46 protein-coding genes, 1 pseudogene and 1 other annotated feature (2 of these 48 cut by a window edge) are annotated in these 57671 nt (G+C 44.9%); of the genes and pseudogenes, 32 read left to right on the plus strand and 15 right to left on the minus strand.

Features of this window, described 5'->3' with window-relative positions; genetic code table 11:
• Positions 1-229, minus strand: partial view of an aminotransferase class I/II-fold pyridoxal phosphate-dependent enzyme gene (locus T3H97_RS09265; RefSeq protein WP_328802342.1) — the start only. 956 nt of this gene lie to the left of the window's left edge; 229 of the gene's 1185 nt are visible here — the first part of the coding sequence; the start codon lies at positions 227-229; its stop codon lies off the left edge, out of view.
• Positions 230-272: 43 nt separating this feature from the next.
• Positions 273-511 (minus strand) — a binding site (T-box leader).
• A gap of 188 nt (positions 512-699) precedes the next feature.
• On the opposite strand from T3H97_RS09265, the gene T3H97_RS09270 reads away from it, so the two are divergent.
• Entirely contained in the window at positions 700-1308 is a 609-nt protein-coding gene (locus T3H97_RS09270; RefSeq protein WP_328802343.1) for a DUF1349 domain-containing protein, read from the plus strand.
• A gap of 95 nt (positions 1309-1403) precedes the next feature.
• On the plus strand, positions 1404-2114 hold the full coding sequence (locus tag T3H97_RS09275; RefSeq protein WP_328802344.1) for a DUF1361 domain-containing protein: 711 nt from the start codon (positions 1404-1406) through the stop codon (positions 2112-2114).
• A 56-nt stretch (positions 2115-2170) separates the two neighbouring features.
• Here the strand turns inward: T3H97_RS09275 and T3H97_RS09280 are convergent, their stop codons facing one another.
• Positions 2171-3100 carry an ArsR/SmtB family transcription factor gene (locus T3H97_RS09280; protein ID WP_272640420.1) on the minus strand — a complete coding sequence of 310 codons (930 nt, stop codon included), beginning with the start codon at positions 3098-3100 and terminating at the stop codon, positions 2171-2173.
• Between the two features lie 508 nt (positions 3101-3608).
• Between T3H97_RS09280 and T3H97_RS09285 the strand changes: the two genes are divergently transcribed.
• From T3H97_RS09285 to T3H97_RS09340, 12 genes are all read left to right on the plus strand, one after another.
• Complete coding sequence (locus T3H97_RS09285) at positions 3609-4952, plus strand: ABC transporter substrate-binding protein (RefSeq protein WP_250244585.1); 1344 nt, start codon at positions 3609-3611, stop codon at positions 4950-4952.
• A 93-nt stretch (positions 4953-5045) separates the two neighbouring features.
• A complete protein-coding gene (locus T3H97_RS09290) occupies positions 5046-5936 on the plus strand; it encodes a carbohydrate ABC transporter permease (protein WP_013309768.1) in 891 nt (296 codons plus the stop codon).
• A 27-nt stretch (positions 5937-5963) separates the two neighbouring features.
• The gene (locus T3H97_RS09295; RefSeq protein ID WP_029516751.1) at positions 5964-6806 is read left to right on the plus strand and encodes a carbohydrate ABC transporter permease; all 843 of its coding nucleotides are present in this window, start codon (positions 5964-5966) and stop codon (positions 6804-6806) included.
• 80 nt (positions 6807-6886) lie between these two features.
• Positions 6887-8272, plus strand: coding sequence for an arabinan endo-1,5-alpha-L-arabinosidase (locus tag T3H97_RS09300; RefSeq protein ID WP_328802345.1), 1386 nt, complete (start codon positions 6887-6889; stop codon positions 8270-8272).
• A gap of 40 nt (positions 8273-8312) precedes the next feature.
• Positions 8313-9284: a glycoside hydrolase family 43 protein gene (locus T3H97_RS09305; RefSeq protein WP_103047970.1), complete on the plus strand. Its 972-nt coding sequence runs from the start codon at positions 8313-8315 to the stop codon at positions 9282-9284.
• A 389-nt stretch (positions 9285-9673) separates the two neighbouring features.
• Positions 9674-9841 carry an NAD-dependent epimerase/dehydratase family protein gene (locus T3H97_RS09310; protein ID WP_328802346.1) on the plus strand — a complete coding sequence of 56 codons (168 nt, stop codon included), beginning with the start codon at positions 9674-9676 and terminating at the stop codon, positions 9839-9841.
• A gap of 247 nt (positions 9842-10088) precedes the next feature.
• The gene (locus T3H97_RS09315; RefSeq protein WP_328802347.1) at positions 10089-12197 is read left to right on the plus strand and encodes a class I SAM-dependent methyltransferase; all 2109 of its coding nucleotides are present in this window, start codon (positions 10089-10091) and stop codon (positions 12195-12197) included.
• Positions 12198-12286: 89 nt separating this feature from the next.
• The gene (locus tag T3H97_RS09320) at positions 12287-12826 is read left to right on the plus strand and encodes a GrpB family protein (protein WP_328802348.1); all 540 of its coding nucleotides are present in this window, start codon (positions 12287-12289) and stop codon (positions 12824-12826) included.
• A 24-nt stretch (positions 12827-12850) separates the two neighbouring features.
• The gene (locus tag T3H97_RS09325; RefSeq protein WP_328802349.1) at positions 12851-13504 is read left to right on the plus strand and encodes a hypothetical protein; all 654 of its coding nucleotides are present in this window, start codon (positions 12851-12853) and stop codon (positions 13502-13504) included.
• Between the two features lie 122 nt (positions 13505-13626).
• On the plus strand, positions 13627-14022 hold the full coding sequence (locus T3H97_RS09330; protein WP_328802350.1) for a VOC family protein: 396 nt from the start codon (positions 13627-13629) through the stop codon (positions 14020-14022).
• 231 nt (positions 14023-14253) lie between these two features.
• Positions 14254-14727 (plus strand): MarR family transcriptional regulator, encoded by a 474-nt coding sequence (locus T3H97_RS09335; protein WP_328802351.1) that lies wholly within the window; start codon positions 14254-14256, stop codon positions 14725-14727.
• A gap of 156 nt (positions 14728-14883) precedes the next feature.
• Positions 14884-16137, plus strand: coding sequence for an MFS transporter (locus T3H97_RS09340; RefSeq protein WP_328802352.1), 1254 nt, complete (start codon positions 14884-14886; stop codon positions 16135-16137).
• Between the two features lie 185 nt (positions 16138-16322).
• Here the strand turns inward: T3H97_RS09340 and nrdF are convergent, their stop codons facing one another.
• The 3 genes from nrdF to nrdI form a co-directional block, all read right to left on the minus strand.
• Positions 16323-17288 (minus strand): class 1b ribonucleoside-diphosphate reductase subunit beta, encoded by a 966-nt coding sequence (gene nrdF, locus T3H97_RS09345; protein WP_029516760.1) that lies wholly within the window; start codon positions 17286-17288, stop codon positions 16323-16325.
• A 215-nt stretch (positions 17289-17503) separates the two neighbouring features.
• On the minus strand, positions 17504-19588 hold the full coding sequence (gene nrdE, locus T3H97_RS09350; protein WP_328802353.1) for a class 1b ribonucleoside-diphosphate reductase subunit alpha: 2085 nt from the start codon (positions 19586-19588) through the stop codon (positions 17504-17506).
• Entirely contained in the window at positions 19575-19934 is a 360-nt protein-coding gene (nrdI, locus tag T3H97_RS09355) for a class Ib ribonucleoside-diphosphate reductase assembly flavoprotein NrdI (RefSeq protein ID WP_016819181.1), read from the minus strand. Before nrdI ends, nrdE begins: the two co-directional genes overlap by 14 nt.
• A gap of 404 nt (positions 19935-20338) precedes the next feature.
• Here nrdI and T3H97_RS09360 point away from each other — a divergent pair, with 404 nt between their 5' ends.
• Genes T3H97_RS09360 through T3H97_RS09370 form a run of 3 tightly spaced genes read left to right on the plus strand, consistent with a single transcriptional unit; the run spans position 20339 to position 22548 of the window.
• The gene (locus tag T3H97_RS09360) at positions 20339-20701 is read left to right on the plus strand and encodes a DUF2500 domain-containing protein (RefSeq protein ID WP_328802354.1); all 363 of its coding nucleotides are present in this window, start codon (positions 20339-20341) and stop codon (positions 20699-20701) included.
• 60 nt (positions 20702-20761) lie between these two features.
• Positions 20762-21322, plus strand: coding sequence for a GNAT family N-acetyltransferase (locus tag T3H97_RS09365; RefSeq protein WP_328802355.1), 561 nt, complete (start codon positions 20762-20764; stop codon positions 21320-21322).
• Between the two features lie 2 nt (positions 21323-21324).
• Positions 21325-22548 carry an MFS transporter gene (locus T3H97_RS09370; protein ID WP_328802356.1) on the plus strand — a complete coding sequence of 408 codons (1224 nt, stop codon included), beginning with the start codon at positions 21325-21327 and terminating at the stop codon, positions 22546-22548.
• A 73-nt stretch (positions 22549-22621) separates the two neighbouring features.
• Here T3H97_RS09370 and T3H97_RS09375 read toward each other — a convergent pair whose 3' ends face one another.
• Positions 22622-24313: an ABC transporter substrate-binding protein gene (locus T3H97_RS09375; protein ID WP_328802357.1), complete on the minus strand. Its 1692-nt coding sequence runs from the start codon at positions 24311-24313 to the stop codon at positions 22622-22624.
• A 280-nt stretch (positions 24314-24593) separates the two neighbouring features.
• Here T3H97_RS09375 and T3H97_RS09380 point away from each other — a divergent pair, with 280 nt between their 5' ends.
• From T3H97_RS09380 to T3H97_RS09405, 6 genes and pseudogenes are all read left to right on the plus strand, one after another.
• Entirely contained in the window at positions 24594-25661 is a 1068-nt protein-coding gene (locus T3H97_RS09380; RefSeq protein ID WP_103047962.1) for a LacI family DNA-binding transcriptional regulator, read from the plus strand.
• 206 nt (positions 25662-25867) lie between these two features.
• Positions 25868-28420 (plus strand): beta-mannosidase, encoded by a 2553-nt coding sequence (locus T3H97_RS09385; protein ID WP_328802358.1) that lies wholly within the window; start codon positions 25868-25870, stop codon positions 28418-28420.
• Positions 28421-28562: 142 nt separating this feature from the next.
• A pseudogene (locus T3H97_RS09390) lies at positions 28563-29086 on the plus strand (sugar phosphate isomerase/epimerase); the annotation flags it as partial.
• A gap of 251 nt (positions 29087-29337) precedes the next feature.
• On the plus strand, positions 29338-30078 hold the full coding sequence (locus T3H97_RS09395; protein ID WP_328802359.1) for a DUF1361 domain-containing protein: 741 nt from the start codon (positions 29338-29340) through the stop codon (positions 30076-30078).
• Between the two features lie 63 nt (positions 30079-30141).
• The gene (locus T3H97_RS09400; protein WP_025721733.1) at positions 30142-30345 is read left to right on the plus strand and encodes a YwbE family protein; all 204 of its coding nucleotides are present in this window, start codon (positions 30142-30144) and stop codon (positions 30343-30345) included.
• A gap of 24 nt (positions 30346-30369) precedes the next feature.
• Positions 30370-31002 (plus strand): DUF2238 domain-containing protein, encoded by a 633-nt coding sequence (locus tag T3H97_RS09405; RefSeq protein ID WP_328802360.1) that lies wholly within the window; start codon positions 30370-30372, stop codon positions 31000-31002.
• Between the two features lie 57 nt (positions 31003-31059).
• Here T3H97_RS09405 and T3H97_RS09410 read toward each other — a convergent pair whose 3' ends face one another.
• Together T3H97_RS09410 and T3H97_RS09415 are read right to left on the minus strand one after the other, a co-directional pair.
• Complete coding sequence (locus tag T3H97_RS09410) at positions 31060-32229, minus strand: glycosyltransferase family 4 protein (RefSeq protein ID WP_328802361.1); 1170 nt, start codon at positions 32227-32229, stop codon at positions 31060-31062.
• Between the two features lie 93 nt (positions 32230-32322).
• Positions 32323-33645 (minus strand): MFS transporter, encoded by a 1323-nt coding sequence (locus T3H97_RS09415; protein WP_442955639.1) that lies wholly within the window; start codon positions 33643-33645, stop codon positions 32323-32325.
• Between the two features lie 186 nt (positions 33646-33831).
• Between T3H97_RS09415 and T3H97_RS09420 the strand changes: the two genes are divergently transcribed.
• The 3 genes from T3H97_RS09420 (at position 33832) to T3H97_RS09430 (ending at position 39593) form a co-directional block, all read left to right on the plus strand.
• A complete protein-coding gene (locus T3H97_RS09420) occupies positions 33832-34863 on the plus strand; it encodes an FUSC family protein (protein WP_328802362.1) in 1032 nt (343 codons plus the stop codon).
• A gap of 359 nt (positions 34864-35222) precedes the next feature.
• A complete protein-coding gene (gene helD / locus T3H97_RS09425; protein WP_328802363.1) occupies positions 35223-37601 on the plus strand; it encodes an RNA polymerase recycling motor HelD in 2379 nt (792 codons plus the stop codon).
• A 150-nt stretch (positions 37602-37751) separates the two neighbouring features.
• On the plus strand, positions 37752-39593 hold the full coding sequence (locus T3H97_RS09430; protein WP_328802364.1) for an adenine deaminase: 1842 nt from the start codon (positions 37752-37754) through the stop codon (positions 39591-39593).
• A 288-nt stretch (positions 39594-39881) separates the two neighbouring features.
• Here T3H97_RS09430 and T3H97_RS09435 read toward each other — a convergent pair whose 3' ends face one another.
• Positions 39882-40730: a copper amine oxidase N-terminal domain-containing protein gene (locus T3H97_RS09435; RefSeq protein WP_328802365.1), complete on the minus strand. Its 849-nt coding sequence runs from the start codon at positions 40728-40730 to the stop codon at positions 39882-39884.
• A gap of 244 nt (positions 40731-40974) precedes the next feature.
• On the opposite strand from T3H97_RS09435, the gene T3H97_RS09440 reads away from it, so the two are divergent.
• Both T3H97_RS09440 and T3H97_RS09445 read left to right on the plus strand, forming a co-directional pair.
• Positions 40975-42249 (plus strand): ABC transporter substrate-binding protein, encoded by a 1275-nt coding sequence (locus T3H97_RS09440; protein WP_328802366.1) that lies wholly within the window; start codon positions 40975-40977, stop codon positions 42247-42249.
• Positions 42250-42281: 32 nt separating this feature from the next.
• The gene (locus T3H97_RS09445; protein WP_328802367.1) at positions 42282-43985 is read left to right on the plus strand and encodes a methyl-accepting chemotaxis protein; all 1704 of its coding nucleotides are present in this window, start codon (positions 42282-42284) and stop codon (positions 43983-43985) included.
• Positions 43986-44080: 95 nt separating this feature from the next.
• On the opposite strand, the gene T3H97_RS09450 is transcribed toward T3H97_RS09445, so the two are convergent.
• The gene (locus tag T3H97_RS09450; protein ID WP_328802368.1) at positions 44081-45355 is read right to left on the minus strand and encodes an oligosaccharide MFS transporter; all 1275 of its coding nucleotides are present in this window, start codon (positions 45353-45355) and stop codon (positions 44081-44083) included.
• Between the two features lie 602 nt (positions 45356-45957).
• On the opposite strand from T3H97_RS09450, the gene brnQ reads away from it, so the two are divergent.
• Positions 45958-47316 carry a branched-chain amino acid transport system II carrier protein gene (gene brnQ, locus T3H97_RS09455; RefSeq protein ID WP_328802369.1) on the plus strand — a complete coding sequence of 453 codons (1359 nt, stop codon included), beginning with the start codon at positions 45958-45960 and terminating at the stop codon, positions 47314-47316.
• A 15-nt stretch (positions 47317-47331) separates the two neighbouring features.
• Here the strand turns inward: brnQ and T3H97_RS09460 are convergent, their stop codons facing one another.
• Positions 47332-48252, minus strand: a complete 921-nt coding sequence (locus T3H97_RS09460) for an AraC family transcriptional regulator (protein ID WP_328802370.1) — start codon at positions 48250-48252, stop codon at positions 47332-47334.
• Positions 48253-48433: 181 nt separating this feature from the next.
• Between T3H97_RS09460 and yicI the strand changes: the two genes are divergently transcribed.
• The gene (gene yicI, locus T3H97_RS09465) at positions 48434-50758 is read left to right on the plus strand and encodes an alpha-xylosidase (RefSeq protein ID WP_328802371.1); all 2325 of its coding nucleotides are present in this window, start codon (positions 48434-48436) and stop codon (positions 50756-50758) included.
• A 159-nt stretch (positions 50759-50917) separates the two neighbouring features.
• Here yicI and T3H97_RS09470 read toward each other — a convergent pair whose 3' ends face one another.
• Positions 50918-51871, minus strand: coding sequence for a serine hydrolase domain-containing protein (locus T3H97_RS09470; RefSeq protein WP_328802372.1), 954 nt, complete (start codon positions 51869-51871; stop codon positions 50918-50920).
• Positions 51872-52144: 273 nt separating this feature from the next.
• Between T3H97_RS09470 and T3H97_RS09475 the strand changes: the two genes are divergently transcribed.
• Together T3H97_RS09475 and T3H97_RS09480 are read left to right on the plus strand one after the other, a co-directional pair.
• Positions 52145-53863, plus strand: coding sequence for a methyl-accepting chemotaxis protein (locus T3H97_RS09475; protein WP_328802373.1), 1719 nt, complete (start codon positions 52145-52147; stop codon positions 53861-53863).
• 90 nt (positions 53864-53953) lie between these two features.
• Positions 53954-55264: an MFS transporter gene (locus tag T3H97_RS09480; RefSeq protein WP_328802374.1), complete on the plus strand. Its 1311-nt coding sequence runs from the start codon at positions 53954-53956 to the stop codon at positions 55262-55264.
• Positions 55265-55317: 53 nt separating this feature from the next.
• Here the strand turns inward: T3H97_RS09480 and T3H97_RS09485 are convergent, their stop codons facing one another.
• The 3 genes from T3H97_RS09485 to fsa all read right to left on the minus strand — a co-directional run.
• Complete coding sequence (locus tag T3H97_RS09485; protein ID WP_328802375.1) at positions 55318-56517, minus strand: MFS transporter; 1200 nt, start codon at positions 56515-56517, stop codon at positions 55318-55320.
• Between the two features lies 1 nt (position 56518).
• Positions 56519-56974, minus strand: coding sequence for a MarR family winged helix-turn-helix transcriptional regulator (locus tag T3H97_RS09490; RefSeq protein ID WP_254327895.1), 456 nt, complete (start codon positions 56972-56974; stop codon positions 56519-56521).
• A gap of 200 nt (positions 56975-57174) precedes the next feature.
• Positions 57175-57671, minus strand: the 3' portion of a protein-coding gene (fsa, locus tag T3H97_RS09495; protein ID WP_328802376.1) for a fructose-6-phosphate aldolase. It continues 151 nt past the right edge of the window; only the last 497 of its 648 coding nucleotides appear in the window; its start codon lies off the right edge, out of view; the stop codon is at positions 57175-57177.

Genomic DNA, 57671 nt, shown 5'->3' on the forward strand with positions numbered 1-57671 from the left:
GAAGTCCAGCATTCGGTGTGTATGATGTTTTACCATTTTCCAGTGCTGTGATACAGGCCTTTCTGACATGTTGAGGGGTTACAAAGTCAGGTTCACCAACACCAAGCGATACAATATCTTTTCTGCCCGTACTATATTCGAAAAACTTACGGATGCCTGAAGGCGGCATTTCCCGTACAGCCGGAGTCAAAAAATCGGTTATAGATACTGCTGTCGATACATTTGTCATGATGATTTCCTCCTTTTTGAAAAACAAAAAAACCCGCCCCTGTAAAAGGGACGAGTTTATACCCGTGTTACCACCCTAGTTTCATTCCACACGAAATGACACTCTGTTCACGTATCCATCAATACGTGTTCCGGTTAACGCTGGAAAGGCGGCAGAGCTTACTTCAGGTTCAGCCCGCTTCTCAGAGATGGCGTTCGGCTACCCTCGGAATGTTGGCTTTCACCTGCCCCAACTCTCTGCAAATCCGCTGTATAGCTTACTCGTTCTCGTCATTGAAATTTGTTACCGTATCAAGTTAGGTGTAATTATAAGCACAACATTTCAGGATGGCAAGTCTTTTTTTTATAAAGTTTAAAGACAATCATCATCATTGACGACTGGAAAATAACGTATATAGTGGTATCAAGGGGATTGTGCCCCAGATTTCAATGTGTTATATGACTATATTGCCAGAGAGGAATGGTATCCCTATGAACGTATTTGAACGCTTTAGCGGTAAAGTTTTGCCGGCGGATTGGAGCTGGATCAATGAGCCGGCTGAATGGAGATTCGATGATTCCAAGTCTTTGCAAATTTCTGCACCTTCACAGGCAGATTTCTTTAGGGATCCGTCCGGCGCAGCGGTAAAATCGTCCGCACCCTTTTTGCATACAACGCTTCAGGGTGATTTTACAATATGGACGAGGGTTCGTGTTGATATGAAGCAGCCTTATGATTCAGGATGCTTGATGATGATGGCGGATGATACCCATTGGGCTAAGCTGTGCTTTGAATATTTTGAAAGCACTCCATCTATTCTTAGTGTGGTCACTCGGGATACATCCGATGATTGTATCTCTGGGGCGATGGACGTGTCCAATCCGTATTTACGAGTGGCACGAGCTGGAAATTGCTTTGCATTTCATTATTCATCAGACGGTCAGCATTGGAAGCTGGCGAGATATTTTGGTATGAATGTTTCTAACCAGCTCAAAGTCGGAGTTGTTGCTCAATCTCCGGTGGGGGAGGGCTGTGCTGTTACCTTTGATGCCTTGACGATAACAAACCATGTATCCGAGGACATACGAAACGTGGAGTAAATAGACAAGGGCTTTCTCTCTAAGTATGAAAGCGCTATAAAATAGGGCTTGAAAAGACGTATATACGCATACTCAGGCAGGAGGTAGATGGAAACTTGCTGTTAAGAAGGAAAGGCTACAAGCTGCCCAGTTTGTTGGGAGTGCTGCTTGTAGCTACGTTGGGCTGTTTCGGACTCATTATGTATTTGCAGTCCACAAGCGGAACGAGGATGTATCAATTTCTGTATTGGGATATATTCCTGGCCTGGGTTCCGGTCTTTATCACTCTGGGAATGATGGCTTTATTCAGACTGCGAAGTACAAAAGTGAGGAGTATTCTTTTATTTTTCTCCTCAATGGTATGGTTGTTTTTTCTGCCGAATGCTCTTTATTTGGTGACTGAGTTACTTCACGCGTTTCGTTTTTACGATGTGACTCCTGATACACGTTTTTGGTTGAACACCCAATTTTGGTTGATCTTATTTACGTCTTTTTCAGCAGCAGGGCTTGGCCTTTTTCTTACATCCCTTTGTGTATTGGTGATCCACCATATGCTGAGGAAAATCTGTTCTGGTGGGCTCGCATGGGCTGTAGTTTTGGTGTTGTTGTGGCTGGCCAGCATAGGCGTATATATTGGTAGATTTGCTCGCTGGAATAGCTGGGATGTGTTGTTGCAGCCACTGGTGCTCCTTACGGATATTTGGAGATGGGGAGTACATGCAGTACCAAGGCTTCATTTGCTGTCCTTTTGCTGGTTGGTGTTTGGGATAGCAGTCATTTTTTATTTATTGATCTATATCTCTTTAAGTGAGGATCAGGATATTTAGGCCGAGGACATGTATTCAATGAATACAGGCTTCGGCCTATTTTTACATGTGGCGTGTCAGGAGTTGGCGTTGTCCTCCCCGTGCACATCATAAAGCACGCGCACAAGCAGATCCTGACTGAAATTCCCAAATCTTTTGCCGAAAATAGTGAGCCCACCTTTGTTTTCCGATTGATCGGTTACGGATAAGCGGAGTGTAATGTCGCTTTTATAGTTAAGGTTAATATCGTCTATTGTGACTTCGGAAATGCGGCACCCGTCAATGAAGCTGCCTTGCTGATTGATGCGAATTAATTTGAGCATACCATATTGATTTAAATGCGGTGGCCACCAATCTGGATTGAGAACCCCCGGCACTTCTCCAAAATCTCCGGCGCTGGTCCAGTGCCCAATAGGGATACCGTTAATGTGAAAACAAATGTCGGAGGGATATTCCTCACAATAGCAGGGTGCTTCTGAGCCTAGTTCTGCGGAGAATTGAATTTCTTTAAAGGATTGATTCGCTTTCAGATAGTTGGGGATGCGGTATTCCAAAAAGCCTTCGGCCATCCAGATCATTTCCGACTCCAGTCGCCCGGGATCTGCAAAATAGCGTGGATCATCAAAATCGCCAATAATGCTGTCTCGGGTCACCAATCCACAAGTGGGGAACGCTTGATAGTTACTATAATGACCTACGCGAATCTCAACCTCATACACATTTTTTTGTTCTCTGCTGCGCAAATCTACCATTAGCTTATCCTTGTTCAAATAACACATTTTTCGGGTACCGTGCTTGCCGCTCACGGTATTGATCTCCACAAGACCGCATTCTTCCAGTTTTCGAATATGCATTGTAATTGTACCGTTACTCAAATTAAGTTTGTTGGCAATGTCATTCATACTTTGTCCCTGGTAAGCAAGTAACTCGAGAATTTGAATGCGGATTTCTGAACCCAGTGCTTTAAAAATATCTAATCCTGACATTAAGTCCTTAATATAAATCATAGCTATAGACCATCCTTATCTAAAAAAACTGTGATGTAAGCGCTTATATATTTACTTTGATTTATGTTAAAATAAAATCAAAAAGAAGTAAACTGCTTTTTTGTAAATTTTTTTTACTAAACAAAGAGGGGAACGAATTGAACTCCAAATTAGGGATTACTTCATAAATAAATCGTATTTAAGATTTATTACTGGTTTTTTTGATAAAAATAAACTTAAATACGTTTTAATTTTGCTTTCCATGTTACTCTAACCTATGTTTTATAACTATTTAAAAAGATTGAAAAATACATTGACGAACCGAGGAAAGGCATGCTATATTTTGTTTGTAAACGAATTCATTATTGATAAAGAAAAATGTTAATTATACGGTACATGAGAGGGATGATAATCACAGCGGCAATCAACAACGGGTTGTGTACCGCACAGTTAAAGATTAGGCCGAGTGGTATGAAGTTATTTTAGCACCGATTGTATGCGGTTTCATTTAAATTTAGGAGGGGTCGCGTTGATAAAGAAAAAAGGTTTTGCAATAACAATGGTTGTTTTGTTGTTAATGGTGGCTGCACTGGCTGGTTGTAGTGGGGGAAGTTCCAGTAGTGATGGAAGCAAGGAACTGACATTCATGTTCCGTGGTGGAACAGATGAACAAAAGGCTTATAAGGAAGTAATCAAGAAATTTGAAGCGGAACATCCTGGCGTAAAGGTTAAAATGGTCGTGACGGCAGCAGATCAATATGCCACAAAGCTTAGAGCTGCAATAACAGGAAACAATCTTCCAGATATCTTTTATTTTGCCCCTGGAGATGTGAAAGCTTATGTAAACAGTGGGGTGTTGAAGAATCTCACTCCTTACATTGAGAAGAACAAGGATATTAAACTGGATAACATTTGGAAATACGGTGTGGATTTGTATCGCTATGACGGTAAAATGGCCGGCCAAGGAGATATTTACGGTATGCCGAAGGACTTAGGTCCATTCGCACTCGGCTACAACAAAACGATGTTCGAAAAAGCGGGCGTTCCCTTGCCTGACAAAGACAAACCGTATACATGGGATGAATTTATCAAGGTTAGCCAAGAGTTGACCAAGGATACCAATGGTGACGGCAAGCCAGATCAATACGGTACAGGCTTTAACGTTCAGTGGGCATTGCAAGCCTTTGTATGGAGTAATGGGGCTGATTGGCTGGATGAGAGCAAAACTAAAGTAACGATTGATGATCCGAAATTTGCGGAAGCGCTTCAGTACTTTGCTGACATGCAAAACAAATATAAAATCACACCTGGTATTGAACAATCGCAAACATTGGACACATACCAACGTTGGATGAAGGGCGAAATGGCATTCTTCCCGGTAGGTCCTTGGGATATGAGTACATTTGAAAAACTGCCATTCGAATATGATTTACTGCCGTTCCCAGCCGGATCGACTGGAAAATCAGCAACATGGATCGGTTCTCTGGGTATCGGCGTTTCCTCTAAAACAAAATACCCGGATGAAGCTGTTGAACTGGTTAACTATCTGACGACTTCTAAAGAAGGAATGAAGCAGCTCGTAGATGCCAAGGTACAAATTCCGAATCTGCTGGACATGGCTGATGAATGGTCCAAAGATACGAAAACCAAGCCTAACAATAAACAAGAATTTATTGATATCGTAAATGACTATGGACGCTCATTACCAGGCAACTATACGTATAATGCAGAATGGTACGATATTTTCTTCACAGATATTCAACCTGTGCTGGATGGTAAAATTACGGCGGCAGATTATGTGAAACAAGAACAACCGAAGATGCAGAAACTGCTGGATAAAGCGGTGGAGCAAGAGAAAAAATCACAGAAATAATGCGTAAATAGAGGAAAAAAGGATGATGTTAGTGGCTGAATATCATGCTGCTAACATCATCTTCATTCCAAATTAGAAACAGAGGTGAGCCCTGTGATAACCAAATCTAATCTCTACCGCAAAGAGAAGGTATATGGATACTTATTTATTCTTCCACCTATTCTCGGTCTGCTAATCTTTACGTTATTCCCGTTTGTCTATTCATTATACGGCTCTTTTACAGACTGGGACGGATTGGGACAAATGAACTTTATTGGTCTCGACAATTTTAAAGATTTATTTAGCGATGAGCTCTTTTATAAATCGATGTACAATACGCTTTTCTTAATGCTAGGTATTCCAATCGGTCTTGTACTAGCTTTACTGCTGGCACTAGGTTTGAATCGCAAGATTCCAGGTACGACAACATTTCGTGTGATTTACTATATCCCGGTTATTTCTTCGTTGGCTGCCGTTTCTATTATGTGGAACTGGGCATACAACGGGGACTATGGTTTGGTGAACCAATTCCTCGAAATATTCGGTATTAAGGGTCCTAACTGGCTAATGGATAAGGATACGGTCAAACCGGCCTTGATTCTCATGACCGTCTGGAAGGGTCTCGGATATACGATGCTGCTATATTTGGCAGCCCTGCAAAGCGTATCTCGCTCTTATTATGAAGCGGCAGAGCTAGATGGAGCTAGCGGATTCCAGATGTTCCGCAATATTACATGGCCAATGGTGAAACCAGTAACTTTCTTCCTGGTCGTAACTAATATCATTGGTGGTTCGCAAATCTTTACTGAAATGAACATTATGACACCTACAGGGGGTCCGGAATACTCATCCGCCTCAATCGTCTTTTATATTTGGGATAAGGCATTTAAAAACCTGCAAATGGGATATGCCTCCGCGATGGCTATGATTCTCGGCATCTTCATTTTTATCGTAACTTTGATTCAATTCAAAATGAATGAAAAATCGTCCTTTGATGGGGATTGATTTTCGCGGAAAGGAGTGAGTCTGATTATGTCCCATAGTCAAAAAACGAAAGTTACCAATATCATTATCTTTATTGCACTAGCGATTGGAGCGATTGTGATGATCGCGCCGCTGCTTTGGATGCTGTCCACTTCGGTGAAAGAAAAGCAGGATGTCTTTGCTCTTCCACCAGTATGGATACCAGAGGTGTTCCAGTTTGGCAAGTATAAGGAAATTTGGGAAGCAGGTCCTTTGTTAAGCGGGATCAAGAACAGCGTGATTGTAGCTGTAAGTGTTACCGTTGTAGGTACCTTTACATCCAGTGTGGCGGCTTTTGCATTTGCTAAGCTGAGATTCCCTCATAAAAACAAACTGTTTTTGGCACTCATCGCATCTATGATGATTCCATACCCAACGGTTATGATTCCACAGTTTATGATGTTTTCCAAACTTGGCTGGGTCGATACACTTTTACCTCTGATCGTTCCAGGCTTGTTCGGAAATGTAGTTATGATCTTTTTCCTGCGGCAGTACTTGCTTAGCGTACCAGATGCCATTATCGAAGCTGCGAAAATTGACGGAAGTTCTTATTTCCGACTCTATTCGTCGATTACGTTCCCGCTCATTAAGCCGGCAGTTGCGGCACAGCTTATTTTATGGTTCATGGGAATTTGGAACGATTATTTGGCACCGATTATTTACTTGAACTCACCAGAAACGCAAACACTGCAGCTGGTTATCGCGAATTTTAATGCGACTTACGCCATTCAGACGGACTATCCGCTTATAATGGCAGCATCCATTATAGCTTTGTTACCTGTACTGATTATATTCTTGATCTTCCAGAAACAAATTATTGAATCGGTTGCCATTTCGGGTGTCAAAGGTTAATTGACACTTGGAGGGTACGGATGAACGATGTAAGGCAGTCACAATATGTAATGGGTAAAGGAAGGAGGAGAATAACACTTATGGTTATGCTGCTCATGCTGGGTCTATCCGGCTGTGGGGATAACACTCCGGACCCTGTGTATCCGCAGGCTCCACCTCCCGATCACTTGTATGATCAAAGTACGATTAATGATGAACAGCGCTGGACCATTAACAATGCACATGACCCGGCGATTATCAAAACAGATCAAGGCTATTATGTCTACTCAACGGATGTAAAGACAGGTGGAGAATTGAGACCTGGTGTCATGGTACGCAAATCGACTGATCTGATTCACTGGAACTGGGTTCAGTATGCACTCCCCGGCATTCCAAAGGAAGCAGAGGCGTGGTCATCAGCAACCAATCTGTGGGCACCGGACATCATCAAGATGGGTGATACCTATCGGATGTATTACTCCGCTTCTACCTTTGGCAGCACACGGTCTGCGATTGGATTGCAGACATCCAGCTCCCCGGAAGGCCCTTGGAAGGATGAGGGGCTGGTCGTTAAAACGGGAGAACATGACAAGCTGAATGCGATTGATGCCAATCCGGTGCTGGATGCAGAGGGAAATCCATGGATGGTATACGGTTCTTTTTTCGGCGGTATCTATATTACACCGCTTGATCCCCAGACTGGAAAGCTCAAAGAATCTGGCTATGGTAAAAATATCGCTGCCAGAGATCGGGCAACTGAGGACGGTGCTGTAGAAGGGCCTTACATTGTGTACAATCCAATGTTCCGTAAATACTACTTGTTTGTCTCGTATGATTCTTTGTTTGAGGACTACAATGTTCGCGTTGCTCGCTCAGATTCTATCACAGGGCCTTATGTGGACATGAATGGACATGATATGGCAGATACCAGCTATTTGCCTCAATACGAGATTGGAAACAAGGTATTGGGCGGTTATCGGTTCAGCGAAGGAGAAGGCTGGGTTGCGCCAGGTCACAATTCTGTCCTGAAGGACGGTGCGGATTATTATATTGTACATCATGCGCGGGGAGAAACGGACAAGAGCTGGCCGTACCTGCATGTACGCAAAATATTGTGGACGGCAGAGGGCTGGCCGGTCGTCTCTCCGGAGCGCTATGCGGGCGAAAAGGAGCAGGATATACCCAAAAGGCTATTATCCGGCAACTGGGAGCGTATCGTGATAAGGCAGGAAGTAGATGGTCAGGTGGAAGCTGAACCGCTCCGACTGGAAGATGGAGGCCGGGCAACCAGTGGTTCTCTTGAAGGTCACTGGAGCTTTGATGGCAAGCGTACTCTAACAATGGATTGGAGCGATACATCCGAAGGGACAAAGGAAGAACTGTTATTGCTTCCTTCATGGGACTGGGAGCTCGGCCGCCATACTCTAATTTTCACGGGTATGAATGAAAAGGGAATTTCCATCTGGGGAAAACGTATCAGCGATTAATTGTATGAACTACATACTACACATAGAGGAGAGAATAACCATGAATCAATCTGTACCCTTTAATAATCCGGTCATTGAGCAACGGGCAGACCCTTGGATTTACAAGCATAGTGACGGATACTATTATTTCACCGGATCTGTGCCAGAGTATGACCGCATTGAGGTTCGACGAGCAAGTACTATTCAAGGCTTGAGTACAGCAGAGCCTGTCGCAGTGTGGCACAAATATGAAACGGGCCCGTTAAGTGCGAACATTTGGGCACCGGAAATTCATTATATTAACGACAAATGGTACATTTATTTTGCAGCAGCTCGTACAACGGAAACGAAGGAAGGCCTGTTCGACCACCGGATGTTCGTGCTGGAAAATGATTCAGCTAATCCTCTAGAAGGAGAATGGGTGGAAAAAGGACAGATCAAAACCCGTTGGGAGACGTTCGCTCTCGATGCGACAACCTTCCAGCATAATGGAGTTCTGTATTATGTGTGGGCTCAGAAGGACCCTGACATCGTCGGTAATTCCAATCTGTATATTTCTGAAATGAGCAATCCATGGACACTGCGCGGTGAGCAGGTCATGATCTCCACTCCTGAATATGATTGGGAAATCATCGGTTTTAAGGTGAATGAGGGAGCAGCAGTTCTAAAACGGAATGGGCGGATCTTTATCAGTTATTCAGCTAGTGCCACAGACCACAATTATTGCATGGGCCTGTTGACAGCAGATGAGAATGCGGATTTACTTGATCCGAAATCATGGACGAAATCACCTGAGCCGGTATTCTGCACCAATGAGGAAACAGGACAATTCGGGCCAGGCCATAACAGTTTTACGGTTGCTGCTGACGGTAGAGATGTAATCGTATATCACGCCCGGAATTATAAGGAAATTACAGGTGACCCGCTGTATGACCCGAATCGTCATACACGTGTTCAGCCGTTCAACTGGAAGGAAGATGGAACACCTGATTTTGGTATTCCAGTACCAGATGGCGTTTCTGTTGATAAATAAGCGAAATCTATTATAGATGGTTGACGTGTTGCACAGCGGCACTGTAACTTTCCGGAAATTATAGGGAATTATGACTCGGCTGCGTATAACAAGAATAATAAGATATCTTCTGAGCCTTCAGGCTGACAGCGTGTAAAAGAGATTGCACCTAATCCGTGCTTTGAAGAACAGCTCGAACAGGTAGAAATAGATCCAGCGGGTATTTTTTGGACAGGTTAACGAATTGCAGAATGATAAGTTCGGAAGATGGAGGTAGTGGGAGTTGTCCCGTTAAACTGTATATATAGAAGTAAACAGGCTGACCGTAATTCCTTATATGGAAGTTACGGTCATTTGTTTTGTCTGGGTTGGCACTTGAGACAAGACGAGTAGAGCGGGAGCTTGGAGCATTGTATCCAAAAGGCAGGTCCCGAATTGCACTGACAGGTGCCAGTGGTTATATCGGGCATAATCTGCTGCATAGGCTGACTGAGCATGCGGATGTCATTGCATTATCCCAAGGAAGACCAGCAGGCTTGAGTTCCTGCAAATTCCCGGTACAAATATTTGCGTCGTAGCCATTCATGATTATGTGCCATCGCTGCCTTGGTTTATTTATAAATATACACAGGCCAAAGTGCATTTGGGGGTTATGTATGCGTTTGGAAAGTATGTCAAGCGGTTGATTGATACAAATGTTTAATATTTTCCACGAGATGGAAGCTGCAAATGTATGGTAAAGTGTAGTATATACAAGGTTTAGTCCAAATGTCTTATCCAAAGTCTCCTGTGCATACCGAATCCGAATCACACGAGGTGAGAAAAATGCTGCAATCGTTAAAAGCCATTGCTAATTACAGGAAAGAAAATGATCTGGCCTGGGATACACCGACTTGGTTAAAGCTGCTTGTTTCGGCTGAGGAGCGTATTGTAAATTTGGAACGCATTCGATCTATAGGTGAGTTAAAGGATGCCAATCCTGTACTGGATTACGTGGAGCGTACGTTGCTTATTTTGGACGGACTTCCATTGTCATTCTGGGTTAAAGAGCTACTGGAGGATGTTTTGGTATGGTCTGAGACAGCCAAAGGAGGCACAGTCCGCGAACGGCTACGCTGGCAGCATGAGGGCATTAATTTATTTGTACATAATATCGGCTCCTCCCAACTGTATGTCAGACAGGCCCAAGCGGAGTCCCCTGCTTACCCGCGCAATAGCATGACCCGAATTCTGATTGAGACGCATGGATTGATCGGGCAATATATACGGGGAGAAATTCCTTTCGCGGAGAATCGACTGCTGCTTGAAATTACTCGTAAGGGCTGGCTGAGCCCTGAGGAACTGGAGCTTGTTTTACGGGCTCTGAACGAATGTATTATCGCCGGGGTAGAACCTGCATTATGGGACCAAGTACGTAGTGAAGTGGAGCAGTTGATCGGCTGGATTGCATGGGATAACGCACCTGTAGTCTGGAGTGTAAAGGAGCGACTGGAGAGATTACGGTCGGTTTCGATTCATGAAGGGGAGCCGTTCGAACAGGCTTACGCAGAACTAGAGCGGGAGTTGAATGTAGAGAAGGCGCTGGCTCCGTTAGAGAATCGGACACTTTGGTATGTAGAATCAGCTTTGCAGGATTTTTCACTTCAAGAACTGGTAAAGGTATTCTTACTCACATTGAGGGATGGCACGGGGCAGGAACAGCCTGCAACCGTTCGCCATATCAGTTTCGAATCGCTCATGAATACGATGTATTATGACTATCGCGGTGTCAAGAAAATTAACGTATATAAAAAACGAATGATAGAAAAATATTTAAGTGCACTGTCTTGGCAGGACATCTCACAAGGAAAACGGAAGCATAATCCTCACTTGAGTGTGATTGTGGAGCATAAAGAGGAGCTGCCGAGCACTGTATTTTTTAATTTTGTATTTTCATCTGCGGCTGAGAAACTAATCGATTTTTGTATTGAAGCAGAAAAAACGCCTCTGTATGACAAAGCAGTCCTGCTGCTGTTCGATCTGTTCGGATTACGGCGTGATGCTTATGATCGCTTTCACAATGAGGAAACGTATCTTACAGATATGAACCAGACCGTAGATTACAAAAGGGTCATTTTGGATTATGTGACTGGAACCCGCATACTGGATATTGGACCCGGCGGGGGCGTGCTACTGGATCTGATCGAACAGGAAAGACCAGATGCGAAGCCATTAGGTCTTGATATTTCTGTGAATGTCATTGAGGCACTTAAACGTAAAAAGCAATTGGAGCGCCATCGTTGGGATGTCATCAAAGGAGATGCGCTTCGGTTGGAGGAATATGTGGAAACGGGGAGCATGGACACGGTTATCTTCTCTTCGATTCTTCACGAGCTCTATTCCTACATCGAACGAGATGGAATTCGGTTCAATCCACAAACGGTGGAGGCTGCTTTGCAGAGTGCCTATCGTGTGCTTGCACCCGGCGGGCGCATTATCATTCGTGACGGTATTATGACCGAACCAGTAGAGCAGCGCAGACGTATTCGATTCTTGGAGCCGGATGGAATGGAATGGCTGATGCGGTATGCGCAAGATTTTGCGGGCCGCCACATTGAAATAGAGCGTGTAGGGGAGCATGAGGCTGTTTTGCCAGTAAACGATGCGATGGAATTTCTATATACCTATACATGGGGGGCGGAAGCCTATGTGCATGAAGTGCAGGAGCAGTTTGGTTATTTTACCCCGTCACAGTATGAAGAGTGTATTCGTAACACACTTGGACCTCAAGCGATTATCCGGGTGAGCCGCCACTATTTACAGGAGGGCTACGCCGAGGCGCTGACCAGCCGTGTTGAATTCATGGATGAGCAGGGCCAGCGGGTTCCTTTGCCAGACAGCACCTGTCTGATCGTGATTGAGAAGCCGAATGATAAGGCCGGAGTTGCTGAATGATTTTTAATTTGAACAAGAGAATGCCTTCTGATTTGTGCCAAGCACGATTAGAAGGCATTTTTTAGAAAGCTAGCGGAGGTGTGTTCAGTATGTCCTCACAGGTGGAAATATCCGGGTATGACCCGCAGTGGGCTGAAGAGTATACGCGAGAGCAAGGGAAAATTGTAGAGGCTCTCAGAGATGTATGTGTTGGCATAGAGCATATCGGTAGTACGTCCGTTCCTAATCTGGGAGCCAAGCCTATTATTGATATTATGGTTGGGGTGGAAGAGTTGGCAAGTCTTCAATCCGAACATCGAGAGCGTCTACAAGGGTTTCAATATGAATATGTACATAAGCCTGATTTTCCAGAGAGGGCTTTCTTTCGCCGTGGAGAATGGGGAGCTGGGACTCATCACTTGCATATTTACAAGTATAAAGGTGAGCATTGGGAAAACCATCTATTGTTCAGAGATTACTTAAAAGCGCATCCTGATAGCCTGCGAGCGTATGATACTTTAAAAAAAGATTTGGCGTACCAATTCAAATATGACCGTGCAGCGTATACCGAAGCCAAAGGACCATTCATTCGGCAGGTGGTTGAGCGGGCGAAGCTTGAAAGATATAGGCAGGGACAGATGAATTCTTAGTACACATAGACACAAGGTGGAGGAATGATGAAGAATATGATGCTTGATACACAGGTAACGCCGAATGGCTTAAAAGACAGAATGCTGCTGCTGTCAGCGCTGGACATTATATTGTCTCCAGAAGATTGGTTACGCACGTATCGTATGCAGTCTGAATGGTCTAGTGATGTGTGCCTAGGTGAGGTGAACAACGGCGCTGGAGATACGATTCATATGCTATGGACGCGTGGAGGTGTGCTGTTGAAGGGTTTTGACCACGAATCCCCTGTAAGTCCTCATGCGAGAGACGAATATGAGGTCTGGCCGGGCATGTACGACGGTGTGCCTGATGATATGATGGAGCTTTTGGAAGACGAAGCGCTGGAGAAGGAAGACGTTACCTTTTGTATGTGGAGGGAAGCGGGAGATAAGGAATGGCGTATCGGCAACACGAACTTTCCTGAGGGATATGACGATGGCTCATCCTTTTTGCTAGGGAAAATTATAGTTACACCGGAGGAATATCGGGATTGGGCTGAAAGTTACTATGAGTTGCCGATTTCTCTAGGAGTGGTAAGCCAGATTTTCAACGGCGTTCCGATCACTGCACAGATGATCTCTGCGCTTCATCCACAGCGTAACGTTACGGAAGCGATAAAGGAGCTAAAGCAACTTGGTGTTCAAGTGCATGAAAGCTAAGAATACAGATTTGTTTTTCTTGACAAGTTTTGTATATAATACAGGAGAAATGGCTAGGTTAATCACCTCAAATTAAAGGAGCTGTGTTGAAGATGTCCAAACGTTTGATTCCTTAAATCACGATGGATGGAAATGCAAAAGAAGCAATCGAATTTTATAAAGAGGCATTGGATGCTCAACTGCTTTTTATTCAAACCTTTGGGGAAATGCCGGAAAACCCCGATTTTCCCATTCCCGCAGAGGTCAAGGAACGTGTGGGACATGCTACCCTTAAAGTGGGTGAGACAGAGCTCATGTTTTCTGATACCTTTCCCGGATCACCGTTTAGCAATGGGAATCAGGTGAGCATCTGTATTACAACCGATAGTGTGGAGCAAGCTCAAAAAATGTTTGATGCTCTACAGCAAGGAGGACAGGTGGGAATGCCTTTGCAGGAAACCCATTTTAGTCCAGCTTATGGTAATGTAACAGACAAGTTTGGTGTCACCTTTCAAATGTTCACAGAAGCTCGGTCTTAAAAGATGGAAAACGGCTCGATTCCGCTACTTTAGCGATCTGGCCGTTTTTTTGCGTGTATGTCCTCATCTGAAGAATAAATATACATACAGCATGGGGAGTGATATCTTTTTTACCCTGCTTGCCGTTTAGTAGATTAGGTTTATTTACTGCATGCTTAGACGCTTGTTGAAATAGAAACAAAAATATATTATATTATGTTGTTAATGCACCAACGGGTGGGAGGACAGGCCATGAACAAAGAAGAACAGGTCATAATGGGTTTCAGGGACTTATATAACAAGATGGTTTGGCTTAATAAGGATAAGATGGAAAACAGTCTTAAGGGTTATAAGTCTTCTGAAGTACATTGCATCGAATACATTGAAAGAAATATAGATTCCAACGTGACAAAACTTGCGGAGTCCCTTTATATGACTACCGGTGCCATAAGTAAAATAACTAAGAAGCTTATAAAAAAAGGCATTATCGAAAGCTACCAGAAGCCGGATAACAAGAAAGAAATCTATTTTAGGCTTACTGAGGAAGGGAAAGTAATCTATAAAATCCATGAGAAACTGCACAAAGAGTTTCAAGAGCGGGATAAAGTCGTATTTGAGCAGGTAACCGAAGAACAATTTGACAGTATGATTAGCTTCTTGGAAAAGTATAGTAGGCATTTGGATGCAGAAATAAAGAAACAGGGTATAGATATTAAGACGGAATAAATTTGAATAATGAAAATCAAACCATAGGCAGCCGGGCTCTATTGAGAACGGGCTGCATTTTTTTTGCTATTATTTTGTTGCCAAGGAAGCAAAAATGTGATACGATGTTTTTGCTTCCGAGGAAGTAAAAACTAAACCTTTAAGGGGAGAAATTAAGTGTTCAAATGTAGATCACACAATGAACAGAATACAGAACAAACCGTAGATAAACACGCTTTAATATTCGGCCTTATCTCTGTATTTCTTTGCGGAATAGGCTTCAGTATCATAACACCTGTCGTCCCATTTTTAGTGCAGCCTTATACAAGCAGTCCGGGAGAACAAGCTATAGTTGTTACGCTGCTGACCTCTGTTTATGCATTCTGCGTGTTTTTTGCGGCTCCCGTACTTGGAGCTTTGAGCGACAAATATGGCCGTCGTCCATTGCTCTTAGTATGCCTTTTGGGTTCCGCAATTGGGTACTTGGTTTTTGGCATAGGAGGAGCTCTATGGGTACTATTTGCTGGGCGCATCATAGAAGGTATAACAGGCGGGAGCATAAGCACGATCTTCGCATATTTTGCAGACATCATTCCTCCAGAACAGAGAACCAAATACTTTGGATGGATGAGTGCGGTTGTAGGTGTAGGCACTGTCATTGGCCCAACTGTAGGCGGATTACTCGCCAAGTTTGATTATTCTGTACCCATGTATTTTGGAGCAATCATAACTTTAGTGAATGTTATATATGGATTCTTTTTTATGCCTGAGAGCCTTGACAAGAAACATAGACTGAAAGAAATTACTTTTGTAAGACTTAATCCATTCATACAGCTTGCAAACCTGCTTTCCATGAAAAACTTAAACAGGCTGCTTATCTCAGCGTTCTTACTTTGGATACCCAACGGATCTTTACAGGCCGTTTTTTCACAATTTACAATGGATACTTTTAATTGGAAGCCTGCACTAATCGGACTTATGTTCTCAATTATGGGTGTACAAGACATTATCACACAAGGTTTCATCATGCCAAAGCTTTTGAGAAAACTTAGTGATAAACAGATAGCCATTCTTGGAATGGTTTCGGAGATTATAGGCTACAGTCTTATTGCAGCATCGGCTTTGTTCTCATTCTATCCTCTTTTTATCGCTGGAATGTTTATATTTGGTTTTGGTGATTCGATCTTTGGGTCTTCATTCAATGGGATGCTCTCCAAGTCTGTTGATTCTAGTGAACAAGGAAGGATTCAAGGAGGTAGTCAATCTATTCAGGCTTTAGCAAGAATGCTGGGGCCTATCATTGGAGGTCAAATCTATGTATTACTTGGTCATGCCGCACCCGCTATTATGGGTATAATCCTTATAGCAGCGGCAATACCAGTTTTATATAAGCGAACGCAAGTAAATGAGGATTTTGCAAAAATCCCATAAGCGGCTTCCAATGAACAAGATATAGATCGAAATGGTTTAGTTCGTCTATATCTTGTTCATTGGAATCGAATTTTTGCAAAATCCTAAAATATGTAAACTATCTACTTTGTTTACAGTCTGAGCCATCCACATGCGGATGGCTCTTCATAGTATCACCTTGCTAAATTAATTTCGCGTATTTGTACTTATACGCCAAAATTAAAATCATCATCTGTCAGCGGCTCTACATTCATCGCCCGCACATAGCCGTTTCCTTTTTTAGAAAAGAAATCATGCTGCTTAGTGTGAGTGCTGATGCCGTTAAATACAATGGGATTAACTTCCTCTTCTTCAAACAGTGGATCAAAGCCCAAGTTCATCATGGCCTTATTGGCGTTGTATCGCAAAAAGACTTTCACATCGTCTACGAGTCCAATAGGAGTGTAAATTTGCTCGGTGTATTGTTCCTCGTTATTGTGCAAGTAGCGCAACAAGCCTACCAGCGTCTGGTAAAGATCACGTTGTTCTTCCTCATCCAATTCTGCATAAATCTCCTGTGCCAGTACACCTACGTACACACCGTGAATACTTTCGTCCCGCAGGATCAAATCGATAATTTCTCCACTGCATGTCAACTTGCCTTGGCCCGCCAGATAAAGAGGGTAGAAGAAGCCGCTATAAAATAAATAGCTTTCTAACAGCACCGACGCTGCCATCGCAAGATACAGGTCTTTCGGTGTGTGGATATTCATATAATACTGACGAATGGTTTCTGCCTTGGTTTGGAGATGTGGATTTTCTTCCACCCAGCGGAATACACCGTCAATTTCTTCCGTGGAAGCTAGCGTTGTAAAGATGCTACTGTACGACTTGGCATGAATTTGCTCCATCATCGCCATAAAGCTTAGTACGGCTTTGCGTTGCAGTCCGTCCACATGCTCCATAATTTGCGGCATACCCACGCCGCCTTGAATGGTATCCAGTAGCGTCAATCCGCCCAGCACCTTCATGTAGGCTTCTTTTTCGATATCACTGAGGGTTACCCAGGACATTTTATCGTCAGACAACGGGATTTCATCATCCGTCCAAAATTGCATAATGTTCTGGTTCCAGAACATCAGTGTGAAATCATCGTCCGAGCGATTCCAGTTTACAGCTTGTATACCTGTCATTGTTAGCATTCTCCCTTCAGCTTGCGAGATTCCCTGGAAACACACATTGAAATAGTGCAGGCGAATCATCGTATGCTTGACATACGGAAGCTGTATCCGCGAGGGTCTGTCCAGTCCCGTAAAGGTCTGAACCACACGCTGGATACAGCTTTTAATGCAAAGCATCTATATCTATTCAAAATCTTTTTATACTACAGCTTGTTACCATGTATGCTTTAGATGGAGCAGGTGAGGCACTCTTCCACAGACAGCTTTTTGGTGCGTGTGTAGTATAACGATTTAAGTCCTTTGTGTGCAGCGTACAGATAGCAGCGTGCTAACTGACGCGTAGTCACGTCACTGTTCACATGAAGCACGGTCGAAATTCCTTGGTCTACGTGCGGCTGGATTTCTGCAATTAGATCAAGAACTTTGAACTGGTCCATTTGATAAGCAGATTTATAGAAGAACACGTTATCCTTTTGCAAATAAGGCATTGGATAGTAGGTCGTCGAATTGGCATAGGTACGGGTTTCAATCTGCTCAACAATCGGCATGACGCTGGATGTTGCATTTTGAATGTACGAAATGCTAGCAGTCGGCGCAATCGCCATCCGATAGGCATGGTACAGACCATTTTTCATCACATCTGCTTTTAATTTGTCCCAGTCCGCTAAAGTCGGAACATAGATGTCTTTGAACAACTCTTGTACACGTGCAGTTGTCGGACGATAATCTGTGTTCAGGTATCGGTCAAAATATACGCCTGTCGCATAATCCGATCCCTCAAATCCATAAAAGCTTTGTCCAGCTGCTTTCGCGATTTCCATACTTTTTTCGATGGAATGATAGTTCATCGTCATGAAGAAGGTACGGACAAAGTCCTTCGCTTCATTGCTTTCATACGCAATTTTGTTCTTGGCAAGATAGCCGTGCAGATTCATAACACCTAGACCGACGGAGTGCATTTCACGATTCGCTTTCGCAACACCTGGTGCATTAGCTACTTGGGTCATATCGCTGACCGAGGTGAGAGCAATCATACCCTCATGAACGGATTCGCGGATTTTGCCATGTTCCATTACATTTACAATGTTCAAAGAAGCCAGATTACAGCTCACGTCCCGGCGGATGGTATCCTGTTGGCCGTAATCTGTAATTTCGGAAGTTTCTTGCAACTGGAAGATTTCCGTGCATAGGTTCGACATCTTGACTTGACCCACATTTTTAAGAGCATGTGCCTGGTTCGCGTTACTTTTGTTCATGATATATGGATAACCAGACTCCAACTGAATCATGGCAATTTTCGTCAGCATGTCACGTGCGCTCATCGCTATTTTTTTCTTCACCCGATCATCGGCGAGCAGCGTGTCGTACATTTCATCCAAATCCATGTCGTCCAGATGCGTTCCATAGGCTTTGAACACACTGTAAGGAGCAAATACATGTAGCGGTTCATTATCTTGAGCCAGCTTGTAAAAGCGGTTTGGCACCAGCAATCCAATAGAAAGTGTCTTGAGACGTACTCTTTCGTCAGCATTGATCTTTTTGCTATCCAGGAACTCAAGCACGTCCCATCCGAAAATGTTGTAATAGGCTGCCCCAGAGCCTTTACGTTGCCCCATTTGATCCGCATAGGAAAAGCCGTCTTCCATCAGCTTCAGTACAGGCATAATGCCTTTTGCTGCGCCTTCTACGCCTTTAATCGCTTCGCCGCGTGCCCGCAGTTTCGACAGGTTGACCGCAACACCGCCGCCGATTTTGGACAACTGCATGCAAGTGTTTAGCACATAGTTGATTGAGTTCAGGGAGTCGTCCATTTCGAGCAGGAAGCAGGATACCAATTCCCCACGGCGGCTTTTGCCTGCATTCAGGAAGGTTGGTGTTGCTGGTTGGAGGCGTTGCTCCATCATCGAGCGGGACAACAGGCGTGCTGTATCGGCGTTACCGCGTCCCAAATGCAGGGCAACCGCAGCAACCCGGTCAGGGTAATGTTCCAGGTAGACTTTACGGTCGTTACTCTTCATTGCATAGTCGGTATAAAACTTGGATGCTGCCATATAGGAAGGAAATTTAAAATTGTAGCTATGAGTGATATGGAAAATATCATTAATTTCGTCAGCCGTGTAGCTGTTATAGAAATTCTCGTAATAATCATTCTCAATCATATACAGCACTTGAGCGGCTGTGTCAGCAAACTTCAAGCTCCGTTCCTGGACTTCTTTCATAAATTCTGCTACAGCCTCTTGGTCCTTTTCCAATTGGAAAAAGCCGTCTGTATCGCGTTTCATCAACATGTTGTTCAATTCAATATGCCGCAACTCGGCTCACCTCCTGTTTAAAACGCTCTACATCTCCGAACGTTCCAGATAATTCAAATTTACTAATCACGGGGACATTATAGTGGTCGGCAATCAAATCCGCACTTTTGGCAAATTTCTCACCCCAGTTACGGTTGCCGCTTGCAGCTACACCAACAAGGTTTTGTGCATTTTTTTTCAAAAAGGAAGATACCCTCTCAGGTATCTGCCCAAACCCGGTTGTATATGTAATAAGTACGTAAGGTTCTTCTATGGTCATTTGTTCCTCGATCTGAACCGCTGGAAGCTTGAGCTTGTTTATAAATCTTTTTACATTGCCGGTCTTGGAATCATATGCAATCAGCATGGTATTCAACCTCCTTAAACAATTAATGAAAAAAGAAAACGCATTGCCTGGGATCTATTATAGATGGAATCCCTTGCTGGCTGCGCCATTTAAGATTTTGACTCTATATTTACATGTATTTTCATACCTGTATCTTCAAGATATCGGGCATAAATACGTTTTTTACACTATATTTAGAGTACATTCTCTATTTTATATCTATATATAGTTTTGTCAATCGGTCTAGAGGGGATCAGAGGACCCAGATCGGGTATAAGTCCAAGCGGGGTGCGGAAAAGAGCGAAAGAACTTTTTTTCGTAAGTATGTTAAAAAAGTATTGGAGTTTTTGAGGGTGGAGATGTACGATTTGTCAATGGGCAATAGAATGGAAAATTTACATTTTACTGTAGAAAGGATGAAGCAGATGGGAAGTGATTTTATGGAATTTCAATCGTTTAATATGATCTTTTTCATCGTATTTGGACTGATCGCTTTTGTAATGATTATGGGAATTGTCAAAACGATCGGAGCGGGCCTGTCCAATCAAGCAGCCGAACAGGTACAACGTTCATGTAAGGTTGTGGATAAACGGACAAGGGTGCGTGGGGGATCAGGCGATTTTTCAGCTTCGACCTATTATTATATCACCTTTGAGTTTGACGGGGGTGAGCGTATGGAGCTGGAGGTGAAGGATACGGTCTTCGGTATGATTGTGATCGGGGATCGTGGTGAGCTTCATTATAAAGGTACGCGTTTTCTGGAGTTTGTAAGAGTAATGGAAGCATAAAGGTGTTGGCGGGGAGTTAGTGTTGCCAAAAACAAATACATAATTGGAGGGAAGATTACGATGCCGCATATCATTGGAAAACGAATTGTATTGAGAGAATACCGTCAAGAAGATGTACCAGCTATCCGAAAATGGGTCAATGACCCGGAAATCACACGTGGTTTAAGCGACGTGTTTGTCTATCCGCATTCACAGACTAATAGTGAGTCTTTTGTACAAATGATGATTGACGGCAACTCCGAGATCAAAGGTTTTGTCATTGCGCATAAAGACACACTGAACTATATCGGACAACTGGATTTATTTAAAATCAACTGGGTGAATCGGCACGCCACCTTTGGTATTGTGATCGGGCGTGACGGTGACCTGGGCAAAGGTTATGGACGGGAAGCGATCCGACTGTTACAAAAATTTGCATTTCATTCACTGAACCTGCATCGGCTGGAGCTGGAGGTCTATGCGTTCAATGAACGTGCACACCGTTGCTATCTGTCTTGTGGCTTCAAGGAGGAAGGACGGCTTCGGGAGAAGCTATTCAGAGAAGGGCAATACTATGACATTATTCAGATGGGGATTTTGCGAAGTGAATATGAGGCTGCAGAGCAAGCGGCGGAATCCTGAGAGTGCAACCTCATAAACTATTTTACTCCGTCAGCTTTCTTCAATTTTTTATGAGTGAAATCACTGGGACTACGCTCATCCTTTTTCTATTAGCTAAAGGACTTTCTTTGCAGAGTGCAAACTTCTTACTAGTTGTATTCTTTGTAAGTATTTTTTTGTTTGAGATACCCACAGGGGCGATTGCAGATAAGTATGGAAGAAAAATTTCTGTTATTTTGGGACTTTGTTGTTTTCTAGTCTATAGTGTGTTGTTCGTTTGGACAGATCATATCGGGGTGCTTGTGTTTGCGCAAGTCTTTGGGGGTCTGGCTATATGTTTACAGTCAGGTTCGTTGGAATCATGGGTTGTGGAAAATAGTGATAAGCCCATGGAAGTTCTTTTTACAACCTCTAACAGTATACAGTACATTTCGGGATTTATTTGTGGTCTGTTGGGGGCCTTCCTCGCAACTTTTAACTATTCACTTCCATGGGCGGCTAGCATTTTATCTATTATTGTATGCATTTTTCTATGCTCCTTTTATATGGATGAGGAGAATGTGGCTCGTCGAAAGACGTCTACTACTCGCATTAAAACGATTATCGGAGAAAGCGTCCGTATCGGTTTTGAAAATAAGTCTATCTGGATTGTGTTTATGATTGGTTTATTTATCAGCTTTTCGAACTCGGCGGGGAATACATTTCAACAGCCACGTCTGGTTGGCCTTTCCGAACAAGGAATTTGGATTATGGGATTTATCAAGGCAGGGTATTCACTATGTATGACTTTGGGAAGTTACCTGGTTCGAAAGCTAGGCGCACGATACAGTGATGTACATATACTCATGTATGCTTGCGGCATGATAGGGGTATGGCTCATTTTAGCTGGTGCGTTCAACACATTTTATCCTGTATTGCTTACCTTTTTGATCTATGAAATTGGACGCGGCATGTACCCGGTTGCCAAACAAATTTTTCTGAACAAAAGAATCTCTAATGAGTATCGTTCTACACTACTATCTCTGGATTCTGCGATTTCACAATTAGGCATGTGCGTAGGTTTAATCATGACAGGAATCATCAGTCGTAATTTTACGGATTTGTCTTCCGATCAAACACCTATTCAAATATCTTGGGTGATGTGTGGAGGGATTGCGTTGATTCCAATCATTTTATTGTTTTACGTCAATCGTGTTTCAGGGAAAAGTAATTCTTGGAAAGAAAAAGAAACTAAACAGAATGTTTAATGTAAAAGTTAATATAGAAGGGCTGAACAGCATTGTCTGTCAGCCCGATCCTATTTTATTAAAAAAGCAAACCCTATTTTTCGCCGTACCACAGCTTCAGCCGATTTTGGATTAGGCCAGTATAGATTTCTTCAGCCTTTGGTACACCTGCCTGATCCAGCTCTTGGAGCATGCGGTCATACACAGCGTCGAACTGATCTGGTTTGGCGAGTACGGCCTCAGGAATCCGTTTGCGTACAATGTCCTGCGACTTTTGATAAATAACATTGTAATTCGTATTGGTCGGAACAGGCATGTTGTAGGCAGCACCCCACTCTTTTACCGGAAAATCCTTTTCGTTCGGGAACAGGTCTTTCCACGTCTGGGCTTTGTATGCCTGAAGGGACTCTTTTTCGGCTTGACTATAATTTTTGGTAATCATTTCTGGATAATTGGTTGTGTAATAGTTGCCAGAAGGGTCCTTCACGCTATCGCCATAATGTGGCCCCCATATCCAGTACAAACCGATTCCTGACTCTCTGCTAAAAGAAGCGTTATCAGTGTTTTTACGTTGTTGCACATCCGCCGGAATGACTCGTTTGCCGTTCTCTACGTTGTAATGCTGGCCCTCAATTCCCCAATTGCGTAAAATTTGTCCTTCGTCGGAGGCCAGAAAATCCAGAAACTTGATAGCTCGCACCGGATTTTCGCATGAGGTTGTAATTCCGATCCCCGATGCAGTATCGAAGCCAATAGGCTGGAGAGAATGATCCTCGTATTTCTCATTTAAAGTGACTGGAAAATGGGCGTAAGTGAATTCATCCTTACCTGCTGCCTTGAGCGCATTTTCAGCATCTTGATAGTTCCATTCCTGATCAATGAGTCCGATGACACGGCCTGCGGCGATTTTGGACTTGTACTGATCACTTTTTTGCACAAATGTATCCTTATCCAACAGTCCTTCATTGTACATATGGTTCAACCAACGGAAATATTCACGTTCCTCTGGGCGCTTGTAGTGAAGAATGGCTTTGTGTGTTTTAGGATCAATATAATATTCGCCATCGTCGGGTCCACCAGTAGCAGTAACAGCCGGGTTTGTCACCGTAATTTGAATTTTCCAGTCTTCGGCATCGAGTGATAGGGGGATGGTAGGCTGGCCATTGGTGGTAGGATATTTGGCGACATAATCTTTAAGTGCTTTTTCAAAATCTTGAACGGTGCGGATTTTAGGGTATCCAAGCTTCTTAAGTGCCTGATGCTGGATTTCGAAGCCAGCTTGTGCATCAAACGCGATGTGATCCACACCCAAATTGGTCGGGATCGTGTAAATGGCTGGATCTTCACTACTATATTTAATACGATTAAAATAGTCTCCATACACTTTCTTAATGTTAGGGCCGTATTTATCAATGAGATCTGTTAAGTCAATGAGTGCTCCGGCATCGACCAACTTGCCAATGTCTGATTTGGGGTACACGAGATCTGGATACTCCCCGCTCGCTGCCATTAAAGCAAACTTTTCCTCGCCTCGACCATTGACAGCATGTTCGGCATTTAGCGTAACGCCCGTTTTCTTGATAATTTCCTGCCCGACAGCATCCTTCATGTTGTTCCAGTTAGAGCTGGAATCACCGCCAAAGAAAGTAAGTGTAATGGGACTGGTGTCATTAGGATCTTCCTTTTCTGCCTTACCGCCTGTTCCATTCGCGCAGCCCGTTGTAACGAGCAGCAGCAAAGACAGGAGTAGAATGGAGCTCTGTCGTACCGACCTGTTCATGAACATTTGCAAATCCCCCTTAATAAGTATGATTTACACAATGTAAGTGCTTTCAATAGTAAATTGTAGGAAATAGAGAACCTCTCGTCAAGTTATTTATAATTGCTTGTTATGCGGTTTGTTTTTTTATTAAGCAAACATATTTTGGTGGAGGGTGTGGATTTGTACAAATCTATCATTTGATGATCTAAAACAAAGTATGCTACGATGGTACCAGTTTAGAGGTACACCCGTGTATTAGAAAGGTTAAGATAGAAAAAGACTCCGAATAGGGTTGGGTGAGAAGATGCGTGGAAAAGTAACATTGCAAGAAATTGCGGATGCGGCGGGCGTTTCAAAGTTCGCTGTTTCGCGTGCACTATCAGGCAAACCCGGTGTAAGTGAAGAGACAAGGGCGGTTCTGGTCAAGCTTGCCGCCCAGATGGGCTATTTTCGCAGTCACCCCAAAATGACAGGGGTAGAGCCTCGGGACACAGATACCAGAGAATGGTCAGGTACTGTGCTAGTGTTATTTCCGAATATTAGGTATCAGAACAGGGAATCTAGATACTGGGGGCCAGTATTTGAAGGGATTTCCGAGCGTCTGAACCGTAAGGGTATGGATATGATCACGTTAACGGAGCCCTCGACTGAAGACATGTTTTCTTTACTGAATCCAGAGTCGATTAAAGGGATTATCACAGTAGGGACGATTTCAACTTCGTTGTTGCTAAACATTTATCGGATGGGTATTCCGGTCGTCATGGTAGATCATTGGGATTCTGCATTTTTAAGTGATACGGTGTTTACAGATAATCGCACATGCATGAGTGAATTAATGAAGGACTTGCTGTGCAGGGGCTATACCCGCTTTCAGTTTGTGGGTCATATTGATGACGCTCACAGTTTCTACGAACGCTGGGAAGCATGTCGTTCCACACTGGAAATGAGCGGAGTAGAATTGCGGCAGATTAAAGCTCTTCTTCACAGGGGAGCGCAAGCGCTTGCTGAGGAAATGGAAAAGTTGTCCGAGGACGAACTGCCTGAGGTTTTTGTATGTGCTAATGATGTGACTGCTGCGCAAGTCGTGGATGTGCTGAAAGAAAAGGGGATTGACGTTCCGAGGCGTTGCGGAGTGACCGGGTTTGACGATACGAATGAACAAATGCCGATTTATGCCACGGTGAGAGTGGATAAGGAATTGCTGGGAATGCGTGCAGTGGACCAGTTGTTATGGCGCATAACGAACCCGAACTCGCCTGTCGAGAAAAAGTTGCTACATGCTGAGCTATTCGTACGGGAAGTTCATGCACCCCGGATCAGTCGTGAAAATGATGACCGTGAGCGTCCCATTAACACAATCACATATAGTTAATGTCCAGATGCGTGTTATGACACCATACACCGTGAAGACGAAGGAGGTCGCTTTTAGCCTGTTTAGGGGCAGAGGGCGACTTTTATTTTGTATTTTGTCATTTGTTCTAAAAAACAATTGACTACTTTGTTAGCTTAATGTTATTTTTGTTATGTTACTGAAGAATCCAGATGTTCCCAATCATGCTTATAGGGAGGCTTGTGACGATGGTTAATGTGATAGGATTGGATGGCTGGAGGTTTAGGGAAGCACAAAGTGATGAGTGGCTTAGCGCGAAAGTGCCGGGTTGTGTGCATACTGATCTTTTACGACATGGCAAAATTCCTGATCCGTTTATTGGTGTGAACGAGATGGAGGTACAGTGGATTGATAAACAGGATTGGATATATGAAGCCCCTTTTGAGATAAATGCAGATCAGCTTCAATGTCAATGTGTAGAGTTGGTGTTGGAAGGTTTGGACACATACGCTGATGTAAAAGTGAATGGTCAATCTGTCTTGTCAGTCAATAATATGTTTCGGGTATGGAGACAGGATGTGAAGGCATTTGTTCAGCAAGGGGAAAATCGGCTAGAAATCAGTTTTCGTTCTCCGATCACTGAAGATGTACCCAAGCTTGAAAGCTTGGGTTATGGACTCCCTGCACCCAATGATCAGTCTGAGATCGGTGGTTTGTCCGACAAAAAGGTAAGCGTTTTCGCACGTAAGGCTCCCTACCACTATGGTTGGGACTGGGGACCGAGGCTGGTGACGAGCGGTATCTGGAGAGAGGTCCGGATCGAGGCCTGGTCCGGTCTGATCGTGAGAGACTTGTTTATTCGACAGGACGAGGTGAATTCGGTAGGGGCTAAACTCATGGCAGTGGTAGAGATCGAAAATGCAGATGAGATTAGAGATGCCGAGTTGCGTATTTCCGCTGACGGGAAGGTGTGGTCCAAGCCGGTTCGGCTGCTGAAGGGGAAGCAGACGGTGGAGCTGGAGCTGGAGATGAAGAAGCCCAAGTTGTGGTGGTGCCGTGGACTGGGGGAGCCTCATTTATATACGTTTGTGGCCGAATTGGTGGAACAAGAACAAGGAGCTGTAATCGCGGGAAAATCAGTAAAAACGGGACTGCGTTCCATCCGTCTTATACGTGAACGGGATGCAGCAGGAGAGAGCTTTTATTTTGAGCTGAACGGAATTCCTGTGTTTGCAAAAGGGGCTAACCACATTCCGAATGACAGCTTCATCACTGAAGTTACGATGGAACGATATCGGTATGAAATTGCCAGTGCAGCCGCCTCGAATATGAATATGCTGCGGGTGTGGGGCGGCGGTATTTATGAACAAGACATATTTTATGAGCTTTGTGATGAATACGGTTTGCTCGTGTGGCAAGATTTTATGTTCGCCTGCAGTATGTACCCGGGGGATGAGGATTTTATGGACAATGTGGCACAGGAAGCCGAGGACAATATTAAGCGGCTGCGTCATCATCCCTGCATTGCCTTATGGTGCGGCAACAATGAGATCGATTCTGCATGGGCGCATTATGAAGAGAATGGAGGCTGGGGCTGGAAAAAGGACTACACACCTGAGCAACGGGAACGCCTATGGAATGATTATGAAACACTCTTTCATCGGATTCTACCGGAGGCGGTACACACCTGGTCTGCGCAGACAGCCTATTGGCCCTCCTCCCCGCTGATAGACCTGACGAGAGATCGGAACCAGCATGCCCATCGGTCTTCAACTGCAGGTGATATTCATTATTGGGGTGTATGGCACGCGTCTGAGCCGTTTGAGAATTATCATGTACATGTGGGCCGTTTTATGAGTGAATATGGTTTTCAGTCCTTTCCTGAATACAAGTCCGTTCGTACTTATGCGGAAGAGAAGGATTTGGAGCTGGAATCTGCGGTGATGCTGGCACATCAGAAGAACGATGCGGGCAATCGTCTGATTAAAGAATATATGGAGCGGTACATGCGAGAGCCAAAGGATTTTACATGTTTTCTTCACATGAGCCAAATTTTACAGGCAGAAGCAATGAAAGTAGCCATAGAGACGCATCGTCGTCACAAGCCCTATTGCATGGGGACATTATACTGGCAAATGAATGACTGCTGGCCCGTTGCCTCCTGGTCGAGTATGGACTATTTTGGTCGTTGGAAGGCGCTCCAATATACGGCTAAGCGCAGCTTTGCCGATGTGCTGTTGAGTGCAACCGATACAGAACAGGGGAATAAGGTCTTGCATCTGGTCAACGATACACTAGAGCCGATATCAGGTACGCTGCGGCTGACTCTTTTGCATATCCGTAGCAGCCAGGCTATTCATGAAGAGGACGTTAAGGTAAAGCAACCAGCGGGCGGTGCAGGAATTGCACATATACTGCCTATCGACAAATGGCTGAGTGGCCTGAACCGTGCGGAGCATATGCTGGTCGCGCGTCTAACGCAGAATGGTGAACAGATGACCTCTGGTGAAATTTACTTTGCAGACACGAAAGAGATGGATTTACCGCAGGCAAAAATTGAAGTGACAGAGATTCAGGGAAGTGGGGGCAGCAGATTCATGCTGTGTTCGGATGTACTTGCTAGACACGTGTGGCTATCGGCAGAGCAGGAAGGTATTTTCAGCGACAACCATCTGGATCTGGCTCCCGGTATTCCAAAAACAGTGGAATTCTCGGCCTTGCGCAACGGTTCATCAGCATTTGTGGTAGCTGCGCCGGGTACATTGACAGTACATTCATTGGTCAATTGGATACAAGGTTAGACAACAGTAAAAGCTTATCCGTCTTTAAGTAGATGATGGATAGGCTTTTTTTGTAATATAAATTTATTTTTATGATATGTAGAGCGTCTTCATAATGTTAATATACATAACAAAAGAAGGCTTGGGAGTTAAGTGGTAACAGATCATTTGTAAGAAATCTGTCTATTTAGCAACTAACTGTTGGAATATAAAAAAGCATACGGTTGGTCGAGAACTTGTAAAGGAAATCCGTCAGTTGGGCTTTAGCAGGGTGGAGCTGAACTATAACATTACCCGGGAAATGCTAACGACGATTGAGCCTATGATTGAGCGGGGAGAAATCGGCATATCGAGTGTGCATAATACATTTCCTCATACACCAGATCCGGATTAGGGCACGAATTCCGTTCTGCTCGGGTTTGACGTTGAAACCAAGCGACAACGTGCGATAGAGCTGCTGGTGCAATCTGTGGAATATGCGCATCGGTACGGAGCAAAAGCGGTAATTGTGCATCCCGTAGAGGTTCCATTTCCATACGATATCAGTGAGGAACTGGAGGGTTTTTCCATGAGCAGTGCAGGGATTCTGCTGCTTATCAAACGTTGTGAGCCCAAATGCTGGAGCGTCGGAATTCACTGAGTGACCGGAGGTTGCCATACGCCAAATCACCGTTAGCGATATTATGCTAATTCATGCTGCCCGAATATTAAAACTACCGGAGCTACGCCTTTACCTGTGAGTGAAGTCTAAAACACAGTATGCATCTATTTTTCGGGGATGAGGTCAATTCCCAAAGAATAGATGTTTTTTAATGTTCATTTATTCAGAGGTGGAGCGCTTCCATTGAGCTTGAAGCCATTGTGGTGTACACTGTCCAGAACAGGTGTAAATTGGAACGTCAGGAAGGCAGGACGGTTACAAGGAGGGAAAGACGCATATGTATGCCCGTTTAAGATCGTTAAATTATCCAGTAAAACTTTATGTTTTTTTAACACTGGCCTTATGCTCCGTAATCAGTACATTGTGGATCATTAACGTGCGACTGCCCTCAGGGGGCCGCCCTTATCTTTTTATTTGGTGGAATATGATGCTGGCCTGGATTCCTATGCTGTTGACGCTACTGCTTGATGTAATGTACAGCTCGTGGAGGCGGGGAACGAGGACATTTTTACTCTGGGTTACGGGGGCGGCATGGCTTTTCTTTTATCCCAATACACCCTATTTGATCACAGATTTGCTGCATGTATTCGCCAGATATCCATTTCTCGGGGAGCAACGTTTCTGGGGAAATCCGTACTTTTGGAATCATGTACTGGGAATGCTGCTGGTAGCCCTACTTGGCCTGACAATGGGTTTTGTATCGCTTGAATCCGTACGACAATTGGTACAGCGTGCACGGGGTGGGCTTGTTAGTTGGCTGTTTACGCTGGCGGTACTCTTGTTGAGCAGCCTGGGTATTTACATTGGCCGTTTCTTTCGAGGGAACACATGGGATATTGTTTCTGCGCCCTCTCAACTGTATGCACAGGTATCTTCCATATGGGCAGACTCCTTGCAACGTACTCATTTTGTGGAGTTTAGTGTGATGGTATTCGTCATTTTGCTCGTCAGCTATGTATCCACGATGTGCGTAGTCTGGATGGGGAACAGCCGCCAGGACGAATGGCGTCGTTGGTGATTTTGTTGTAACTGAGTGGCTGAATATCATCATAAATATAAAAACAAAGGAGGAATAGCTACAATGAACGGACAGAATCGATCCGACATCCGCGCTGGTCTTCAGGTAGATATTGTACTTAAAAAGGATCAGCCTACCGGAAAGTTGACGCGAGGAACGGTGAAAGATATTTTGACTAATTCCCCGCGTCATCCGCATGGAATCAAAGTGCGTTTGACAGACGGACAGGTTGGGCGTGTCAAACATATCGTAACGAACGAAGGATAGAGCTTTGGGTGAGGAGGAATGAAGATGAATCAGGCAACGGTATGGTCTAAAAATGATCGCTACCCGCTTGTTTTACTTGTATTGCTGGCGCTTGCCCTCATTTGGTCTTTGATTCGCCCGGCGGATTATTTTACATGGGTACTGGAAGTGCTCCCGGCAGTTTTGGGAGCTGTGCTGCTGGCGACTTTGTACCGTAGATTTCGGTTTACCAATCTGGTATACACCCTAATCTGGCTGCACGCATTGATCCTGATTGTCGGTGGACATTATACCTATGCCGAAATGCCACTGTTCAACTGGATTCGGGATACGTTCGGACTGGAGCGCAATTATTATGATCGACTTGGGCATTTTGTACAAGGTTTTGTACCTGCACTCATTGTCAGGGAAGTGCTGTTGCGTAAAACGGCCTTGGGAAGCGGGAGCTGGCTCACTTTCCTCACGGTTAGTGTGTGTCTTGCGATCAGCGCTGTGTACGAGCTGATTGAGTTTGCTGTAGCCAAGGCAACCGGAACGGCAGCAGAAGCCTTTTTGGGCACACAGGGAGATGTATGGGATACCCAATGGGATATGCTTCTTGCGTTCATCGGCGCCTTGACCGCAGTGATTTTATTGAGTGGGGTACATAACAAGCTGCTGAAACAATTAAAGTATTAGCAGAATTTATTTAACCCGCCATTATCATGCTATCTGAAATTTCGCTGTTTTTGAAGGCTACATTCGCGTCATGGGACGGCTGTCGAGGTGTAGGGTTGCTGCGTCCATGTAGCTGTCCAGTAGCCTTTCAAAAATACGGTCCCATGTCTGCTCCAGACTGTAGGCTCTACCAGCTCTGGACATAGCATCGCGAAGTGAGGCATCCTCGTACAACAGCTGTACAGCTTTGGCAAAGGCAGCGGCGTCCCCAGCAGGACACAATAGCCCTGTTTTTCCATGGATTAGATTATCTTTTACCCCGCCTTCATTGGCACCGACCACAGGTGTACCGCTCGCCATAGCCTCCAGTACAACGTTGCCGAAGGTTTCCGTGGTGGAAGGGAAGAGAAATACGTCGGCTGCGGCGTAGAGTTCAGCTAATTCCGGCCCTTTCACAAAACCAAGCCAGTGGACTGCATGCTCCGGCACCCCTATATCCGCTGCAGTTTTGACCTTATACAATGGACCATCTCCTGCAATGACCAACACAGAGGCTGCGCGGACGTCGTCGGGTAACTGGAGATAGGAATCCAGTAACGTGTCTATCCCCTTTTCCGGTGCAAGCCTGCCCACATACAAAATAACAAATGCATCTGCATGAACGCCCCATTTCTTCCATACTGCATTCCGGTCTACCTTTGGTTGAAATCGGTCAGTATCAATGCCTCTACTCCAGATTTCGAGCTGCCCCATTCCTTTATTGCGCAACAATTCCATGGTTGATTGAGAAGGGACATACACCCTTTCGCAATGTCTGTGAAACCAGAGCATGTATTTCCATAACGCAGGTTCAAGCCAGCGAAGCTTGTAATATTCGAGGTATTTATCAAAGTGGGTGTGATATGAGGCGACGAGTGGAATATGGTGTTTGGCTGCGTAGCTTGTTCCATACAGGCCAAGGTTAAACGGAGTAGCGACATGAATCAGATGCGGGGAAAAGGCTGACAGACGCTCGTTGATCTGTTTGGCGTTGGGGATCGCAAGTCTGCATTCCCGGTACAATAAAAAGGGAATACTCCGAAATCGCTCTACACCCGGACCAGAGGGCAGATGATGGTCTGCCTCCGGTGCGAAGACGAGCGTAGATACTCCATGTGTCTCCAGATAGCCAATCCATCGTTCCAGGGTCAGAGCAGCGCCATTCACGTCAGGCGTATACGTGTCCGTAAATAATGCAACTCGAAGCATGCCTTCATTCCTCCTCCGCCATTCTCATTTATCCTATGACGTTCCAGGGGAGTCCGCTTGGAGGCTCCGGCTTTTATTGTGTCATGATTTTGTTTACGGGCTTGCCGGGTTTTGTAAAAGCTGGCCCGCGGACGGGCGCTTTTCTCGGAACATTCTGTAATAGACGAGGGAGGACAAAATATAGAAAACACCTGTCATGCTAAATGTGATGGCATAGCCCCAGTAGTTGCCATAAGTTGTAACCAAATAGGCTTGTACAGGTCCCATACCTGCGGTGCCTAGCATCCAGGTCGTCTGGAGAATGGAGTTGGCAATGCCACGATTTTTATCTGACACACGTTCGACGAGAATGGCGGTTTGCAGCGGATTGGCTGCATTCATGAGCGCTTGCCTGAAAAGAAAGCTGATGGAAGCGATCCATAGCACGTTCGTAAAGCCTGTAATGAGAAGGAACGGTAGCGAAAGCAGTTGAAAGCCAACTACAGCTCTGACCAGCCCAATTCGGCTGCCGAGGGAAGGTCCGATCAACATGGAGAGGATGGTCATGAGCTGGCCGAGTGCAATCAATAAACTCATTGCGCTGAGCGATACGGAGAAGCGGTTCGTAAAATACAAATTAAGATACGGGATGACCAGACCTGAACCCAACCCCAGAAAAAACTGGGCCAGAACAAATTGTCCAATTACCCGGCGATCAGAAGAAACTGCAGGCGTATCTGAGGCAGGTATATTGGATGTACTGAGCGGCGTATGTACTTGTTCATTTTGAGGTGGAAATTTGGCAGGAGCTGGTGCTTCTACGGTTGCCGTAGTTTTTGTGATGAACAATAGAGGAATAAAAGCGGTCAGTGTTGCCGTTCCTCCAAGGAACAGAGCGACACGCAGACTGGATAGCGGTGTGATTCCCCACCTCTGCAGCCCATCTGCGAGTACGCCACCCCCGAAGCTGCCCAGGACCTGAGCTGCCAATACAAGAGCCGAGTAATAGCTGAATATTTTTAAGCGTTGGGCTTTGCTTATGCTTTCTGCTAAAAAGGGCACAGCTAGTACCTGAATAAAGGCGGCGAATATACCTGAGATTACGGCAAATACCAACATGCTTGCGCTGGTATCTGTAAAGGTACGGGCGAGAAAGGCCAGACCGCTGAATAATGCGCCGATGACCAGCATATGCTTGCGGCTCGTCCGATCCCCCAAAAATCCGACCGGAATGAACAGCAACGCCGTCGCCAGCGCCTGCATGCTGACCACCCGGCCGTTCATATCATCATCAAAGCCAAGCCCTTGGATATACAGGTTATACAGTACAGAAAACATTCCCGTGCCCATCTGGTACAACAGATTGGCCATAAAAAACAATCGGATATTACGCGGCCACTTTCGGGGCTCTTCTAACATTTTGCTAATCCATGGCACGATGAGTTCCTCCTGTGACGTGTTGCAAATAAGTTAATACTGTTGATATGTATTCTAGCAGGAACTGTACATTTCATAAATATTCCTGATCTTCGATGGTTTTGGGTAATAATAAAGCATGGACTTTACATTGAATTTTCATTATAGTAATTCGGTATGAATAAAATTGAAAGGTAAGCAGGAGGGATGGCTTTGGCTTTTGGAGCACGGGTGTTAAAAACGGGAATCGCAGTGACGCTCGCCCTTTTTCTGAGCACGCTTTTGAACACCCATTCGCCTGTGGGGGCAGCGATAGCCGCTATTTTTGCCATGCAACCGTCGATATATAGGTCGTGGCGTTATTTTCTGGATCAACTCCAAACAAGCACACTAGGTGCAATCATGGCGTTGCTGGGCGGAATGGTATTTTCGAATGAGCCGATTGCAGTCGGACTGGTATGTGTATTGGTACTTATGATATGTCTGAAAATAAATATGGCGGATACGGTTGGATTGACACTTGTGACCGTTGTTTCTGTAATGGAAGCCTCAGGGGACTGGAAATTTGCGGTGACCCGCTTTGCGCTCACTTTGATTGGGATTGTGTCTGCTTTTGTCATCAATGTTAGCGTTTTTCCCCCGAAACCGAAAAGGCAGTTTATTAATCAGATTCAAAATGTATTTAATAGCATGTCCTTGTTGCTGCGTACTGCCATTTCCGATGAGATTAAGGAGTCTGTCTTTAGAGAGGAAAAAGGAAATCTGGAGGGAGCCATTAAATCGTTGTCGGACAAATATCATTTGTTCGAGGAAGAGCAGAAGAAGCTCAAGCGCTCTAAGTTTAGTCAAACGAGACAAATGGTAGTATACAAACAAATGCTCGGAAGTTTGCACAAAGGATATGAGGTACTGGATGCAGTGGAAAGGCACTACTTCCAGTCTTTACGGCCAAAGGGAACGGATGCTTTTTTTGACAGTCATCTGGAGTTACTGATTCGTTTTCACGAGCATGCTCTACTGAAATTCGAAAATAAGCTAAAACCGAATGAGGACGAAAGTGAATTGTTTCAGCAAGCCAACGGCGAATTTATGAAGCATGCGATTACACGTTTTGACCATTGTCAGGAAGGAATGCTGCGGCTTTCCATTGTAGCTGCGGCGATGTACGACTATGGTCATCAGCTGGAGAGGTTGAGCAGACTGGCCGACCATATTCATCCTGTAGAAGAGAGCAGATAGGCGAATTTCCTAAAAGAAAAGCGACCGCATTCATCAATCAGATGGCCGGTCGCTTTTTTTATGTAATGAATTCAAGTGTGTAAGAACAGGTTAATAGAAAGTTGCCAGAACGCACAAAAAAAAAGCCCGCTGGTTGCGAACAGGGACTGAACTTGCTACAATAGAGGATGCTCTGTTTTATGGTGAAACCATATGCATAAGTTGTGAATCACACTTCTTTTTACATTATAGCATGCTTCAAAGGATTAGTCAATTTTCCCGGATCAGGGGGATGCCGCGAGTATGCCCGGGTCCATAATAGAGCATAGTTTGTACGCAAGGGAGCCCTGCGTGGAGCAGGAGGAAACGGAACAGGAGCGATGTCAGTGACTACTGAACAGCAATGGAATGAAGAACAACGAAGAGTAGAAGATGTGACCGCAGTGATTAGCGGGCGTATTCGGAAGCTAGAGACAGAGGTTGGTTCTGTGCGCGGAGATGTCGTCGATATGCGTAAAGACTTCTGGGATGAGGTAACGATCAATTTCAGTGAGGCAGATGATGTGGGCGAGACGTCCACCAGTTTGCGTCAGCAGTCTGAGATTTTGTCTGAGCGGGAACGAAGACACAAGCATTCTACAGAGGCGTTAGGTCGTTTGAAAAAGTTGCTTGATTCACCGTATTTTGCACGCATTGATTTTGCTGAGAAAGGGCAGACTGCGGAACGTGTTTATCTGGGGATTGCCTCCCTGCTGGATAATCAAGATGAGGAGTTTCTGATCTACGACTGGCGCGCGCCTATTTCCAATCTTTATTACGATAACATGCCGGGCCCCGCTTCATATAAGAGCCCGGCAGGGGAGATGGAAGGGGAACTCACGCTTAAGCGCCAATTCTCGATCCGTGATGGACAGATCCGTTTTATGTTCGATACAGGGGTGACGATTGGAGACGAACTTCTTCAAGCTGTATTGAGCCGCAGCTCGGATGCTCAAATGAAAAGTATTGTCGCTACCATCCAGAGGGAGCAGAATCGCATCATCCGTGATGATCGAAGCCGGATGCTCATTGTTCAAGGGGCGGCAGGAAGTGGCAAAACCTCTGCTGCGCTTCAGAGAGTAGCGTATTTACTGTATAAGTACCGGGATCGCTTACGAGCGGATCAGGTCGTGTTATTTTCACCTAACCCGATGTTTAACAGTTATGTATCGACAGTATTGCCTGAATTGGGTGAGGAAAATATGCTTCAGGCCACGTTTCAGGAATATTTGGAGCGGCGTTTGGGCCGGGAGTTTCAGTTAGAAGATCCCTTTGAACAGCTGGAATATGTGCTTTCAGCGTCGTTACAGCCTGGGTATGAAGCCAGGATGGAGGGTATCCGCTTTAAGTCGTCCAAGACATTCTTACATGTGATTACTAGCTACAAGACGTATTTGGAACAGGAGGGAATGCGTTTTAAACCCATCCGCTTTCAGGGACGTGAGGTGGTTTCAGTAGAGCAAATGGCACGCAAGTTTTATGAATTCGACTCTACGGTGCGGCTGGCGAACCGATTGGAACTGCTGCGGGATTGGATGCTCAAAGAGCTGGCCCGCTTTGGTAAGGAAGAATGCTCCGCCCCATGGGTGGATCAACAGATGGATCTGATGGAGCCGGAGGATTATCAGCGTGCCTATAACCGCATGCGCCGTAAATCCAAGAATAAGGGCGATACCTTCGACGATTTTACGCGTGAAAGAGAAATATTGGCGCGTATGGTGGTCAGTGACCGCTTAAAGCCCCTGCGCAAATGGATTAAGGCGCTTCGCTTCGTAGATACGACCCGGCTCTACAGCGAGCTGTTTATGAACGAGACGCTGCTGAGCCAACTGGCGAATCATGCAGAGCTGCCCGTCAGCTGGGGTGAAATTAGTCGACAAACTCTGGAACGAATTCAGGCTGGGGAGTTAGCGTATGAGGATGTGACACCCTTTTTATATTTACGTGAGCTGATGCTGGGCTTCCGTTCCAATAGCAACATCCGTCACGTGTTTATTGATGAGGCACAGGACTATTCCCCATTCCAGCTGGCGTTCTTTAAGCGTTTATTTCCACAGGCCAAAATGACGGCACTGGGTGATTTTAATCAGGCCATCTATGCCCATGCCTCGGTGCTTCAGGATGCAGAGCCATTGTATGACTTGTATGGTGCAGATCAGACCGAGATGATTTCCCTGACACGCAGCTATCGCTCAACACAGGAGATTGTGGAATTTACCCGGGGGATGGTCGCTGGGGGAGAGCACATTGTACCGTTTAACCGTAAGGGTGAGAAGCCTCTTGTAACCGAGGTGCGTTCACGTGAAAAGTTGCATCAACGGATAGTTGGGAATGTCATAGAATTGTTGGCAGAAGGCTATGAATCCATCGCGGTGATCTGTAAAAATGCTGACGAAAGCGCGGCAGCCTACGAAGCGCTGGAAGAACAGCTGTCAGTGAAGCCAAAATTAATTAAGAAAACAACTCCTGCTTTTGAAAAGGGGATTCATATCATTCCGGCCTACCTGGCAAAAGGCGTGGAATTCGATGCGGTCCTGATTTATGACGGATCAGCGAAACAATACCAGCGTGAGAGTGAGCGAAAGTTGTTCTACACCGCCTGTACGCGAGCGATGCATCTGCTGCATATTTATAGCATAGGGGAGATTACGCCATTCGTGAGTTTACGGGATTCGGATACGTATACCCGCAAAGTGGAAGAAAGTGATCGTGTTCTATAGAGACATTGGCAATCAGCTGGGGACAAATGCCATCGGAACCCTTGCGATGTTTGAATAGATGTAGAGTTCGCTGGCATTATGGATCGTATTCCAGTAACATAAGCAAATAAGCAAAACAGGTAAGAAGCATAAACGGAGGTTACAAACGTAATGGACATGAAGAGTGTATTTCAACGCCCGCCGCTGGCGGACTGTGTACCCGAGTTAGTAGCTACAGCTAGAGGAGAGCACAAGGCATCGCTGGTGATCCGTGGAGGAACACTGGTCAATGTGGTATCGGGCGAGTTACTGCCGGGCATGTCTATTGCTGTGCAAGGTTCTCGTATCGCTTACGTCGGTAGGGATGTCAGTCATACGATTGGTGAAGACACCATAATCATTGAAGCGGATGGCCGCTATATGGCACCGGGGTTACTGGACGGACATTGTCACATCGAAAGCACGCAGCTGACCGTAACGGAGTTCGCTAAGGCTGTACTGCCGCTGGGAGTGACGGGTGGTTTTTTTGACCCGCATGAAATTTCCAATGTACTGGGTCTAAAAGGGCTTCGTCTGATGTTGGACGAAGCACGTACGACACCGCTGGCTGCTTACATGCAGGTGGCTTCTTGCGTGCCTTCCACAGGTCCAGAACTGGAAACGACGGGTGCCTCCTTCGGCCCCGCGGAAGTCGCAGAGGCGTTAAGCTGGGGCCCGGATATGATCGGGCTGGGCGAAGTCATGAATTTCCCTGGTGTCGTCTATGGAGACGATGTGATGATCGGGGAAATTCAGGCCACGCTGCGCGCGGGCAAGGTGGCGGATGGCCATTTTACATGGGCCTCCGATGATTGGCGTCTGCCGGTCTATGCAGCCGCGGGAATTACGGGCGACCACGAGTGTGTCACGCCCGAGGATGTAGCCGAGCGTATCCGGCTCGGCATGTATGCCAAGATGCGGCAAGGCTCCGCATGGCATGATGTGGCCGAGACGATCCGAGCCAGCACGGAAATGGGTCTCGACACGCGCCGCATGATGCTGGTAACGGATGACCGCAGCGCAGAATCCTTGCTCCATGAAGGACAGATGGATTTCGTCGTGCGTCATGCGATTGCACAGGGCGTCAAGCCCGTAACCGCGTTTCAGATGGCCACGCTGAATACGGCAGAGCGCTTCGGCGTGGCACGGGACATCGGATCGATCATTCCGGGTGCCATTGCCGACATTATTTTGCTTGATGGCCGATTGGCCGAAGTGAATGTGACGGCTACCATCGCAGCGGGCCAGCTGGTGGCCGAGCACGGTCAAATGGTCGCCGATTGGGAAGGCTTCGTTTATCCTGCGGAAGTGATGGACACGGTCCATCTGGGACGAGAGCTGAGTGCTGCAGATTTTCGCATTGCGGCTCCAGTACAGGAGGGGAATGTACCTGTACGGGTGATTCGTGTTACGGAAAATCACGTGGACACGAAGGAAGTGCGGATGACCGTTCCGGTCCATAATGGAGAAGTCACGGCAGATCCTGCACAGGATTTGTGCAAAATAGCCGTTTTCGAGCGCCATCATGCCAGTGGCAGTCACGCGGTTGCACTTGTGACAGGTGTAGGCTTCACCGAGCCGGCTGCGATTGCCATGACCGTCGCGCATGATAGCCACAACCTGCTCGTCATTGGTAATGATGACGAGCTCATGACCCAGGCGGCGAAGCAGGCTGTTGCCCTGCGTGGTGGCGTGGTGGTCGTATCCGCCTCGGGTGAGACGCGCTTCCCGTTGCCGATCGCCGGGCTGATGTCCCCAGCTCCGTTTGCGGAGGTAGCTACGCAGTCCGAAAGTATCAGCCGGGCGCTTCAGCAATCCGGCTGCATGCTGAACAACGCGCTGATGACACTGTCACTGCTCGCACTGGTCGTTATCCCTGAAATCCGTCTGTCGGATCAGGGGCTTGTCGTGATCGGAGCGGATGGCATCCGCAAGGTATCTCTTTTTGTGGAAGAGGATGCTGCGGAAGTCTGATAGAACACGTCGCTGGGGGTTGTCCTACAGGTCTGCCCAGACCTGAGGGATAACCCCTGTTTTTCATATACGAAGTCAAAAAAATATCTTTGATTTCTTTATAAAAGTCAAGGAGCGGTGGGCAGATGCATCCCTATTATCGTTCATTAGAAAAAATGGCTCATCATGCCTCGATTATAGAGCAGGATTGGAACAGGTTTGTAGAGCAAACCCGTGTGAAGCATATTCAGCTGGGAATTTGTCTTTTATCTTTTGGAGACGAAAAAAGTGTAATAAGAAAAAATCACATTATACAACTGTGTTACTTATAATCTTCAGAAAACCGTTCTTCCCAGCGGTATCCATAAACTGATTAATGGATTTTCTTGCGGTATCGTTAAACAAATACCACTCATCTTTCGATACGTCATGAATCAAAATCTCTGGATATTCTGTTGAAAGTTCAGATGGAACAGGACTAATTAAAGAATAAATATCAAAACGAACTAAGCTTTTCCCTTTTTGGTCTAAAAAATCATATTGTGCATTTTTATAATAAGATCCAGGTGTGTCAATAGTGAAGCTCCAAGAGTAGTTTGCAGGTGCTTCGACCTTTTCACCTATGTTTTTTGCGAAAATATTATAAATGGTTTCATTATATACATTGCCATGAATTTGCTGAACTACGCCGCCCATAAACATATGGTATTCATGTTGAAGTGCTTTTACTTGTACACCGTCTATGAACAATGGTTTAGTATCAACAGTCACTGCAAAGTTGCTGTAATTAACATTGCAGCCAAACGCCTCTGCAATAAAACGAAGTGGAACATATATGCGATTATTTTTCGTATATGGTTTTACATCAAGCAGCATCTTTTTACCATTTTTCTCCGCTATGCTTCTGTTTACTGCTAATTTTACTTTCATCTCGCTTTTAGCGAGAATAACCTCGGAATCGGACCATTCGACACTAGCCCCCAAACTTTCGCTCATAACACGTAGAGGTACCATGGCGCGTTTATTTTTCATTTCGGGCTTCACATCGGATGTAATAGTCACACCGTCAACTTTGATCTGATTTTGTGCTGCATAAGTTGTGGACGATGAAATAAATAAAAAAATTGCAAGAAAAGCCGCAAAGAATGCTTTTTTCATAAATGACTGCTCCTTTTTTGGTTAAATTTGTTGCGCAGTAACTTTCCCCCATATGAAGACGCAACTGGATAAAAAAACGTTGCGCTTTCCTGTCCGTTAACTTAACGTAACAACCAGTTTGTACTATTTGATTACCTTCCGGTATTTACCAACTAAAAATTGCTAATCTTCCTGGAGAATTATGTCGATAACATTGGATATTATTCATAAAATTTATCAAAGTAAATCCTTAGGGGGAAAGTTAATGAGAAAACAGCTTAAAGTTGCGATTTCTCTAGTATGTTTAATGATGTTTATAGGTTGTTCAGCTTCACCAGTATCACAGCAGACGACCAAGATTACACTTTTGAATTCCAAATCTGAAATAAAAACCCAATTAGAAGAAGTAGCAAAACAATACAATCAAGAGCACCCTGAAGTATCTTTGGAGATTATAACCGCTCCTGAGGGGACGTCTGCATATCAAAAGCTGATGTCGATGTACGGCTCAGGAAGTCCCGCTACCATGTCGATGCTTGATCCTGGTGATGCTCAGCAATTTCTGGATAAAGCCGTTGATTTAAGCAAAGAAAAGTGGGTAGCTGATACGATAGAAAATGGACTTGACGCCGTTAAGAAAAGTGATGCTGTGCTGGGGTTTCCATTTGCAGTGGAAGGCTACGGATTAATTTACAATAAGAAAGTGCTGGACAAAGCAACAGGGGGGTCTTTTGATGCTTCCTCGGTAAAAAGTAGAAGCAGCCTGAACTCATTAATGGCTAAGATTCAGAAGACGGGAGTAGCACCGGTCATGCTTTCACCAATGGACTGGTCTCTCGGCTCACATCTTTTAGCTTTATCTTATTCTGTTCAGCCTGGGGGCTTTCCGGAGTTTGTTAAGAATATGCAGGATAACTCCATAGACATGTCCCAAAATAATGTAATGTCTGAATGGGTACAAACTTTAGACCTGCTCAAGGATAACAGCATCAATAAGAATTCGCCTTTGGATAGCACGTATGATGATGGAGCCAAAGCGTTAGGAGAGGGAAAAGTGGGGCTTTGGTTTATGGGCAACTGGGCTTGGGCTGGGATTAAGAGTAATGATACAGCAAATGAGGATTACGGTTTTTTGCCCCTTCCGTTAAGCGATAATACGGATGACCCTAACAATGCTAAGATTACAGTCGGTGTAACAAAGTATATTTTCATTGACTCCACAGCTACCACACCTCAGGAGCAAGAGGAAGCAAAGAAGTTTCTGAATTGGCTGGTATACGACAAGTCCGGACAAGATTTTCTGGTAAACAAGGCTAATACGGTACCTGCGTTCAAAAATATTGATTTAGAGCCTGCCGATCCTTTGGGACGATCAATCAAGTCGTATATCTCGACCGGAAAGATACTACCGTTTATGGCAACCCTCCCACCTGATCATGGGGGCATCACAGGAGCATCTATCCAAAGCTATATCAGTGGAAAGATAGATAAAGCTGAGTTGTTGCGTCAAATACGCATATACTGGAAAGCTCAGCAGTGATGATACGAGACAGTTACGGGAGGAAGATAAAGATGTTTAAATTAACGTTAAAGAAAAAAATAATTAGTGCAGCGCTCATACTAGTTATCGTACTGTCCCTTTCAAGTGTTATAGGCGTCATTAAGATGTCGGAAATGGGGGAGGCTTCTGATAAGGTAAATAACAAGTCTTTACCTGCGGTTATTCTTCTTCAAGGTATGGATAAGCAGATTACAGAAATCGATAGACTCACCGTTCGAATGATACTCGAAGAGGATGCTGCCGTTCGCAGCACTTATCAAGAGGAACTAACCAAAGCTACAGCTTCAATGGATAAGAGTGTAAATGAATATCAAAGTTTAGCCTCTACGGCAGAGGAAAAAGAACTGTTCACCAACTTTTATGGTCAGTGGGCAATGTATCTTCGCCATCTTAAAGTGGTTTCCGCTGCCATGGAGGAAAACGATAAAGTGATGGCCTATATGATCATACATGGAAATACTGCAATTTATAAGGCGGCATTAGACGACGTTAATAAATTGAAGCTGCTTAATGAGCAGTACGCTACGGATGCCGCTAATCAATCGAGTGATTCCTACCATTCAGGTAAACTGTTTATGATTTCTCTGACTATCATATGTACAATCCTTGGCATTATCGGTTCTTTTTTACTGGCTCAATCGTTCACTAAGCCCATATTAAAGATAGCGGAACAGATGAAGCTGGTAGCCAGGGGGAACCTGCAAGTGGAACCCCTTAGGGTCCGATCCAAAGATGAGGTCGGGGAACTGGCATCCGATTTTAATGAAATGTGCGATTCACTTCGCAATCTTTTAAAGGAAGTTGTGGATAATTCCTTACTGGTTGCCTCTACGGCTGAACAGTTAACGGCTAGTGCAGAACAGACAAGCATTGCTACCGAGCAGATAGCTATAAGTGCCACTCAGGTTGCGGAGGGATCTCAGACACAGCTTGCAGATATAGCTGAAACGCTGAATTACACGGTAGACGTTTCTAAAAGTGTAGACAACATAACCAATCGTTTTGTTCATGTGGCTAATCTCACAACCCAAGCACAAGAAAAAGCAAACAACGGGAAAACCCAAATGTCTTCGACTGTCTCCCAAATAAGAGATGTGCATACCAAGGTAACTCAATCCGCTGAAGTGGTAAATATTCTAGGCGAAAAGTCGGCGGAGATTAAACAGATCACAGCTATGATCAGTGATATAGCAGCCCGAACCAACTTGCTTTCATTAAATGCGAGTATAGAAGCTGCGAGGGCGGGAGAGCAGGGAAAAGGGTTTGCGGTTGTTGCTTTTGAAGTACGCAATCTGTCGGCACAAGCAAGTGAAGCAACGGGCAAGATCTCTTCTCTGGTTAATGAAATTGCCTTAAGAACAGATGAAGTTGTGATTTCAATGAATGAAGGTGTTCAATCTCTGAATGAAGGCATGATGCTTGTCGAAGGTGTAGGTAACGTTTTTTCTGAGATTGTAGGTGCCGTTGAAGAAGTGAGCGGTGAGGTGGACACTGCGGCTGTAGAAGCAAGATCCGTAAATGAAGGAACCGTTTCTATGGTGGAATCGATGAAGAAAATTGCTGAAATCTCCGAACGTGCAGCAGATTCTACTCAAACAGTCGCAAGCGTAGTCGAGGAAACTACTGCATCCATGCAGGAAGTGTCTGCAGGTGCTAACATGCTTGCCAAGAGGGCGGAAGAGATGAATCAAACGGTGTCGGTATTCAAGATTTAAAATAAGCTTCAAATCAACTGGAGTTAAGAGCGGCAGCCTTGGACGAGAAAACAAGTCCTAGACTGCCGCCGTTTTGTTAAGCTCAAACCATTAGATTACGAATGAACTGCTTCAGCTTTTTTGGCTGCTCTTTTCAGATCCTGTTTACGGCGTTCCTCTAGATACCGCTCTCCATTCTTCTTGTCTGCTGTCAGTGTAAAGCAGGATAGGATGGTGAATAGGCCTGCAATGGAACCCAGAATTACATAAGTAATCGGGAAATTTAATACTTCATACATATGCCCGACAATGGGCGAGAAAATGGAAACCACCAGCGAGCCCATAAACAAATACAGCAGGTACATAGTGGAGGACAAGCGCTGGTCAAAGTTAACGGTAATATATTTGAAGATGGCTACCAGAATAAGCGGTTTCTCCAAGGAGTGAATCATCTTCATTGCAGCGACCCATATGGAACCGAATGGCAACGAAGAGCCGATGATACGCAAAGACATAATCGACCCGGCAATAATTAATGCCCATTTGGCGGTCGTTTTGTTCACAAACCAAGGGGTAACGAAAAGGAACACAAATTCCAGAAAAACCTGCACAGCGCTCAAATCGCCAAGGAATTGATTTCCTTCCGCTTTGGAACTGAACTGTGATACAAAGTATGTGGCAAACTGTTGGTCATATACCTCATAGATTTGGGTTACACCAACCATGAATAGCATAAGAAACCAGAACTTTTTGGTACGTACGAGATGCAGCACATCAATGAGCTTCAATGATTCTGTTTTCTGCTGCTCCTGTCCAGAAATTTCGACTTTGGTCAGGAAGATGCAGATCATGGCAACAACGGCAGATACGGAGGCAATCCAGAAGGTCAGATTTACATTGATATTGATGACCCGTCCTGCAACAAAAGTAGCCGCCGCCCACCCAAGTGAACCCCACATACGAACCCGTCCGTATTCAAAGCCGTATTTACGCGAAACTTTGTCCATATACGAATCGACGACACCGTTACCTGCATTAAATACCAGGCCGATAAATAGCGCACCAACAATGGCACCAATGACGAACTGCGTTTGAAGCAATGGACCGTACACATAAATAAAAAAGGGTCCGACGAGCAAAAGAATCGTAAAGAGTATGTACAGCAGATGTTTTCTCAAGCCCAGCTTGTCAGATAAGTAACCGAACAGGGGTTGCATGATCAAGGCCACGATTGAGTTAGCCGCGTATAGAAATCCCGTGTAGGTTTCTGAAATTCTCAGGCTTTGTCCCAGCCAAATGACAAAAAAAGACATGGCAGCAGACCATGTAAACAGATAAGCGAAGTTAAAAATACTCAGAGACCAATAGTTGCGTTTTGCCAAATTCATCATGTTTAAGCACCCCTTCAAATTGTAGCCGCTCAATGAGTTATCAACGTCAACGTCAATATGCATTGTCTATACTATTAATTGTAAGGGATTATTCATTTGCTTCCATAGGGCATTTTCCCAAGATTTCCTGTGCTTATTTCAATCAGTTGAGGATTCGAATAAAACAGCAGATCCTGATATAGATTAAATTGGGGCTCAATCTATTTTAAATATGTTGAAGAGGAATAGTTAGGGGATGAATAGTGAAAAGATTGAACCATGAGAACATGCTGTGTGTAACTACATCTACATCTTGTAAGAAATAAGTCCTAAGTGTAAAATTCTCTTATAGTTCATTAGACTCACTGAGTTCTTTCTGCAAGTACAAAGTTACTTGAAACACTGATCGTATATAGAGTATTGTGTAACGATGAGTTAAGACGAAACCCACTCATCCTAAAGGCACAGGTTAGAACGAAAGCACGAGGATTACATACTCTAGCCAATCAGATACCGTTCTTTGGATGTAACAATGGGCTACGTCCCTATTAACATATATTATACAAATTAAAAAGAAAACGAATAAAACAAAATGTTGTGAGTTCGTGGTTGGAGGATTTATTATGTCTAAAAGTGTTTCTACGTCCTTTATTATTATCATAGGATCAATGTTATTTGCCTTATTTTTTGGTGCAGGAAATCTAATCTTTCCACCTATGCTTGGGCAGATGGCTGGAAAGAATGTATGGATAGCCAATGCTGGTTTCTTGGTTACCGGAGTTGGCTTACCATTACTAGCCGTCACAGCCTTTGTTTTTTCGGGCAAAAGCAATCTGCAAACTTTAGCGAGTCGTGTACATCCTGTATTCGGCATTCTCTTTACAACAATCCTTTATCTAGCCATTGGGCCTTTATATGCAATTCCTAGAACTGGTAGTGTGTCATTTGAAATTGGAGTAAAACCTTTTTTTTCAGACAATGCAGATCATCCTGTCGTACTTTTTGTATTTACTATCCTTTTTTTTGCAGTTGCATGTTTGTTATCACTTAATCCTACAAAAATTATTGATGTCATCGGAAAGTTCCTAACACCTATTAAATTGACATTCATTGGATTACTTGTGATTGTAGCTATTATTCACCCAATCGGAAAATTCCAAGAACCTGCGGAAGGTTATACATCGAATGTCTTTTTCAAAGGCTTTCAAGAGGGTTATTTAACATTGGACGCTCTTGTAGCCTTTATTTTTGGAATTATCATTGTGAATGCAATTAAGGATAGAGGGGTTACTACAAAAAAAGAGTTGATGATCATTTGTGCTAAAGCGATAGCAATTGCGGTTATACTCTTAGCCTTTATCTATACGTCTCTTTCATTCATGGGAGCTTCTAGCGTTGAAAAATTGGGTGTTTTAGGAAATGGTGCTGAGGTGTTAGCTAAGGTTTCCTCCTATTATTTTGGATCTTATGGTTCTATTCTATTAGGCTTAATGATTACAGTAGCGTGTTTAACCACAAGTGTGGGGCTTATCACTTCCTGCTCTTCCTTTTTTCATGGATTATTTCCGAAAGTCTCTTACAAAAGAGTTGCTCTCATGTTATCTATATTTAGTACCCTTGTAGCCAACATAGGTTTAACACAGCTCATCAAGGTTTCAACGCCAGTATTAATGGCAATATATCCTATTGCTATTTCTCTAATATTTTTAACTTTTTTACATCCCGTATTTAAAGGAAAGTCAGAAGTATATCAAGGCAGTTTGATATTAACCTTTATCATTAGTTTATTTGATGGCTTGAATGCTGCTGGAATAAAAATTAATGTAATTAACGATTTTTTCACTCATCTTCTTCCATTATATAATGTAGGGTTAGGGTGGTTAATTCCCTCTGTTTTGGGAGGCGTAGCTGGCTACATATTTGCTAAGTTAAGAGGAAGAAAAATAATTTTAGTACTTATGAAGCCCAAAAAAAATAAATGATTTATCCTATGCATATTAGTCTGTTATATAAGGGACAGCAAGCGCCTGATCTTCTTCGTGCTGCTTACGGTACTGCGAAGGGGTCAGGCCGTTCCATTTTTTAAAGGTGGCAATAAAATAGCTTAGATTGTCAAAACCAACATCCAGCGCAATATCAACCACTTTGCGATCACTTTGCTCCAGCAACCTGCAAGCCTTTTGAATCCGATGATAGTTGATATATTCTACCGGACTTTTCTGAACCATCTGCTTAAAAAAACGGCAAAAATGCCCTTCACTCATTCCAATCTCATCTGCGATCTCCCGTAAACGTATAGGCTCATGAGCATGACTGTTGATATACGCCAACGCTTTTTTGATCCGTTCAACTTTGTTGCGTTGACCTGCCATAATCACATCCTCTCCATTAGCGGGGGTCATGTGTGGGTACAGGCAGGCAATCATGCTATAGAGCTGCGCCTTGGTCGCCAGTTCACGGGCAGGCGTATTCTGCTCATGGCTGGTGATAATGTGTCGCAATGCAGCCAGCACCTCTTGCTCCCAGGGCTGCACGCCGCGAATGTGAGGGGGAGGGACAAGCTTTTTACTGATAAATGGGTCAATAAACTGCGTCTGCACCGTATCCTGCGTGCGGCTGTGCAGCATGTCTGGATGAAACACCACCGCAGAGAATACGCAGCGAGCGCTTTTTTGTAAATAACCTGCGTGAAGCTCACCGCTGTTGACAAAAAGAGCTTCACCTTCGTTCACCTCCGTATAGACCATATCCGTCTGAAATACGGCGCTCCCCTGTTCCACTACGATAAACTCCATCTCTTCATGCCAATGAGACTCCAATATACTATTTCCGTTCAACTGCTCCACGCTTGGGTATACGCTGACTGGGTACATGGGATTGCCATGAATGCGGTTTTCCCGCAACATTTCTCTTTGCATGTCTATAACTCCGTTTCTACAAACTGATTTATATAGAAAACATCAAAATATTGATACAATACGTCAAAATAAACGAAGTAAACCCTTACATAAATCAATATTATTATAGTAAGGATTTCGGAAAAATCCAACAAGCGATTTGGAATCAAGAAAATAAAGATTGAAGCGGAGGAAGTAACAGATGAAATTTACTGATGGCTATTGGATGGTTCGCAAGGGCTATGAAATACAAAATCCTGCTGAAATCCGTGATATTGTGACGGACGATGCTTCCATGACGGTATATGCAGCGACTCACCGGATCGAGCACAAAGGAGATACGCTGAACGGAGCGTTGCTGAAAGCGACCTACAGTTCGCCTATGCCGAATGTCATTCAGGTGCGTCTGAACCACCATAAGGGACGGGTGCATCAGGGGCCGAATTTTGAAATTCACACCTTGCCAACAGAGGTAGACATTACGGTGGATGAGGGCGCAGCGGTACTTAAAAGCGGCGATCTGAGTGTGCGAGTCGGTCGTGGGAAGAGCTGGGATGTAGGCTTTTATATCGAGGATCGTAAAGTCACAGGCAGCGGACATCGGGGACCAGGCTATATTACAGACCCGCAGGAGCAGCCTTTTTTCCGAGAACAGCTGGAGCTGGGCATCGGTGAGTACGTATACGGACTCGGAGAGCGTTTCACCCCGTTCGTAAAAAATGGCCAAGTGGTCGATATCTGGAACGAAGATGGCGGGACTAGCAGTGAGCAGGCCTATAAAAACATTCCATTTTATCTATCTAATAAAGGGTATGGTGTGTTCGTTAACCATCCGGAGAAGGTATCCTATGAGATTGCATCGGAAAATGTATCAAAGGTTCAGTTTAGCGTCTCCGGCGAATCGTTAGAGTATTATATTATTGGTGGAGCTAACCCTAAAGAGGTACTGGACAATTACACCAAGCTGACGGGTAAGCCTGCATTACCACCAGCCTGGACCTTTGGTTTGTGGCTGACCACTTCGTTCACAACAGATTATGATGAAGCGACAGTGAACCATTTTGTGGACGGGATGGCTGAGCGGGATCTGCCACTCTCGGTATTCCATTTTGACTGCTTCTGGATGAAGGAATACCAATGGTGCGATTTCCAGTGGGATCAAGACATGTTCCCAGACCCGGAAGGCATGCTGCAGAGATTGAAGGCAAAGGGTCTCAAAATTTGTGCATGGATCAATCCGTATATTGCTGAGAAATCCATTTTGTTCGATGAAGGCATGGAGAATGGTTATCTGGTCAAAACCGCCGATGGCGGCGTATGGCAATGGGATATGTGGCAGGCGGGGATGGGGCTGGTTGACTTCACGAATCCGGCTGCAGTCGCCTGGTACCAGGATAAGCTGAAGGTGTTGGTAGATCAGGGGGTGGATTGCTTCAAAACTGATTTTGGCGAGCGCATCCCTACCCATGTGGTATATCATGACGGATCTGATCCAATGAAGATGCATAACTATTATACGCATTTGTACAACAAGGCTGTATTTGATGTACTGGAGGAAAAGCTGGGTAAAAATGAAGCCGCGTTATTTGCGCGTTCCGCTACAGCCGGGGGGCAACAGTTCCCGGTTCACTGGGGAGGAGACTGCTCGTCAACGTATGAGTCGATGGCTGAATCCTTGCGAGGCGGTTTGTCGCTTGGTTTGAGCGGCTTTGGCTTCTGGAGCCATGATATTAGCGGCTTTGAGTTAACGGCTGCGCCGGACGTGTACAAACGGTGGGTACAATTCGGACTTTTGTCCTCCCATAGCCGTCTGCACGGAAATGAATCCTATCGCGTGCCTTGGCTATTTGACGAAGAATCGGTGGATGTGGTGCGTAGCTTTACGAAACTCAAATGCTCGCTGATGCCATACCTGTATCCTTCTGCTGTGGAATCCTCGGTAAAGGGACTGCCGATGATGCGGGCTATGGTATTGGAATTCCCACAGGACCCAACCTGTGCAACGCTGGATCTGCAATACATGCTGGGGGATTCCATTTTGGTAGCCCCAATCTTTAATAAAGAAGGCAATGTGCAGTATTATGTACCAGAGGGTCAGTGGACAAATTTACTTACGAATGAGAGAGTGTCAGGTGGTCGTTGGGTTAACGAGCATCATGATTTTACAACTTTGCCTGTGCTCGTGAAGCCGAACACACTGTTGGCAATCGGTCATGAGGACAGTCGTCCGGATTATGATTATGCTGATCAAGTGGCTCTTCATTTGTTTGAGCTTGGTGAGGGACAACAGGCTCGAACGGTTATCGTGAATACGTCAGGTAAAGAAGAGCTAACGGTTACTGCTAGCCGCAAGGATTCTGTCATTAAGGTGAAGGCAGAAGGTGCTGTTAAACCATGGTCGGTAGTCCTGCGCGGTATCCACGAGGCTGTTCAAGTGGAGGAAGGCAGCAGCCAGCCGGGAGTACAGGGTGTAATCATTACACCAGCTTCCAGCGGACAGCAAGAGCTTACGATTCACTTGGGCTAGGTAAGGCGCTAGAAAGTGGATGAAGTATGTCACAATGTAGCGATTATATGCAAAAAAGGGCTTGCCTGATCCAACAGGCAAGCCCTTTTTGATGCAGATTTTTGATAGAGACCAATTTGAATAGAGACCAGTTGCAACTTTTAGCTTCGGTATCTATTCCTATTCATTCTGCTGGAGTAGCAGCGGTACAATATACTGCCGGAAAATATCCACAGGAGTCCGTTTCTTTTTGAATTTATCAGCGGTAACGACAACAACCATGTCATACGACGGGACGACAACAATATATTGCCCACCAAAGCCGAGAGCGTAAAAATAGTCCGTTTCAGTTCCTATCTCTGTTTCATCTGAAAAGGAAGAAGTCCACCAGTGCCAGCCGTAAAATGCTTTTTGTGGTTTGGCAGCAGGAAGAAACGGACGGATTGAATATCGGACTGTCTCTGTTTGGATGATCTGCCTTCCTTCCCAGCCTCCTTGGTTCAGATAAAGCCGTCCGAATTTGAGCATGTCCATCGGCCTGAGATGCAGTCCGAATCCACCCGTATGAGTGCCCTGAGGATCGGTCTCCCAATGGTAGCTTTCGATACCGAGCGGTTGGAATAATTGCTGCTCGGCAAATTCAGCAACTGTTTGTCCAGAAACATTACGTAGTATGGTGGCCAAAAGTTGAGAACAGCCAGAACTGTATTCCATTCGCGTGCCTGGCACATCCGATAATGGCTGTGAAAGTACAAATTGCACCCAGTCTGACGTTTTGCTCATGGTAGGAAAAGAATTTTGTCCGCCAAATTCCGTCCAGTTAAAGCCTGCGGACATCGTCAGCAGATGTTCAATCGTAATATCACGCTTTCGAGAATCACTATCTGTGGCCAACTGGGGAAAGAATTCGAGGATCGGCGTCTCCGGTTTCGGTCCCCGTTGCTGGTCCATAGCGATACTAAATAATGCGGAAATCACGCTTTTGGTACAGGAATTTATTTTATAGAGTTCGTTAGCAATTTGAGGTTCACGATAGTAATTCATGATCATGTTACCCTGCTGCTCAATAAGGCAGCTGCGGGTTTCCAACTCGTTAAGCACGTGAATAAGCGGTTTTAGTTCCAGACTGTTCATGCAGTTCCTCCTTGAGGCTTATGGCATACCAACACTTAGTATATCATTTTTAATAGTCCGAAATTCGAAGAGTACAAACTGAAAACAGTTCATTTCCCTAATTATGAATTTTTTTGTTTTTTGATATTAAAAAAGATATATATGTTCACTGAATAGACACAAGTATATTTAAAAATCTATACACTATTTTCTATTTCATTCAAAAAAACAATCGAATAAAACGATATATAGTAAGTTGGACATTTTATTCAGAAATAACTGGGGGACCGATTCATGAATTTAACAATTAAGGCCAAAATGATTCTTAGCGCGATACTGATCCCGAGTGTGATTGCAGCTATGCTGCTTACCAATTACATTTTAAGCGTACATAGTGAGAATGAGTACAAGGATATTATGAATCGTGAAGAGGCTATTGCGTATAACTCGAAGTCTCTTCAATTTTTGTTAAACGGCATATCTAATGATGAGCGGGCATATTTGCTAACTCGTGACGAACAGTATGGGAAAGAGATCGGAAACAAGCAGAGTGAAGTTGCAAAGTTGCTACAGGAGACAGAAGCTCTGCTTAGTACAGGCAATGAGGATTCTAAGAAAAAGATGACTGATCTCAAGACGGGGATTAATACCTATATGAATCAAGTTCATCGTTTACTGACTACAGCGGGGTATCAGAGTACAAGAGATGATGCTTTCCCGCCATTTTCTGATTTGCTCGATGATTTTGAAAACGAACGGGTGTTGCGTAAGCAGCTTGATACCAAGGTAGTAGCATTCGTCAAAGCTCAAGAAGATATGGTAACGGTGAAAGTACAGCAAGCGCACCAAACGATGACGAATACATCCTTGATTACGAGTATTGTAGGACTTCTAGTTATCATTTACAGTATTTTTCAATCCATTGTTCTGATTCGTTCAATTCGTCCATTACACCATATGAATGAGCAGCTGTTGGAAATGTCTGAAGGTGGGGGAGATTTGCGTAGCCGACTGGATATTACGTCCAAAGACGAAATCGGTATGATTGCAAGCTCCTACAACAAGCTTATTGAGGGATTCCGCAGTATTATAGTGGATGCTCAGGATACGGCGCGTACATTAACCGTAACCGCAGAGCGGGTTAGCGTAAGTACAGAGGAAATGAATCAGGCCAATCGTCATACTTCCGGTGTAATGGAAGAGCTAGCGGCTGGTATGGAGCATCAGGTCGATGATATTACACAAACTACAGATACCGTGAAAGAGCTAGCCCACGAACTGGAGCATATTGCAGCTACGAGCCAGCAGGTGTACGAGTTATCTGATACAGCCGCTAAAGATGCAGAAGCAGGAGAACAATCTATAGGTCAGGCTATGCGTCAGATGGAGAAGGTAAGCGAAAGTGTAGACAGCTCTGCACGTGCTGTGCGTTCACTTAGTGAACAGGCCGAACAGATTGGCATGATTGGAGCGGTCATTACCGGAATAGCCAAACAGACAGGGATGCTGGCGCTCAACGCGTCGATTGAAGCGGCAAGAGCCGGAGAGCAGGGCAAAGGATTTGCTGTTGTAGCCTCTGAGGTAAGAAGATTGGCCGAGCAGGTATCAGTTTCAGCAGCAGAAATTACACAATTTGTGCAAAATATTCAGGAGCATGTTGGAAATGTCGCTTCCAGTATGCAGACCGGGACGATTGAAGTGCAGTCTGGCGTAAAGGTCATGCAATCCGCAGAAACCGCATTTCGTCAGATTGGAAGTTCCATTCAACAGGTCAGCGAACAGATTCACAGTGTAAATCGGTCCGTAGAACAAATGTCCGGCGGATCCGAGCGAATGGTGGAAGCAGTAGAACGTATTCGTGAAGTAGCAGAGCAGTCGGCAGGGGGAACCCAGAGTGTCAGTGCGGCGGCTGAAGAGCAACTGGCTTCCATGGAGGAAATTGCATCATCTATTCATACACTGGCGGATATGTCGCAACTGCTGAATGCAAGAGTCGGTGGATTTAAAGTGTAGCCGTATAAATCCTCACCAATGTAAACACAATAACATCTGTTGAACGAATCAGAACAGCTGTGTTATTACTTTTGCAAAGGTGGTAACGGGATGCAACAAAATAAAGGGAATCTGCTTGCGTTAGGTTCCATCCCGCTGATGATGACGCTGGGTAATTCCATGCTGATTCCTGTTTTACCGGAAATTGGACGTAAGCTACATGTAAGCTCTTTTCGGATCAGTATGTTGATTACAGTATATGCGGTGGTGGCCATTTTACTGATACCGATTGCGGGCTATCTCTCCGACCGATTTGGCCGTAAGGCGGTGATTGTTCCCTGTCTGATTCTGACTGTGATTGGAGGCGGGATTTCTGCGGTGGGGGCATGGCTGCTTCACGATTTGGCAGCTTACTGGACCATTATTGCAGGCCGTCTACTTCAGGGTGCGGGAGCGGCAGGGGCTTTTCCTATAGTCATTCCGCTTGTGGGTGATCTGTACGAAAAAGAGGATGAGGCCAGCAAAAACCTAGGGATAGTTGAGACCTACAACACCTTTGGTAAAGTGTTAAGTCCGATACTCGGTGCCGCATTGGGAGCTGTTCTATGGTTTTTGCCATTGGCGGTGATTCCGGGACTTTGTCTGATTTCGCTCATTTTAGTGCTTTGGCTGATCCATGTGCCTAAGCGTAAGAACCAACCGATTATGTTTCGAGAGTTTGTGGGAAATGTGAAGCAGGTCCTTGCCGAAAAAGGACGCTGGCTCTATGCTATTTTTGCTATGGGCGGTATTTGTATGTTTGTCATTTTTGGCGTCCTGTTTTACTTATCTGACATACTGGAAAGTCGTTACAACCTCCATGGAGTGTGGAAAGGTTTTGTGTTAGCCATTCCGCTGATTTCCCTCTGTCTGTGCTCTTATGTAGGAGGCAAGATCATCGGCAAGCACAAAAAGCGCATGAAGTGGATCGGTTTCAGTGGTTTGGCCATATTGACGATCAGCTTTGCCATTCTCGGATTTTTCCAAAATATTTATGCGGTGATCGGATTGTTTACGTTAGGCGGCGGCGGAATTGGGCTCGCACTGCCTTGTTTGGATTCCCTCATTACGAAGGGAATTGAAAAAGAGGAGCGCGGAACCATTACTTCGTTGTATAGCAGTATGCGCTTTGTCGGGGTATCGTTAGGCCCTCCAGTTGTTTCCTTGCTCCTGGGCAGCAGTGGACATGGTCTGCTCTTTGGCGTGATGGCCGCAGTGGGAGGTATTGCAGCCCTGCTGATGCTGTTTGCGGTCAGACCCAAGCAGGATGAACCAACAGACGACAAATCCACTGACCCTATGAATGTGGATGAGGGGCTAACAGATGTGTCCCGAGAAAAGCCTCTTTCTCCCAAGCTAAGACGCAAAGCTCCTGTGAAATAAAGAAAAACACCCGTTGTCCATGAAATCATGGGAACGGGTGTTTTTGATTCCTCTTACCCTTCTAGAGGGACATGCGTCTTAGGCTTACGGCTTGCGACGATTTGTATGACATAGATCAGTAAGAACAGTACAATAAACAGCGAGGAGAGACGGTACATCCACGCATAATCACTTACTTTGGCGATAATGCCAAGTATAAGCGCTCCGGCTGCAACCCCGAAATCGAGGGAATTGAGGAACATACCGTTTGCCATACCCCTCTGTTTAGGAGACACGACCTGAATCATCCAGGTTTGCAGGGTCGGCTGCATGACACCAAACCCGATACCGTAGCAAAGAGCAGACATATACATGAAGACATCACTGTGCGCGTAGGAAAGCAGAATCAGACCGCCAATTAAAAACAGAGAGCCGGGGATGAGCAGTGCTTTTGCCCCCTTTTTGTCATAAATACGGCCGGAGAAGGGACGCACGATCAGCACGGATACCGCATTAAACAGGAAAAAGTAGGCCGGGTGCGCCAGATTTGCTTCATCCCCGTAAAGCGCCATAAAGCCGAGTAACCCACCATATGTGATAGACATCAGCATGTTCAACAAGGCGGGAATCCACAATTTACGGTTAAATGCCGGTTTTTGCCCTTCTTCCAAAGGAACCATAGGTGGTTCGATGTGCCCCTTGGGTAGTGTTCGAATCAGCCAGTAAGCCAATGGGAATATAACAACAATGACAGCTGCTGTCGTATAGGCAAGCAGGTTAAAACTCCCGTATTGCAGCATCGAAATGCCGATGGTTGGCCCAATTGACATTGCTAAACTGGTGGAAAGACCAAAAAAACCCATTCCTTCACCGAGACGTTTGGGCGGGATGACGTCGGAGGCCATCGTTGGAAAGGCTGTACTACTCATACCGAAGCCGATTCCAAACAACATCCGCATGAGCAGGAGCACTGTAATCGTCGGTGAAACGCTGTATCCCAGCGTTCCTGCTAATGCAAACAGCAGTCCGATGAAGATCAGGGTGCTGCGATGTCCTTTTTCCAGCATACGGGCTGAAAAGAGTCGTGCTGCAATCGCACTTAAAGCGAATAAGGTCGTAACGAGACTGACCTGAACGGAACTGGCGTGGAATGCATTTTTCACATAAGAAGGAATAGAAGAAACGATCATTTGTAATTCCAGAAATAAAAATAAATTGGAAACCGTAAGAACGATAAATTCCTTGGTCCAAAGAGGTTGCTTGCCTTGTTGCATATTAATCGTTCTCTCCTTGTTTTTCTGATTCGGTCATATTGGCGTGAATTTGTAAAAGAGTCTGGCGGAATTGCTTCAGATCGGCTGAGGAAATTCCTTTTACAAAATCGTGATTGGCATCACGTTCGACAGGAAGAGTCTCCTCCACAAGCTGTCGGCCTGCTTCAGTCAAATGAAGCAAATAGGCCCGACGATCCTGTGGACTATTCACACGCCGTACCCAGCCCTTCTTGTCCAACAAATCAATAATTCGAGTCGTGGTAGGCTGGTCCTTCACGGCCTTAGCTGCAATTTCTTTCTGATTTAAACCCTCAGCCTGATAGATTTGGTACAGAACCGACCATTGCTCTGGGGAAATATCATAAGGTTTGAGACGCTGCAAGAGCTGCTGACTCATTTTGCGGTGAGTAATCCCGAGCAACATCCCAATGGAACAATCGGGAGGTAAGTTATTCATAGGTACTCCTTTCCGTTTCCCGTACATAAATTACTTCGAAATTAATTAGTTGTTATAACAATTATATGAACAACAAGTTATTTTGTCAAAAAAAGTTGTTCAGCGTTTTTGGATCTGCCATCACTAAAGCAAAACAAAAAACAGCCCGTAAAATACGGGCTGTTTGGGTTGATATAATATCGTTTGCCATGACTGGCGAATTAAGCTTTTGGTACAGTTTCCCAGTCCTTCAGGAAGCGTTCGATACCGCTGTCTGTCAGCGGGTGTTTCCACAGAGAAGGGAGCAAGGAACCTGGAATGGTGGCAATATGTGCACCAGACAGAGCAGCATCTTCTACATGCTTAATATTACGGATGGATGCGGCGATGATTTCGGATTTCAGACCATGAATGTCCAAAATTTGTCTCAGTTCACGAATCAGCTTCATACCATCAACAGCAATATCATCCAGACGTCCTACGAACGGGCTGATAAAAGTAGCGCCAGCTTTGGCTGCCATCAAACCTTGAGCCGCGGAGAAAATCAGTGTTACATTCGTTTTGATTCCGTTCTTGGTCAGCTCATTACAAGCGTACAAGCCGTCTTCGGTCATAGGAAGCTTGATAACCACGTTCGGTGCCCACTTGGCGATATCATAAGCTTCTTTGAGCATATCTTCAGCCTTCAGACCAATAACCTCAGCACTTACAGGACCTT

The organism is Paenibacillus sp. LX16 (genome assembly GCF_036252815.1).
GTDB classification, from domain to species: domain Bacteria; phylum Bacillota; class Bacilli; order Paenibacillales; family Paenibacillaceae; genus Paenibacillus; species Paenibacillus polymyxa_B.

Coding starts and splice junctions, on each gene's coding strand:
- T3H97_RS09280 (WP_272640420.1), bottom strand. CDS start 3,100: ATGATTTATATTAAGGACTTAATGTCAGGATTAGATATTTTTAAAGCA.
- T3H97_RS09435 (WP_328802365.1), bottom strand. CDS start 40,730: ATGAAAAAAGCATTCTTTGCGGCTTTTCTTGCAATTTTTTTATTTATT.
- T3H97_RS09320 (WP_328802348.1), top strand. CDS start 12,287: ATGTCCTCACAGGTGGAAATATCCGGGTATGACCCGCAGTGGGCTGAA.
- T3H97_RS09485 (WP_328802375.1), bottom strand. CDS start 56,517: ATGCAACAAGGCAAGCAACCTCTTTGGACCAAGGAATTTATCGTTCTT.
- T3H97_RS09475 (WP_328802373.1), top strand. CDS start 52,145: ATGAATTTAACAATTAAGGCCAAAATGATTCTTAGCGCGATACTGATC.
- T3H97_RS09440 (WP_328802366.1), top strand. CDS start 40,975: ATGAGAAAACAGCTTAAAGTTGCGATTTCTCTAGTATGTTTAATGATG.
- T3H97_RS09380 (WP_103047962.1), top strand. CDS start 24,594: ATGCGTGGAAAAGTAACATTGCAAGAAATTGCGGATGCGGCGGGCGTT.
- T3H97_RS09270 (WP_328802343.1), top strand. CDS start 700: ATGAACGTATTTGAACGCTTTAGCGGTAAAGTTTTGCCGGCGGATTGG.
- nrdI (WP_016819181.1), bottom strand. CDS start 19,934: ATGCTGATTGCATATGATTCCAAGACCGGCAATGTAAAAAGATTTATA.
- T3H97_RS09460 (WP_328802370.1), bottom strand. CDS start 48,252: ATGCAAAGAGAAATGTTGCGGGAAAACCGCATTCATGGCAATCCCATG.
- T3H97_RS09375 (WP_328802357.1), bottom strand. CDS start 24,313: ATGTTCATGAACAGGTCGGTACGACAGAGCTCCATTCTACTCCTGTCT.
- T3H97_RS09480 (WP_328802374.1), top strand. CDS start 53,954: ATGCAACAAAATAAAGGGAATCTGCTTGCGTTAGGTTCCATCCCGCTG.
- helD (WP_328802363.1), top strand. CDS start 35,223: ATGTCAGTGACTACTGAACAGCAATGGAATGAAGAACAACGAAGAGTA.
- T3H97_RS09365 (WP_328802355.1), top strand. CDS start 20,762: ATGCCGCATATCATTGGAAAACGAATTGTATTGAGAGAATACCGTCAA.
- T3H97_RS09360 (WP_328802354.1), top strand. CDS start 20,339: ATGGGAAGTGATTTTATGGAATTTCAATCGTTTAATATGATCTTTTTC.
- T3H97_RS09430 (WP_328802364.1), top strand. CDS start 37,752: ATGGACATGAAGAGTGTATTTCAACGCCCGCCGCTGGCGGACTGTGTA.
- brnQ (WP_328802369.1), top strand. CDS start 45,958: ATGTCTAAAAGTGTTTCTACGTCCTTTATTATTATCATAGGATCAATG.
- T3H97_RS09315 (WP_328802347.1), top strand. CDS start 10,089: ATGCTGCAATCGTTAAAAGCCATTGCTAATTACAGGAAAGAAAATGAT.
- T3H97_RS09385 (WP_328802358.1), top strand. CDS start 25,868: ATGGTTAATGTGATAGGATTGGATGGCTGGAGGTTTAGGGAAGCACAA.
- T3H97_RS09450 (WP_328802368.1), bottom strand. CDS start 45,355: ATGATGAATTTGGCAAAACGCAACTATTGGTCTCTGAGTATTTTTAAC.
- T3H97_RS09300 (WP_328802345.1), top strand. CDS start 6,887: ATGGTTATGCTGCTCATGCTGGGTCTATCCGGCTGTGGGGATAACACT.
- T3H97_RS09330 (WP_328802350.1), top strand. CDS start 13,627: ATGGATGGAAATGCAAAAGAAGCAATCGAATTTTATAAAGAGGCATTG.
- T3H97_RS09420 (WP_328802362.1), top strand. CDS start 33,832: ATGGCTTTGGCTTTTGGAGCACGGGTGTTAAAAACGGGAATCGCAGTG.
- nrdF (WP_029516760.1), bottom strand. CDS start 17,288: ATGACAGGTATACAAGCTGTAAACTGGAATCGCTCGGACGATGATTTC.
- T3H97_RS09305 (WP_103047970.1), top strand. CDS start 8,313: ATGAATCAATCTGTACCCTTTAATAATCCGGTCATTGAGCAACGGGCA.
- T3H97_RS09295 (WP_029516751.1), top strand. CDS start 5,964: ATGTCCCATAGTCAAAAAACGAAAGTTACCAATATCATTATCTTTATT.
- T3H97_RS09470 (WP_328802372.1), bottom strand. CDS start 51,871: ATGAACAGTCTGGAACTAAAACCGCTTATTCACGTGCTTAACGAGTTG.
- T3H97_RS09410 (WP_328802361.1), bottom strand. CDS start 32,229: ATGCTTCGAGTTGCATTATTTACGGACACGTATACGCCTGACGTGAAT.
- T3H97_RS09395 (WP_328802359.1), top strand. CDS start 29,338: ATGTATGCCCGTTTAAGATCGTTAAATTATCCAGTAAAACTTTATGTT.
- T3H97_RS09325 (WP_328802349.1), top strand. CDS start 12,851: ATGATGAAGAATATGATGCTTGATACACAGGTAACGCCGAATGGCTTA.
- T3H97_RS09400 (WP_025721733.1), top strand. CDS start 30,142: ATGAACGGACAGAATCGATCCGACATCCGCGCTGGTCTTCAGGTAGAT.
- yicI (WP_328802371.1), top strand. CDS start 48,434: ATGAAATTTACTGATGGCTATTGGATGGTTCGCAAGGGCTATGAAATA.
- T3H97_RS09335 (WP_328802351.1), top strand. CDS start 14,254: ATGAACAAAGAAGAACAGGTCATAATGGGTTTCAGGGACTTATATAAC.
- T3H97_RS09445 (WP_328802367.1), top strand. CDS start 42,282: ATGTTTAAATTAACGTTAAAGAAAAAAATAATTAGTGCAGCGCTCATA.
- T3H97_RS09405 (WP_328802360.1), top strand. CDS start 30,370: ATGAATCAGGCAACGGTATGGTCTAAAAATGATCGCTACCCGCTTGTT.
- T3H97_RS09490 (WP_254327895.1), bottom strand. CDS start 56,974: ATGAATAACTTACCTCCCGATTGTTCCATTGGGATGTTGCTCGGGATT.